General features: G+C 64.7%; 57 protein-coding genes, 1 tRNA gene, 1 other RNA gene and 1 pseudogene (2 of these 60 cut by a window edge). 36 read left to right on the top strand and 24 right to left on the bottom strand.

Features of this window, described 5'->3' with window-relative positions:
• A protein-coding gene (locus NMB96_RS08180; protein WP_023905488.1) for a YifB family Mg chelatase-like AAA ATPase crosses the window boundary here: on the top strand, positions 1-1,294 show its 3' portion. Its footprint begins 227 nt before the window's first position; 1,294 of the gene's 1,521 nt are visible here — the last part of the coding sequence; its start codon lies off the left edge, out of view; its stop codon occupies positions 1,292-1,294.
• 89 nt (positions 1,295-1,383) lie between these two features.
• Positions 1,384-1,893 (top strand): lipocalin family protein, encoded by a 510-nt coding sequence (locus NMB96_RS08175; RefSeq protein ID WP_043889908.1) that lies wholly within the window; start codon positions 1,384-1,386, stop codon positions 1,891-1,893.
• A 570-nt stretch (positions 1,894-2,463) separates the two neighbouring features.
• Here the strand turns inward: NMB96_RS08175 and NMB96_RS08170 are convergent.
• Positions 2,464-2,640: a hypothetical protein gene (locus NMB96_RS08170; RefSeq protein WP_023905490.1), complete on the bottom strand. Its 177-nt coding sequence runs from the start codon at positions 2,638-2,640 to the stop codon at positions 2,464-2,466.
• A gap of 384 nt (positions 2,641-3,024) precedes the next feature.
• Here NMB96_RS08170 and NMB96_RS08165 point away from each other — a divergent pair, with 384 nt between their 5' ends.
• Positions 3,025-4,587, top strand: coding sequence for an EAL domain-containing protein (locus NMB96_RS08165; RefSeq protein ID WP_183086918.1), 1,563 nt, complete (start codon positions 3,025-3,027; stop codon positions 4,585-4,587).
• A 251-nt stretch (positions 4,588-4,838) separates the two neighbouring features.
• Here NMB96_RS08165 and NMB96_RS08160 read toward each other — a convergent pair whose 3' ends face one another.
• Both NMB96_RS08160 and NMB96_RS08155 read right to left on the bottom strand, forming a co-directional pair.
• Entirely contained in the window at positions 4,839-5,963 is a 1,125-nt protein-coding gene (locus NMB96_RS08160) for a fatty acid desaturase family protein (RefSeq protein ID WP_023905493.1), read from the bottom strand.
• Positions 5,964-5,972: 9 nt separating this feature from the next.
• A complete protein-coding gene (locus NMB96_RS08155; RefSeq protein ID WP_023905494.1) occupies positions 5,973-7,049 on the bottom strand; it encodes a ferredoxin reductase in 1,077 nt (358 codons plus the stop codon).
• 93 nt (positions 7,050-7,142) lie between these two features.
• On the opposite strand from NMB96_RS08155, the gene fabR reads away from it, so the two are divergent.
• Both fabR and NMB96_RS08145 read left to right on the top strand, forming a co-directional pair.
• Positions 7,143-7,790 carry an HTH-type transcriptional repressor FabR gene (gene fabR / locus NMB96_RS08150; RefSeq protein ID WP_006449004.1) on the top strand — a complete coding sequence of 216 codons (648 nt, stop codon included), beginning with the start codon at positions 7,143-7,145 and terminating at the stop codon, positions 7,788-7,790.
• A gap of 672 nt (positions 7,791-8,462) precedes the next feature.
• Positions 8,463-9,284 (top strand): hypothetical protein, encoded by an 822-nt coding sequence (locus NMB96_RS08145; protein WP_115039477.1) that lies wholly within the window; start codon positions 8,463-8,465, stop codon positions 9,282-9,284.
• 127 nt (positions 9,285-9,411) lie between these two features.
• Here the strand turns inward: NMB96_RS08145 and NMB96_RS08140 are convergent, their stop codons facing one another.
• The 3 genes from NMB96_RS08140 to NMB96_RS08130 form a co-directional block, all read right to left on the bottom strand.
• Entirely contained in the window at positions 9,412-10,278 is an 867-nt protein-coding gene (locus NMB96_RS08140) for an alpha/beta hydrolase family protein (RefSeq protein ID WP_023905496.1), read from the bottom strand.
• On the bottom strand, positions 10,278-11,363 hold the full coding sequence (locus tag NMB96_RS08135; protein WP_255086644.1) for a DUF3182 family protein: 1,086 nt from the start codon (positions 11,361-11,363) through the stop codon (positions 10,278-10,280). The genes NMB96_RS08140 and NMB96_RS08135 overlap by 1 nt, the downstream gene beginning before the upstream one ends.
• 98 nt (positions 11,364-11,461) lie before the next feature.
• A complete protein-coding gene (locus NMB96_RS08130) occupies positions 11,462-11,626 on the bottom strand; it encodes a hypothetical protein (protein WP_023905498.1) in 165 nt (54 codons plus the stop codon).
• 386 nt (positions 11,627-12,012) lie between these two features.
• Between NMB96_RS08130 and NMB96_RS08125 the strand changes: the two genes are divergently transcribed.
• The 8 genes from NMB96_RS08125 (at position 12,013) to NMB96_RS08090 (ending at position 17,484) form a co-directional block, all read left to right on the top strand.
• A complete protein-coding gene (locus NMB96_RS08125) occupies positions 12,013-12,294 on the top strand; it encodes a hypothetical protein (RefSeq protein ID WP_006450952.1) in 282 nt (93 codons plus the stop codon).
• A 43-nt stretch (positions 12,295-12,337) separates the two neighbouring features.
• Positions 12,338-12,604, top strand: coding sequence for a hypothetical protein (locus NMB96_RS08120; RefSeq protein ID WP_023905500.1), 267 nt, complete (start codon positions 12,338-12,340; stop codon positions 12,602-12,604).
• Between the two features lie 98 nt (positions 12,605-12,702).
• Positions 12,703-13,296 (top strand): DUF4142 domain-containing protein, encoded by a 594-nt coding sequence (locus NMB96_RS08115; RefSeq protein ID WP_006450950.1) that lies wholly within the window; start codon positions 12,703-12,705, stop codon positions 13,294-13,296.
• 191 nt (positions 13,297-13,487) lie between these two features.
• Complete coding sequence (locus tag NMB96_RS08110; protein ID WP_023905501.1) at positions 13,488-14,375, top strand: TIGR01777 family oxidoreductase; 888 nt, start codon at positions 13,488-13,490, stop codon at positions 14,373-14,375.
• Positions 14,376-14,526: 151 nt separating this feature from the next.
• On the top strand, positions 14,527-15,192 hold the full coding sequence (locus NMB96_RS08105) for a response regulator transcription factor (RefSeq protein ID WP_006450948.1): 666 nt from the start codon (positions 14,527-14,529) through the stop codon (positions 15,190-15,192).
• Positions 15,189-16,370, top strand: a complete 1,182-nt coding sequence (locus NMB96_RS08100; RefSeq protein WP_255086643.1) for a sensor histidine kinase — start codon at positions 15,189-15,191, stop codon at positions 16,368-16,370. Before NMB96_RS08105 ends, NMB96_RS08100 begins: the two co-directional genes overlap by 4 nt.
• A gap of 100 nt (positions 16,371-16,470) precedes the next feature.
• Positions 16,471-16,761 (top strand): hypothetical protein, encoded by a 291-nt coding sequence (locus tag NMB96_RS08095; protein ID WP_255086642.1) that lies wholly within the window; start codon positions 16,471-16,473, stop codon positions 16,759-16,761.
• Between the two features lie 60 nt (positions 16,762-16,821).
• The gene (locus tag NMB96_RS08090; protein ID WP_229009573.1) at positions 16,822-17,484 is read left to right on the top strand and encodes a DUF3313 domain-containing protein; all 663 of its coding nucleotides are present in this window, start codon (positions 16,822-16,824) and stop codon (positions 17,482-17,484) included.
• Between the two features lie 100 nt (positions 17,485-17,584).
• On the opposite strand, the gene NMB96_RS08085 is transcribed toward NMB96_RS08090, so the two are convergent.
• Positions 17,585-18,436, bottom strand: coding sequence for a histidine biosynthesis protein HisIE (locus NMB96_RS08085; protein ID WP_255086641.1), 852 nt, complete (start codon positions 18,434-18,436; stop codon positions 17,585-17,587).
• A 242-nt stretch (positions 18,437-18,678) separates the two neighbouring features.
• Between NMB96_RS08085 and NMB96_RS08080 the strand changes: the two genes are divergently transcribed.
• From NMB96_RS08080 to NMB96_RS08040, 9 genes are all read left to right on the top strand, one after another.
• Positions 18,679-20,115, top strand: a complete 1,437-nt coding sequence (locus NMB96_RS08080; protein ID WP_006450943.1) for a Do family serine endopeptidase — start codon at positions 18,679-18,681, stop codon at positions 20,113-20,115.
• Between the two features lie 115 nt (positions 20,116-20,230).
• Complete coding sequence (locus NMB96_RS08075) at positions 20,231-20,593, top strand: hypothetical protein (protein WP_006450942.1); 363 nt, start codon at positions 20,231-20,233, stop codon at positions 20,591-20,593.
• A 3-nt stretch (positions 20,594-20,596) separates the two neighbouring features.
• Positions 20,597-21,085, top strand: coding sequence for a phage holin family protein (locus NMB96_RS08070; protein ID WP_255086640.1), 489 nt, complete (start codon positions 20,597-20,599; stop codon positions 21,083-21,085).
• The gene (locus NMB96_RS08065) at positions 21,082-21,465 is read left to right on the top strand and encodes a hypothetical protein (protein ID WP_023905508.1); all 384 of its coding nucleotides are present in this window, start codon (positions 21,082-21,084) and stop codon (positions 21,463-21,465) included. Before NMB96_RS08070 ends, NMB96_RS08065 begins: the two co-directional genes overlap by 4 nt.
• Before the next feature lie 172 nt (positions 21,466-21,637).
• On the top strand, positions 21,638-22,744 hold the full coding sequence (locus tag NMB96_RS08060; RefSeq protein ID WP_043889516.1) for an AI-2E family transporter: 1,107 nt from the start codon (positions 21,638-21,640) through the stop codon (positions 22,742-22,744).
• 100 nt (positions 22,745-22,844) lie between these two features.
• Positions 22,845-23,582 (top strand): HAD family hydrolase, encoded by a 738-nt coding sequence (locus tag NMB96_RS08055; protein WP_023905510.1) that lies wholly within the window; start codon positions 22,845-22,847, stop codon positions 23,580-23,582.
• A gap of 42 nt (positions 23,583-23,624) precedes the next feature.
• Positions 23,625-24,995 carry a leucyl aminopeptidase family protein gene (locus NMB96_RS08050; protein ID WP_023905511.1) on the top strand — a complete coding sequence of 457 codons (1,371 nt, stop codon included), beginning with the start codon at positions 23,625-23,627 and terminating at the stop codon, positions 24,993-24,995.
• Positions 24,996-25,607: 612 nt separating this feature from the next.
• Entirely contained in the window at positions 25,608-26,702 is a 1,095-nt protein-coding gene (locus NMB96_RS08045; protein ID WP_023905512.1) for a catalase family peroxidase, read from the top strand.
• Positions 26,699-27,241 carry a cytochrome b gene (locus NMB96_RS08040; RefSeq protein ID WP_023905513.1) on the top strand — a complete coding sequence of 181 codons (543 nt, stop codon included), beginning with the start codon at positions 26,699-26,701 and terminating at the stop codon, positions 27,239-27,241. The genes NMB96_RS08045 and NMB96_RS08040 overlap by 4 nt, the downstream gene beginning before the upstream one ends.
• Positions 27,242-27,339: 98 nt before the next feature.
• Here the strand turns inward: NMB96_RS08040 and NMB96_RS08035 are convergent, their stop codons facing one another.
• From NMB96_RS08035 to NMB96_RS08025, 3 genes and pseudogenes are all read right to left on the bottom strand, one after another.
• On the bottom strand, positions 27,340-28,128 hold the full coding sequence (locus NMB96_RS08035; RefSeq protein ID WP_255086639.1) for a ThuA domain-containing protein: 789 nt from the start codon (positions 28,126-28,128) through the stop codon (positions 27,340-27,342).
• A gap of 335 nt (positions 28,129-28,463) precedes the next feature.
• Positions 28,464-29,066: a response regulator transcription factor gene (locus tag NMB96_RS08030; protein WP_255086638.1), complete on the bottom strand. Its 603-nt coding sequence runs from the start codon at positions 29,064-29,066 to the stop codon at positions 28,464-28,466.
• Positions 29,067-29,157: 91 nt separating this feature from the next.
• A pseudogene (locus NMB96_RS08025) lies at positions 29,158-30,345 on the bottom strand (sensor histidine kinase).
• Positions 30,346-30,780: 435 nt separating this feature from the next.
• Between NMB96_RS08025 and NMB96_RS08020 the strand changes: the two are divergent.
• From NMB96_RS08020 to NMB96_RS08000, 5 genes are all read left to right on the top strand, one after another.
• Positions 30,781-32,025, top strand: coding sequence for an efflux RND transporter periplasmic adaptor subunit (locus tag NMB96_RS08020; RefSeq protein ID WP_255086637.1), 1,245 nt, complete (start codon positions 30,781-30,783; stop codon positions 32,023-32,025).
• A gap of 471 nt (positions 32,026-32,496) precedes the next feature.
• A complete protein-coding gene (locus NMB96_RS08015) occupies positions 32,497-33,186 on the top strand; it encodes an ABC transporter ATP-binding protein (protein ID WP_006448816.1) in 690 nt (229 codons plus the stop codon).
• Between the two features lie 12 nt (positions 33,187-33,198).
• A complete protein-coding gene (locus tag NMB96_RS08010; RefSeq protein WP_006448815.1) occupies positions 33,199-34,359 on the top strand; it encodes an ABC transporter permease in 1,161 nt (386 codons plus the stop codon).
• Positions 34,360-34,366: 7 nt separating this feature from the next.
• Positions 34,367-35,692, top strand: coding sequence for an ABC transporter permease (locus NMB96_RS08005; RefSeq protein WP_425520912.1), 1,326 nt, complete (start codon positions 34,367-34,369; stop codon positions 35,690-35,692).
• A gap of 188 nt (positions 35,693-35,880) precedes the next feature.
• Positions 35,881-36,996, top strand: a complete 1,116-nt coding sequence (locus NMB96_RS08000) for an alpha/beta hydrolase family protein (protein WP_255086635.1) — start codon at positions 35,881-35,883, stop codon at positions 36,994-36,996.
• A 194-nt stretch (positions 36,997-37,190) separates the two neighbouring features.
• Here NMB96_RS08000 and rarD read toward each other — a convergent pair whose 3' ends face one another.
• Together rarD and yedA are read right to left on the bottom strand one after the other, a co-directional pair.
• Positions 37,191-38,102, bottom strand: coding sequence for an EamA family transporter RarD (gene rarD / locus NMB96_RS07995; protein ID WP_255086634.1), 912 nt, complete (start codon positions 38,100-38,102; stop codon positions 37,191-37,193).
• Positions 38,099-38,995 (bottom strand): drug/metabolite exporter YedA, encoded by an 897-nt coding sequence (gene yedA / locus NMB96_RS07990; RefSeq protein ID WP_255086633.1) that lies wholly within the window; start codon positions 38,993-38,995, stop codon positions 38,099-38,101. Before yedA ends, rarD begins: the two co-directional genes overlap by 4 nt.
• An 89-nt stretch (positions 38,996-39,084) precedes the next feature.
• Here yedA and NMB96_RS07985 point away from each other — a divergent pair, with 89 nt between their 5' ends.
• Both NMB96_RS07985 and NMB96_RS07980 read left to right on the top strand, forming a co-directional pair.
• Positions 39,085-39,555 (top strand): Rap1a/Tai family immunity protein, encoded by a 471-nt coding sequence (locus NMB96_RS07985; RefSeq protein ID WP_023905524.1) that lies wholly within the window; start codon positions 39,085-39,087, stop codon positions 39,553-39,555.
• A gap of 58 nt (positions 39,556-39,613) precedes the next feature.
• A non-coding RNA gene (locus NMB96_RS07980) (sX9 sRNA) lies at positions 39,614-39,690 on the top strand.
• A 112-nt stretch (positions 39,691-39,802) separates the two neighbouring features.
• Here NMB96_RS07980 and NMB96_RS07975 read toward each other — a convergent pair.
• The 7 genes from NMB96_RS07975 to rocF all read right to left on the bottom strand — a co-directional run bounded on the left by NMB96_RS07975 (position 39,803) and on the right by rocF (position 47,115).
• A complete protein-coding gene (locus NMB96_RS07975) occupies positions 39,803-41,455 on the bottom strand; it encodes a M28 family metallopeptidase (RefSeq protein ID WP_255086946.1) in 1,653 nt (550 codons plus the stop codon).
• A 1,202-nt stretch (positions 41,456-42,657) separates the two neighbouring features.
• Positions 42,658-43,602, bottom strand: coding sequence for an MBL fold metallo-hydrolase (locus NMB96_RS07970; RefSeq protein ID WP_425520911.1), 945 nt, complete (start codon positions 43,600-43,602; stop codon positions 42,658-42,660).
• 200 nt (positions 43,603-43,802) lie between these two features.
• Complete coding sequence (locus NMB96_RS07965; RefSeq protein WP_255086631.1) at positions 43,803-45,092, bottom strand: tryptophan--tRNA ligase; 1,290 nt, start codon at positions 45,090-45,092, stop codon at positions 43,803-43,805.
• 172 nt (positions 45,093-45,264) lie between these two features.
• Positions 45,265-45,474 carry a CsbD family protein gene (locus NMB96_RS07960; RefSeq protein ID WP_006451342.1) on the bottom strand — a complete coding sequence of 70 codons (210 nt, stop codon included), beginning with the start codon at positions 45,472-45,474 and terminating at the stop codon, positions 45,265-45,267.
• A gap of 242 nt (positions 45,475-45,716) precedes the next feature.
• Positions 45,717-45,851, bottom strand: coding sequence for an entericidin A/B family lipoprotein (locus tag NMB96_RS07955; protein WP_006451341.1), 135 nt, complete (start codon positions 45,849-45,851; stop codon positions 45,717-45,719).
• Between the two features lie 78 nt (positions 45,852-45,929).
• Positions 45,930-46,082 (bottom strand): entericidin A/B family lipoprotein, encoded by a 153-nt coding sequence (locus NMB96_RS07950; protein WP_006451340.1) that lies wholly within the window; start codon positions 46,080-46,082, stop codon positions 45,930-45,932.
• Positions 46,083-46,191: 109 nt separating this feature from the next.
• Entirely contained in the window at positions 46,192-47,115 is a 924-nt protein-coding gene (rocF, locus tag NMB96_RS07945) for an arginase (RefSeq protein WP_023905530.1), read from the bottom strand.
• Positions 47,116-47,588: 473 nt separating this feature from the next.
• Between rocF and NMB96_RS07940 the strand changes: the two genes are divergently transcribed.
• The 5 genes from NMB96_RS07940 (at position 47,589) to tmk (ending at position 51,290) form a co-directional block, all read left to right on the top strand.
• Positions 47,589-48,041, top strand: coding sequence for a roadblock/LC7 domain-containing protein (locus NMB96_RS07940; RefSeq protein WP_006452080.1), 453 nt, complete (start codon positions 47,589-47,591; stop codon positions 48,039-48,041).
• A gap of 63 nt (positions 48,042-48,104) precedes the next feature.
• Positions 48,105-48,464, top strand: coding sequence for a roadblock/LC7 domain-containing protein (locus tag NMB96_RS07935; RefSeq protein ID WP_006452081.1), 360 nt, complete (start codon positions 48,105-48,107; stop codon positions 48,462-48,464).
• A gap of 93 nt (positions 48,465-48,557) precedes the next feature.
• Complete coding sequence (locus NMB96_RS07930; protein WP_255086630.1) at positions 48,558-49,475, top strand: hypothetical protein; 918 nt, start codon at positions 48,558-48,560, stop codon at positions 49,473-49,475.
• Positions 49,472-50,014, top strand: coding sequence for a GTP-binding protein (locus NMB96_RS07925; protein ID WP_255086629.1), 543 nt, complete (start codon positions 49,472-49,474; stop codon positions 50,012-50,014). Before NMB96_RS07930 ends, NMB96_RS07925 begins: the two co-directional genes overlap by 4 nt.
• A gap of 592 nt (positions 50,015-50,606) precedes the next feature.
• Positions 50,607-51,290: a dTMP kinase gene (tmk, locus tag NMB96_RS07920; protein WP_255086628.1), complete on the top strand. Its 684-nt coding sequence runs from the start codon at positions 50,607-50,609 to the stop codon at positions 51,288-51,290.
• Between the two features lie 320 nt (positions 51,291-51,610).
• Here tmk and NMB96_RS07915 read toward each other — a convergent pair.
• The 4 genes from NMB96_RS07915 to birA form a co-directional block, all read right to left on the bottom strand.
• Positions 51,611-51,686: transfer RNA gene (locus NMB96_RS07915), tRNA-Thr, on the bottom strand.
• A gap of 33 nt (positions 51,687-51,719) precedes the next feature.
• Positions 51,720-52,622, bottom strand: a complete 903-nt coding sequence (locus NMB96_RS07910) for an SPOR domain-containing protein (RefSeq protein WP_255086627.1) — start codon at positions 52,620-52,622, stop codon at positions 51,720-51,722.
• Between the two features lie 156 nt (positions 52,623-52,778).
• Positions 52,779-53,507 (bottom strand): type III pantothenate kinase, encoded by a 729-nt coding sequence (locus NMB96_RS07905; RefSeq protein WP_255086626.1) that lies wholly within the window; start codon positions 53,505-53,507, stop codon positions 52,779-52,781.
• Positions 53,504-54,514, bottom strand: coding sequence for a bifunctional biotin--[acetyl-CoA-carboxylase] ligase/biotin operon repressor BirA (birA, locus tag NMB96_RS07900; RefSeq protein ID WP_343237633.1), 1,011 nt, complete (start codon positions 54,512-54,514; stop codon positions 53,504-53,506). The genes NMB96_RS07905 and birA overlap by 4 nt, the downstream gene beginning before the upstream one ends.
• Positions 54,515-54,558: 44 nt before the next feature.
• Here birA and NMB96_RS07895 point away from each other — a divergent pair, with 44 nt between their 5' ends.
• Positions 54,559-54,873, top strand: a complete 315-nt coding sequence (locus tag NMB96_RS07895; RefSeq protein WP_255086624.1) for a hypothetical protein — start codon at positions 54,559-54,561, stop codon at positions 54,871-54,873.
• An 8-nt stretch (positions 54,874-54,881) separates the two neighbouring features.
• Positions 54,882-55,637, top strand: coding sequence for a M90 family metallopeptidase (locus NMB96_RS07890; RefSeq protein WP_255086623.1), 756 nt, complete (start codon positions 54,882-54,884; stop codon positions 55,635-55,637).
• 157 nt (positions 55,638-55,794) lie between these two features.
• On the opposite strand, the gene NMB96_RS07885 is transcribed toward NMB96_RS07890, so the two are convergent.
• Positions 55,795-55,958 carry the 3' portion of a DUF1501 domain-containing protein gene (locus NMB96_RS07885; RefSeq protein ID WP_183086919.1) on the bottom strand. 1,024 nt of this gene lie beyond the right edge of the window, so the window shows 164 of its 1,188 coding nt (coding positions 1,025-1,188); the start codon falls outside the window, past its right edge — the gene reads right to left on this strand; its stop codon occupies positions 55,795-55,797.

Raw genomic sequence — 55,958 nt, 5'->3', positions numbered from 1 at the left:
GGAAGGCGGCCGTTTCGATCTGCCGATCGCACTCGGCATCCTGGCCGCCAGCGGGCAGATCGACCGGCAGGCCTTGGCCGAGTACGAATTTCTCGGCGAACTCGCCCTGACCGGCGAGTTGCGCGGTGTCGATGGCGTGCTGCCCGCCGCCCTGGCAGCGGCGCAGGCCGGCCGCCGCCTGATCGTGCCGCTGGCCAACGGTGCAGAGGCCGCCATCGCCGGCCACGTCGAAGCCTTCACCGCGCGCACGCTGCTGGAAGTCTGTGCCACGCTCAATGGCACCCAAAAGGCGCCCGCCGCCGAACTGGCGGTGCAGGCGCTCGGCGCGCGCTCTCTGCCCGACATGGCCGACGTGCGCGGCCAACCGCATGCTCGCCGCGCGCTGGAAATTGCTGCAGCCGGCGGTCACCATTTATTGCTGGTCGGTAGCCCTGGCTGCGGCAAGACCTTGCTGGCCTCGCGCCTGCCCGGCCTGCTGCCGGAAGCCAGCGAGGCCGAGGCGCTGGAAACCGCCGCCATTACCTCCATCAGCGGTCGCGGACTGGATCTTGTGCGCTGGCGGCAACGCCCCTATCGGGCTCCGCACCACACCGCCAGCGCGGTCGCCTTGGTTGGCGGCGGCACACATCCACGCCCCGGCGAGATCTCGCTGGCCCACAACGGCGTGCTGTTTCTGGACGAGTTGCCCGAGTGGCAACGCCAAACGCTGGAAGTGCTGCGCGAGCCGCTGGAATCGGGCCTGGTCACCATCTCGCGCGCCGCGCGCAGTGTGGATTTCCCGGCAAGATTTCAACTGGTCGCTGCGATGAATCCGTGTCCGTGCGGGTGGGCAGGCGATAGCAGTGGGCGTTGCCGTTGCAGCGGCGACACCATCGGCCGTTATCGCAGCCGGATCTCCGGGCCGCTGCTGGACCGGATCGATCTGCATGTGGAGGTCCCGCGCCTGCCGCCGCAGGCCCTGCGCAGCGGCAACGTCGGCGAGGACAGTGCCAGCGTGCGCACCCGCGTGGTCGCGGCGCGCGCGCGGCAACTTGCACGTGCCGGCGTGCCCAATGCACAACTGGACCAAGCGCAAACCGATCATCACTGCCGCCTGCGCAACGACGATCAGTTGCTGCTGGAACGCGCGATCGAACACCTGCAGCTTTCCGCACGTTCGATGCATCGCATCCTGCGCGTGGCACGCACCATCGCCGATCTCGACGACAGCGCGGTCATTGCCACGCACCATCTCACCGAAGCGATCGGCTACCGCAAACTGGATCGCGCGGTGGGCACGGCAAGCGCAGCCTAATAGCGGCGCTCCAGCGGCATCAGCATCCCAACATGCATTTCATGACGATGCACGTACAACATCTGCCATTCCACTACGCAGAGGCCGCCATGAGCCGACTTCCCGAACTCCTCACCGTCCCGTCCCTGGATCTGAATCGTTATCTGGGCACCTGGTACGAGATCGCGCGGCTGCCGATCCGCTTCGAGGATGCCGATTGCACCGATGTGTCGGCACACTATTCGCTGCAGGACGATGGCACGGTGCGTGTGCAGAACCGCTGCCTGACTGCCGAAGGTGCATTGGAAGAAGCAATCGGTGAGGCGCGTGCCATCGACGACAGCAACGTGCGCCTGGAGGTCACTTTTCTGCCCGAAGGCCTGCGCTGGATTCCCTTCACCAAAGGCGATTACTGGGTGATGCGCATCGATGCGGACTACACCGCCGCGCTGGTCGGTGGCCCCGACCGCAAGTATCTGTGGCTGCTGGCACGGCTGCCGCAGCTGGACGAGAACATCACCCAGGCCTATCTGGCGCATGCGCGCGAGCAGGGCTTCGATCTGGCGCCGCTGATCCACACCCCGCATACCGGGCGGCTTACCGAGCAGCCGCTCCCCTGAGCAGGGCTTGGAGTTTTTAGTAGAGCAATCTACAACTCCCCCGGGGCACGACATGCTTGAGTAGCCAAGCTTCTGTCAGTTGTAGAGCGGTTGATGTAGAGCGGGTGATCTGCGGGTTTGCTGCAGGGCCCTTGCCCGCCTACCATCGCGGGACACGCTGCAAGTACGTCCTTGTAAGCTCTTACGCGGCATCCATGCCGCGTAAGGTCCCGCGACGGTAGGCGGGCAAGGACCAGTCGAGATGGTCGGTATGCATGGTGCAAGCAATGCATGAGGTGCCTTTAGTGCGCTTAGCTCTCATGTAGCTGCGGCCTGCATCAGCAAGCCAATGCAACCGGCGAGATGGTCCGCTTTTCATAAAGCTAGCGACCCACTCTCTGGTGCGGTGTCCTTGCCGATTGCGGGACCGTGTGGCGGCATGGATGCCGCCACCGAGCCCCCAGGGACGGGTTTACGGCGTGTCCCGCGAGCGGCGAGGGCACCGCGCACTCGACTACCCCACCCCGCCGGCCTCCAGCGCAACCTCACGCCTGTGCCTCCTCGACTAACTGGAGAATCTAAAGCACGCCCTCAACCGTTGAGTGTGCTCAGATCCCTGGCCGCAGCCTGCGCACCTTCCAGACTGTCGAAGGCCACGCCGGTGTCGCCGACCACGTATTTGGTGAGCTCGCCGTCGCGCGTGGTTTCCTGCATCTTGAAGATCGGCACGGCATCGGTGCCGCCGACACGTTCTTTCTGGGTTGTCATGGGTGATTCCTCCTCGGAAAGCGTCTTGCGTGGGACCGGATTGTCCCGCTGCTCCCAGACGGGAGGGCAGACCTTTCGACCCTAGCGCGCCATCGCGTGCAGGCGTGTGAACCTATTGACAAGCCCGCTTCCCACTCTGCGGTGCATGCGCATCGGCAGAAAATCACATCCGCTTCGCTCCGAGGACGCGCGCAATGCACGCGCGTGTCGTACATTCGCGACGTGCAGCCTCATCAGTCCATGTCTCCTGTCGTCACCATGCGCGCATCGGGCCTCCGTGCGCGCGGCGACTTCGCTGTGCCGGCTGCTCGGCAATGCGCATCTGCCGCGTACTGTCCAGGGCGCACTGCGTGAGCTGGCCGCCATGCAGATGCGGGGGATGAGGTGAAGCGACAACGCATCATCAGTGTGACCGTGTTGCTGGTGGTGCTATGCGCAACCCTTCCGATCAGCCTGTCTTATTACCTGGCGTGGCGGCTGGCGCTGGATCGCGAGCAGAGCAGGCTCAGCCAGCTGGCGGCGTTGTCGATCCGGCGCACCGAAGCCGCCTTCGACGAAGCGCACGGCGCGCTGGTGAACATGGCTGGCTCGCAGCTGCCGCGCTGTTCCCCTGAGCATCTGGCGCAGATGCGCGCATTGGTGCTGACCAGTCATTACATCGTGGAGCTGGGGCATTTTCAGCAGCGCCGTTTGCGCTGCACTTCGTGGGGGCCGTTACCAGAGGCCATTCCACAGTCCACCCCGGATTTCGTGGTCAAGCGCGGCATTGCGGTGACTACCCGCCTGCGTCCGCTGGCCAATCCGCAGCACCCGCTGATGGCGCTGCAGCTGGACGACTACAACGTGTTGATCAATCCGGCCACCCTCACCGACATCAATATCCCGCCCGGCCTGCAACTGGCGATCGGCACCCCGACCGGGCAGATCCTGAGCAGTACCGATATCGCCGCCGAGCAATTGTTGATCGAGCCGTTGCCCGATACATCCAGCGCAGACGTAACGCAGCCGCAGGTCTTGTCCGGCCGCGACCGCCGTGGCGACTGGGCCGCAGTGGTCACCGAACCGGCCGCTTACCTGCGTGGCCCGCTGGCGGCGGCACGCCTGCAGACAGTGCCGGTCGGCATCGCATTGGCGCTGCTGCTGGTCAGCCTGGTGATCTGGGTTTCACGGCGGCGGCTGTCGCCCTTGGCACGGCTGGAAAGCGCCGTGCAACGCGGCGAATTCATCGTGCACTACCAGCCGATCATCGCGCTCGATAGCGGCGCCTGCGTCGGTGCCGAGGCGCTGGTGCGCTGGCAGCAATCCGATGGCGTGCTAATCCCGCCCGACGCCTTCATTCCGCTGGCCGAAGAGAGCGGTCTAATCCTACCGATCACCGACATGGTGGTGGCCGAAGTCATCCGCGAACTCGGCCCGACCCTGGCGGCGATTCCGTCCCTGCATGTGGCCATCAACGTCTCGGCCGGCGACATCAAGAGCGGCCGCGTGCAGACCGTGCTGGCGCAAGCACTGCGCGGCACCGGCGTGGACAGCGGACAGCTGTGGGTGGAGGCCACCGAGCGCAGCCTGATGGATATCGATGCGGCACGCGCCACCATCACCCACCTGCGCGGCGCCGGCCACACGGTGTCGATCGATGACTTCGGCACCGGCTACTCGAGCCTGCAGTACCTGCAAGGGCTGCCGCTGGATGCATTGAAGATCGACAAGTCGTTCGTGGACACCATTGGCACCCACTCGGCCACCAGTGCGGTGACCTCGCACATCATCGACATGGCCAAGACGCTGAAGTTGCGCACCATCGCCGAAGGCGTGGAGCGCCAGGAGCAGCTGGATTATCTGCGCGCACATGGCGTGGATCTGGCGCAGGGCTGGCTGTTCTCGCGCGCGCTGCCGGCCACTGGTTTCATCGCGTATCACGCGCTGATGCGCGGCGCCGCACACTGACCGGGGGCGGTGCGCCGCCACACCCTGACCTGAGCCGGCACTGCGCGCCGTCAACCAACCAGGCGCAGCGGTTGCCGGTATGCGCGAACGGCAGGCTCGACTCGCAGCGCAGGTCTTCACCGCTGTCGCAAGGCACCGACCGCGCCAGCGCGACGATGCGCAATGTCGTATGGCGACCACTTCGCTGACCCAACAAAAAGGGCCGCCGATGGCGACCCTTTTTGATCATGTTGATCAGGCGCTTTGCCTGATCAGGCGCTTTGCAAGGCGCTTTCGCGTTGGCGGCGCACCGGCTTGGGCCGGCTCGGGAAGGCGTGGCGCACGATCCGCCACATCACCTGACCGAACTGACGCGGCAGCGAGCCGGTGTTGTAGTGCTGGCCGTAACGCGCACAGATCTGCTTCACTTCCACGGCAATCTGCGCATAGCGATTGGCCGGCAGGTCCGGGAAGAAGTGATGCTCGATCTGGTGGCTCAAATTGCCCGACAGCACGTTCATCAGCTTGCCGCCGGTCAAATTCGACGAGCCACGCAGCTGACGCAGATACCAATGGCCGCGCGACTCGTTGCGGATCGATTCCTTGGGGAACACTTCCGCATCGGCGGTGAAGTGGCCACAGAAGATGATCACGAAGGTCCAGATGCTGCGCAGCACGTTGGCGGCGAGATTGCCCAGCAGCACGGTCAGGAAGAACGGGCCGGCCAGCAGCGGGAACACGATGTAATCCTTGAGCATCTGGCGGCCCATCTTGCGGCCCACCGGAAGAAACGAAGCGCGCAGCTCTGCGGCTTTCATCTTGCCGGCAAACCAGCGGCCCAGACGCAGGTCCTGGATCGCCACGCCCCATTCGAACAACAGCGCAAAGAACACCGCCACGAACGGCTGCAGCAGGTAGAACGGGCGCCAGCGCTGCTCGGGGAAGATGCGCAGCAGGCCGTAGCCGATGTCGTCGTCCATGCCGCGCACGTTGGTGTAAGTGTGGTGCTTGAAGTTGTGCGTCTTGCGCCAGTTGTCGCCGGTGGCAACGATGTCCCACTCGTAGGTGTTGCCGTTGAGCTGCGGGTCGCCCATCCAGTCGTACTGGCCGTGCATGACGTTATGGCCCAGCTCCATGTTCTCCAGGATCTTGGACAGGGTCAGCAGCACTACGCCGGCAATCCACGCCGGAATCAGCACGCTATGCACGAACGCGCCCAGAAACAGCAGCGCGCGACCGGCCACACCGGTCCAGCGCACCGCCGCCACGATGCGGCGAATGTAGCGCGCATCGGCGGCGCCGACCTGGGCCTGCACGCGGGCGCGGATGGCATCGAGTTCGTCGCCAAACGACTGCAGTTCGGCAGCGGACAGGGAACGGTTATGGACTCGGCTCATGAAGATTCCTTACAGATCCAGGATCAGGTCAGTGCTCGGGGCACTGATGCACAGGCGCACCTGTGCGGTGGGTTCGTTGCTGCGCTCACCGGTCAACAGGTGACGCGTGGTGCCGGACTGGCGCGCGCAGGCGCAGCTGTTGCAGATGCCCATGCGGCAGCCGTGTTTCGGCCGCAGGCCTTGCGCTTCCAGCCCTTCCAGCAGCGACTGGCCGCGCGGCAGGGTGAGCGTACGGCCGCTGCGTGACAGCTGCACCTGCACCTCACCGGCCTCGCCATCGTCCAGCGTCGGGACGCTGAAGGCTTCGGCCTGGAACGCGGCCACGTGCCCCTGCAAGCGCTCGCGCGCTGCCTGCACAAAACCGCCAGGGCCGCAGACCATGACGTGACGGCTGGAGAGATCGGCGATCTGCTCCAACGGATAGGTATCCACGCGCGCAGCCGGCGCTTCGCCTTCGCGGGTGGTCAGCACGCGCACGCGCAGGCGCGGATGCGCGGCCGCCAGCGCTTCGAATTCTTCGACAAAACAGGCTTCGTCGCGCTGGCGCACCCAGTACAGCAGGTCCACATCCATCGGCATGCCCGCCTGCGCGGCGGCCTGCAGCAGCGCGCGCATCGGGGTAATGCCCGAGCCGGCGGCCAGCAGCAACAAAGGGGTGGGCATGGTCGGCAGCAGCATGTCGCCGAAGGCCGGCTCCAGCGAGACCACCGTGCCGATGGCCGCATCGGTTGCCAGGTAGCGACTCACCAGACCGCCCTCGATCGCCTTGACGGTGATCGCCAGGCGGCCATCGGCCAGCACGGTCGGGCTGTAGCTGCGCAGCAGCCGGCGGCCGTCGATCTCCACGCCCAGGCTCACGTGCTGGCCGGCCTGCAGGCCCTGCCAGTGGCCATTGGGTTGCAACACCAGGGTCACCGCATCACGGCTGGCCGCGGTGCGCGCGACCAGGCGGGCCATCGGCCGCTCCAGAGTCCACAAGGGGTTGAGCCGGGTTGCCCAGAAGTCGAACAACTGCGGCGACACCAGCCGGCGCGCCAAACGCGTCGGCAACGGGGACTTGGACTTGGGGTCAGATGCCAGGTTCATGGATTGCACTATACGCATGCATGCACAGACGTGTATACAGTTGTATATCGGCCGAAGGGGCTATGATTCATCCCCACGACCGGCCGCAGCCTCATGACCTCCATCGCCCTGCCTTCCCACGACGCGCCGCCGTCACGCAAGCCGGCGATTTCACGCGAGGATCTGATCGCCGCCGCGCTGTCGCTGATCGGCCCGCACCGCAGCCTGTCCACGCTGAGCCTGCGCGAGGTGGCACGCGAAGCCGGCATCGCGCCCAACAGCTTCTATCGCCAGTTCCGCGACATGGACGAGCTCGCCGTGGCCTTGATCGATCTGGCCGGGCGCTCGTTGCGCACCATCATCGGCCAGGCCCGCCAACGCGCCACCTCCACCGACCGCAGCGTGATCCGCGTGTCGGTCGAGGCCTTCATGGAACAGCTGCGTGCCGACGACAAATTGCTGCACGTGCTGCTGCGCGAAGGTGCAGTGGGCTCGGATGCGTTCAAGCAGGCAGTGGAGCGCGAGCTCAGCTATTTCGAAGACGAGCTGCGCGTGGACCTGATCCGCCTGGCCGCCGCCGACAACGCCAAGCTGCACGCACCGGCACTGGTGTCCAAGGCGATCACCCGGCTGGTATTTGCGATGGGCGCAGTGGCGATGGATTCGCCGCCGGAAAAAGATCCCGAACTGGTCGAACAGATCTCGCAGATGCTGCGCATGATCCTGACCGGCGCACGCACGCTGGGTACGCACGGCGGTTGAAGTGTGCGTGTGCTGTCGCCTCTAAGAACGACGCAGCGACTCGAAATCTGGGTTGTCCTGGAGTGGTTGGATGGCGCGGATAGATCAATTGTAGAGCGGTTGATCTTTCGCTTTTCTGCAGGGCCCTTGCCGGCCTACCATCGCGGGACACGCCGCAAGTACGTCCGTGTAGGCTCTTACGCGGCATCCATGCCGCGTAAGGTCCCGCGACGGTAGGCCAGCAAGGACCAGTCGAGATGGTCGGTGGGCATTTTTTTCAACAAAGCGATCCGCAAACTTCCTGATGCGGTGTCCTCATCGCTTGCAGGACTCTTTGGCGGCATGGATGGATTCACGGCGTGTCCCACTAGCGTTGAAGGCACCGCGCCCTCTGCCAACGCGGCTTGGAGATATCCAAGTTGTCGGCTCGAAAACTTGATTGAGGTCGTCTGTAGACGCCATTGCTGTCATCAAGGGAGAAAGCAAAAAACCCGCGCATGCCTCTTAATTTCCGCGGGAAAATGTTGCAGCTGTATGTCACCGACCTCATCCGCACTGCACTCGTGCACAGTTCAGGCATGTCGCGATGATGCTCACATCTACGCACACGCGTTTCACTCCTGCATGGCCATGGTGGCGCCACGTTGGCGATCTGTATCCACAGACCGCATCCACCAGACAGCCGGAGACGACATGACCAATCACGACAGCAATCTAGACAAGCTGGATAAGCAGGAACGCGCAGCAGAAGCACAGGATTCGAATCGTGACCCGATCTCCGGTGCACCCGGATCGCATCCGGTTGGCGTGGGCGTTGGTGGCATCGCGGGCGGCGCTGCCGCAGGTGCGTTGGCCGGCACCGTGTTCGGCCCGCTGGGCACCTTGATCGGTGCGGCAGTCGGTGTTGTTGCTGGCGCTGCGGCCGGCAAGGGCGTGGCGGAACGCCTGGACCCGACCGTTGAATCCGAATACTGGCGCCAGGAACATCAGAACCGTCCTTACTACAAGGAAGGCACCGATTACGATCGCGATTACGCAACGGTTTACGGGTTCGGTCTGCAGGCACGCGAAACGCGTCCGACCAGCACCTGGGAAGAAACCGAAGCGACCCTGGCCGGCGAGTGGCCACGTAATCGTGGCGAATCGCGTCTGGAGTGGGACGATGCACGTCTGGCTGCACGCGATGCCTGGGAGCGCGCCGATCGCACGCACAGCGTGTATCGCGATGGCGACACCCACTACGAAGGTCGCTTCGACAGCGCAGGTTATCGCGATGCCGACTATTCGTACGACGATTATCGCCCGGCGTATCGCTACGGCATGCAGGCACGCCAGCAGCACGCCGGCCGCCAGTGGGACGACCATCTGGAACGCGACCTGGGCGATGGCTGGGACCGCTTCAAGTCCAACTCGCGTCTGAGCTGGGAAAAGGCCAAGCATGCCGTGCGCGAGGCATTCGACTCCGAGCATCACGACGAAGCCGCACGTCGTAACCCGACCGATCCACGCGTGTAGCCGTCTCGATCCAGCGCTTCACTGCAGTGAAAGCGAGAGCGTAATAAAAAGAACGGGCCCAGTGGCCCGTTTTTTTTGCCGCGCGTTCGTGATGATTGAACATGGCGTGATTAGCCACTGCGCCAGATCAACCGGAGGTCTTTTCCACTGCCCGGATATCGCCGAGAAACTCACGCGCGCCCTGCCCCGAAGACGACACCGCGTCGCCCTGCTCCTTGAGCAGCTGCTTGCGTGCGGCCACCACTTCCTTGGCCAACGCGATCCGACGCCCGACAACCTTTTCGGTCAACCAGTCGATCAATGCGCGCGTGTAATGCTGTTGATGCTCCTTGACGCTCAAGGCATGGTCGGCGCCGGCAATCACCCGCGTACTCAGCGAGCGCGCATTGACGAAGGCATCGGCGTAATTGCGCAACACCGGGTGCGGCACGATGACATCGTTTTCTGCTTCCACCAGCAGCACATCGCCCTTGTACTGCGCGCAGGCGGCCAGGGCGATGTTGTCATCGGGCGTCAGCGTGCGCTGGCGGTAGTCCATCAACTCCGGATCGGCATTGAGGCTGACCTTGGGGTGGTCCCAATGTTCGTCCTTGTAGAGTGCAGGCGAGCGCAATGCCAGCCATTCCACCGGGCGCTCGCGCGTCAGCAGTGCAGACAGATAACCGCCATAGCTCAGCCCAACCACGGCGATCGACTGCGCATCCACATACGGCAGATGCGCGAGCTGATCGTAGGCGGCCTTGATGTCGTCCAGGTTCTGCGCACGCGTCACTGTCTGGCGCATCGATGCGTAGCCTTCGTGACCACGCAGGTCGAAGGTCATGCAGATACAGCCCAGGCCCACCGCCTCGCGCGCGCGCAGCAGATTGTGGTGCTGGCTGCCACCCCAGCCGTGCACGAACAACACGGCCGGCATGCCAGACGGCGTGAGCAAGGTGCCGCTGAGCGCGTCCTGGTCGACAGGAATTTGGATGCTGGAAAGTTTGGCTTCCATTAGGTGCTGGATACCCTCCTGTATTTGTAGCGCGGACCTGGCCCGGCATGCTCGGCGCGGTAGTAGATCTGCGCATCGGCCGGCGGTTCGCCCTGATAGATCTCATGCGTGGATGCTGTCACCCATTGCAGTGCCGGGTCTTGCTGAAAGCGGGCGATTGCAGCGAGCTCGGCCGGGGTGGCGCCACCGACCCGCCAGGATTGCTCCAGCACGCCGCAGATCAGCCCAGCCTGCGCATCTTCACCGCTGACCACATCGTAATTGCGGCGCGAGATGTGCAACTCAGGATAGGCGGCGGTGATGAATCGATCGTATCTGCAGGCCTGTTCAACTACGTGTTTCTGCAATGCCGACAGCGCGGTGGCGGCCAGCGCTTCGAGCGATCCGCGATACACCTGCAGCGACGAGCCGCCATAGACCTCGTCATCCTGCGCGTTGCGCACGTTGCATTGCGTGCCGAAATAGGCGATCTGAATTCCGGCAACACACAACTCGCCAACGCTATGCGTGACTGCATGCAGGACGTTGCGCTCCAGCACGGCGCCGTGCGTCGCAAGATAGCAGTCAGGCAGGCTGTCCAGTGCATCTGCCAACTGCGCGGCATTGGCGATGCGCCATTGACCATTGCCACCGACGCCGGTCGGCAGCTTGAGTCGCACCCCTCCGCCTGCCAGCAATGCATCCAGCGCCTGCTCGGCATCGGCACGCGAAAACACCGTGTAGCCTGGTAGCGTGGCCGGGATCAGCGCGGTGGCTAGCGCCTGATTCCAACCAGGGATGCTGGCCGCATCGTCGGCGATCAGCGGATGACCAATCACCTTGGTCGCCAGAAACGCGTGCGGCACGATGCCACCCAGCAGATCGCCGTTGTCGTCGATTCCCAAGCAATGCGCCTGCTCGGTGGTCAGGGTCTCGTCGGGCACATGGAAGACTGCGGCATCATCAGCGACCGCTGTTGCATCATGCGCGCCCAGCAAGCGTTCAATTTCGCTGCACACCCACGCATGCGTGATCCGCTCATGGCCGTGTTCGGGCACCAGACGCGTGACGTGCCCCAGCACCTGCCGATACTGCTTGTGTGCCATCACGTTCCCCTCGCGGCGCTCGGCCGCTTGATCGTTCTGGCTCTAATCGCGCACCTGAAACCTGCAATGCGTTAGCGCACGCGGGTTGCGCTAGCGTTTCACTTCAGTACCAGGTAGACCCCGAGCACAATCACAAGCACCACGACTAGGCTGATGGCGACGCGCCCGCCACGCAACTCCAACAAGGCATGCCACCACACGCGTGCTTCCGATGTGCCGCTGGCGTGCTGCGGCTTGCTGCGACTGCTTTCGCTCTCCTGCATCCTAGGTGCTCTCTCCATTACGTCACTGCAGAGCTTACGGATCAGACGTTACACAGGTGTAGAGCGGTTCAGAATCTTCCGTAAAACACGGCTGTTTCTAGCGCAATTTATCGTATTCATCTTTGCACTGTGCTCGTTTGCGCGGCGCTCGATCCGCTCAAAGTGATACAGGCCGGTGCACGAGCCGAATGTGGTCGCTGCCGTCGACGCTGGAATTCGCAGGTCGGCCGCAGTGCATATGCAGCGTGTAGAGATCTATGAACACGCTGACCAATTAAGGCAATACGGCCGCACGAAGAGCCAATGGTCGCGTTCGATGATCATTCGTTGACATACCCGCAGTTACCCTGCACGTCAAGTTTGTTTAACCCGGACCACCCGAAGTCATGAGCAGAGACCCCTCCGTTATCGATGTACAAGCCGAAATCGCGCATTGGCAAGCGCGGCATGCCCAGGGCAACCTTGGTGCAGGCAAGTTCAGCGAGTTGTCACCGGTGGTGAAAATGGCCTGCGATATCTATCTGCAGGCACCGCGTTCAAGTGATCAGGAGCGTCTGCGATTGTTTCGCGACCGCCTGGAACATCACTTCATTTCATCCAACACCCAGTCCAATTACGAGCAGTTGGCCACCGATTGCTGGCAGCGTCTGGGCATGCGCAATAGTTGAGTACGTCAATGTCAGCAGGACCCGTTATTCATTGGAGAACGTCATGAAAACCCCGTATCAAGTGCAGCAGGAGCTGGAACGATTGGAGCGGTTGGTACCGCACATCGTCAGCGACCAGGGCGACCGCGCGGAGGACATCCTTGGCTTTCATGTGGCCAGTCTGTTGGGCAGTGCGCCGGCCAGCGAACACGCAGTGATTCGCGAACGCACCGCACGCATGACGCGTATCTGTCGCAGCGCGCAGGACGCAGTGCATGCACCGGCCAGGCCGATGGGCCTCGGGTCGGTAGCCCAGACCCAGTGGGCGTGAGTGCATAACTCCCCCGCGCATTATCGGAGCCGCACAGCGGCTCCTTTGCATTTTGCCGTCGGCACCTGCCGGCGGTTTCTTCAACGCTCAGGACGTCCATGAAATCCCTTCTTGTTGCTACCTCGTTGTTCGCCATGCTGACGCTTACCGCATGTGATCGCCCCGGCGGCGATGCCTCGCGCACCGCACCGGCGGTGTCGCCGGAACCCACTGCCGCACCGGTCAGCGGCACCGGCGCAGCCGAATTGGCCAAGGGCGATGGCGCGGTGCTGGGCGTGCTGGCGGCGCTGGATGAAAACGAAATCGCGCTGGCCAAGCAGGCCATCGCGCAGGACATGGGCGGCGCCACCGACGCATTCGCCAAGCAGATGCTGCACGACCACGAAGCCAATCTCGAAAAGTGCAAGGCCTTGGGTGCCACCGGCAGCGCGCGCGCCGATGCGATGCGCGCCAAGGGCAAGGCGTCAGCTGATGCGCTGTCGCAGACCTTGACCCTTCCCGACGGCAAGGATGCATATCGCAACGGCTTCATGCGCACCATGGTCATCGACCATGGCGACACCATCAAGATCATCGACTCCGAACTGCTGCCCGCCGCCGAAAGCGCTGCGGTCAAGCAGCATCTGGAAGAAAGCCGCCGCGTGGTGTCGGCGCACTTCGAGCGCGCCCACGCGGTGTCTTCGTCGAAGTAAGCGCTCGGCTGTTTTAACGATCGCGCAACGCGCCGGCTGGTCCGGCGCGTTTGCGTTTGGGCTGCGCGAAGCGATCACCTCGGTGCAACACGCCGTGATCCGATCGCAGCACCGGCAAGGCATCGACTTCACTCCACTGCCGTCCACCCTGGCCTATCGTGCCGCATCGCCTTGGCCCAGGAATCTCCACCATGCAGTTGCTCATTACCGGCGGCACCGGCTTTATCGGCCAGGCACTGTGCCCGGCCCTGCTGCGCGCCGGGCATCAGGTCAGCGTACTGACGCGCGATCCCCGCCGCGCCAGCCGCACCCTGCCCGGCATCACCGCCGTGGAGACGCTGGACGGCGTGCAAGCCGATGCCGTCATCAACCTGGCCGGCGAGCCGCTGGCGGCCGGCCGCTGGACCGACGCACGCAAGCAGCAATTTCGCGCATCGCGGCTGGGCATCACCCGGCAACTGCAGGCCTGGATCGCGCAGCAACCGGCCGAGCAGCGTCCGTCCGTGCTGATCTCCGGCTCGGCGGTGGGCTATTACGGCGAACGTGGCGACACCGCGCTGACCGAAGCAGACAGCGCCGGCAACGATTTTTCCGCCGTGTTGTGTCGCGACTGGGAGGCCGAAGCGGCCAAGATCGCCGCACTGGGCCCGCGCGTGAGCTGGGTGCGCACCGGTATCGTGCTCGACCGCGATGGCGGCGCGCTGGCGCGCATGCTGCCGGCGTTCCGCTTTGGCGGCGGCGGCCCGTTCGGCAATGGCGGCCACTGGATGAGCTGGATCCACCGCGCCGACATGGTCGCGCTGCTGCTATGGCTGCTCGAGCACGGCGAAGCCGGCGCCTACAACGCCACCGCACCGACCCCGGTCACCAACGCCGAGTTCGCGCGCACGCTGGCCCGGGTGCTGCACCGCCCGGCGCTGCTGGCGCTGCCCGCCGGCCTGCTGCGGCTGGGCTTCGGCGAAATGGCCGAGCTGCTGCTGATCAGCCAGCGGGTGCTGCCGCAGCGTGCGCTCGCAGCCGGCTTCCGCTTCCAGTACCCAGGCCTGGAAGCGGCGTTGCGCGCCATCCTGCAGCGCTGAGCGGCGCCACCGGCCCGGTGACTTCGGCCACCGGGACAACGCCGCTGGCCGCGCTGAAATGCGCGCCTGGGCCATGCACTAATATTTGCCTAATGGCGACCTCCGACAGTGGCGCGCATCTCGGACTGGCCCCGTGCCCGGCGGAACCTCTATGCACCTGCTCCTCGTCGAAGACGACACCATGCTGGCCAACGCGATCTGCGCCGGCGTGCGCCAGCAGTCCTGGACCATCGACCATGTCGGTAGTGCCAACGCCGCCAAGACCGTGCTGGTGGACCATCGCTATACGGCAGTGCTGCTGGATATCGGCTTGCCCGGCGAGTCCGGGCTGACCGTGATCCGCTTCATGCGCGGCCAGTACGACGCCACCCCGGTGATCGCTCTGACGGCGCGCGGCCAGCTCACCGACCGCATCCGCGGCCTGGATGCCGGCGCCGACGATTACCTGGTGAAACCCTTCCAGTTCGATGAGCTGATGGCGCGGCTGCGCGCAATCACCCGGCGCAGCCAGGGCCGCGTGGTGCCGCTGCTCACCCAGGGCGATGTCTGCGTGGACCCGAGCAGCCGCAAGGTCACCAGGGACGGCAAGTGGGTGGCACTGAGCGCGCACGAATACCGCCTGCTGCTCGCGTTGATGGAACGCGCTGGACGCGTGGTCACAAAGGATCAGCTGGAAGAAGGCGTCTACGGCGGCCCGTCCGAAGGCGGCAGCAACATGATCGCGGTGTATGTGCACCAGTTGCGCCGCAAGCTGGGCGACGAACTCATCTCCACCATTTATGGCCAGGGCTACATGGTCGGCAAGGCGCCCGAATGAAATCGCTGCAGGCGCGCATGCTGGCGGCGCTGGCCGCAATCGTGTTGCTGAGCTGGTCCACCTCGCTGTGGATCCTGGTCGCACTGGTCACCCAGGGCCATCACAGCGTGTTCGAGCAGGAGCTCAACACGTTCGGCGATCAATTGGTCTCCGTGTTACCGGACACGCTGGAGCATCGCTTCGATACCCCAGACCCTCCGGATGTGGCAGACATCCAGACCCCGATGGGCAACGCGTCCTCGCGCATCAGCCTGAAGCAGACGCTCACTGCCATCGTGTTGAATACCTCGCAGCTAGCGATCCTGGGCCTGCTGATGTGGTGGGCGGTGCGCACCTCGCTCGGGCCGCTGCGCGCTGTTTCGCTCGCCATTGCGCAACGCACCGGGCTGGATACCGAACCGGTGCCGCTGGGCCAGGTGCCGGATGAAATCCGTCCGCTGATCGGCTCCTTCAACACCTTGCTGGCGCGGGTGGAAAAAACCGTGCAGGCCGAACGTGATTTCGTTGCCGATGCCGCACACGAATTGCGCACCCCGCTGTCGGCGCTGCATGCCTATGCCGAAGTCGCGCTGCGTGCGCCCACGCTGGAAGCCAAGGATGCGGCGCTGCAACAGCTGCTGGAAACCGCACGCCGCAGTAACCGTCTGGCCGAGCAATTACTGGACCTGGCGCGGCTGGATGCAGGCATCACATCGGCGGCGTATCAGCAGGTCGATATGGGCGAATTGATCACCCATGTGCTGGACGAATTCAGCGTGCAGGCCGATGCGCGCCACATCACTCTGCAGCTGGAAGCCGCGCCGTGCACCCTGCGTTGCGATGTGGACGCAGTGGGGATCCTGATCCGCAATCTGGTCGACAACGCCATCCGCTACGGCCGCACCCATGGCACGGTTGAAGTGAGTTGCGGCTTTTGCCTGCGCGCCGATGTGCTGCACCCGTTCGTGCAGGTCAGCGATGACGGCCCCGGCGTGCCGGAGAGCGCACGCGCGTCCATCTTCGAACGCTTTTACCGGGTTGCCGACAGCGAGGTGCAAGGCAGCGGTATCGGGCTGTCGTTGGTGGCCGGCATCGCACGGCTGCACGAAGCCACCATCGAAACCTGCGAAGGCAACGAGGGACGTGGCCTGTGCGTGCGCGTGGTGTTTGCCAGCGACAGTGCGCGCATTAGCGACTGACTGCAGTCCGCGCACCGCAATGGCGCGCCGACGATACCAATAGGTTTCCAAAACCGCTTGCCTAGAGTGCACTCACCGCACGCGTCCAGGATGCATGGTGATGTTCCACTCGATCCGTTCCACCCATCTCGCTCCGGCAGCCGTCTCGCTGCTGGCACCGCACATCGCCGCCAACGACAGCGTCACGACCGCTGTCAATGCTGCGACGCCTGCGCCGGAATTCCGCTGCGGCCGCACCGGCACGCGTAATCGCGAAATCTGGAGCGCGCTGCCGGATATCCGCAGCGCGCGCGATGCCCGCCGACTGCAGTACTGGGCAAAAAGCAGTGTGTTGTTCGTTGCCGCAGCGGTGGTCTTTGCGCTGGCCTTGGCCAGTTTCTTGATGCATTGAGCGCTGGGCATCGGCTGTGTGCTGTTGCAACGCCATTCCCTCTTCTTCAGGTACTTTTTCATGTCGCACTCTTTTTCTCTCCGTTGCTGCGCGCTCGTAATGGTTAGCGTGACGCTGATCGGCTGCGCCAGCACGCGTCCGATGCCGTATAGCCAACTGCCTTCTGCCAGTTATTTGCGCCCGCACGACGGCAGCCGCGGCGACCGCATGCCGTATTCCTACAAGAGCGAAGTGGATTGGACCCGCTACCGTGCCGCGCTGATCGAGCCGGTGAGTATCTATCGCGGCCCGGACGCGCAATTCGAAGACGTGGCCGAGCAGGACAAACGCATGTTGGCCGACTACATGCAGCAGGAGTTCGGCAATGCGATCGGACAACGCTGGCAGCGTGCGACCACGGCAGAGCGCGACAGCTTACGTGTACGCATCACATTGACCGGCGCCAAGCCCAGCAAGCGCGTACTCGGCACCTTCATGAAGGTGGATATCGGCGGCGGTTCCTACAACGCAGTGCAGGCCGCGCGCGGCAAGGAGGGCGCGTTCTCCGGCTCGGTCAGCTATGCGGTGGAAATCTTCGATGCACAGAGCAATCGCCTGCTCGCTGCCTATGTCGAAAAGCAGTATCCGAGCGCGATGAACATCAAGGCCAGCCTGGGTGCATACGACGCGGCAAAAGCCGGCATTCGCAAGGGTGCCGAGCAGTTGGTCAAAGGGATGGAGTAACTCCCTTCTCCCATCGGGAGAAGGTGGCGCGTAGCGCCGGATGAGGGTACGAGCGAAGCCTCGTGCAGTTGGAACGACACGAGGGCTTCGCCCCGCACCATCAGCGCGTCACGCGCTTGGCCACTTTCTTGCCGATGGCCTTGCGGGCGGCGGTGGTCTTGGCCACTGCGCGCGTTGCCGGGGTCTTGGTCACCTTGGCGGCTTTCTTCAACGCGGTCTTGGTTACCGCCTTCTTGATCGGCGCCTTCTTCACGGCTGCCTGCTTGGTCGCGGTCTGCTTGGCCACTGGCGCTTTCTTGGCCGTGGTCTTGGCAATGGTTTTGGCGACCGGCTTCTTGACGGCAGCCGACTTGGCCGCAGCCTTCTTCGCTGCCGAACGCGCGCCGACCGTCGCCACCGCGCTCTTGCGCGCTGCGCTCTTGGCGGCAGTCTTGGCAGTCAATGCAGCCGCTTCGGCCTTGGCGTTGGCCTTGGCGGTTTCCAGCTTCTGCCTGGCGCTGGCCTTGGTGCTGGCAAGTTTCTGCTTGGCCGCAGCGGTGCTGCTGGTCAGCTTCTGCTTGGCCGCATCCTTGGTCGCGGTCAACTTCTGCTTTGCTGCGTCTTTGGTCGTGCTCAGCTTGTGCTTGGCCGCGTCTTTGGTGGCCGTCAGCTTGTCCTTGGCAGCCTCTTTGGTCGACACCAGCGAGCGCTTGGTCTTGGCTACGCTGCGCGTGACGGCAGTGGCCGCTTCATTGGCTTTTTTGACCACGCGTTTTTCGACCTTGACCACGGCCTTGCGTGCCTTGGCCACGCGCGTCTTGACCTCTTCCACCGCCGTGCCGGCCGCGTCCTGCACGCTGGCAACCGCATCGCTGGTGGTGCTGGCGATGGTTTCGGTCAGCTCGGTGGCCGTGCTTTTTACGCTGTCGACGGCGTCGGACAGGGTTGCCGTCACACCATTGCCGTTGCTCATAGACCCTCCTTAAGGGCGTCATTTCTGAAAAACGCAGGCGATGCACGACGGCATGCGTATGCTGAACAGGCATCGGACCAAGCGGACGCTACGCCGGGCTCAAGCGGCTGTCAACGCAGGGCCTGCAAGGGGTGCGCGGCGCTTTCACCAGGAGTTAAATCGCGCACTGGCACTCTCGTTCAGCTTGATTTACGCAGTCAGACGCCCTATTCCTCTTCCACCGCGTAACCGGATTCCGTTGCATGCGACCGCTGCCTACCCTGCTGACACTTTCATTGGCCGCCGCGTTCGGCGGATTTGCCGCCACCGGCATCAATGCCTGGCTGGACAACCGTGCCGAGGCCACCCCGGCCGGCACTGCGTCCTTCACCCTGCCCGCGGCTGCCGCGCTGCCGGCTGCGGTCGCCGGGCAACCGGTGCCGTCGTTGGCGCCGATGCTGCAGCAAGCGATGCCGGCGGTGGTGAGCGTCAACACCAAGCAAGTGGTACGCGTGCGCAATCCGTTCTTCAACGACCCGATCCTGCGCCGGCTGTTTCCGGAAATTCCGCAGGACCGCATCAACGAATCGCTGGGCTCGGGCGTGATCATCGATGCGCAAAAGGGCTATGTGCTGACCAACCACCACGTCATCGAGAATGCCGACGACGTGCAGGTCACGCTGGGCGACGGGCGCACCGTCAAGGCCGACTTCATCGGTTCCGACGCCGACACCGATATCGCGCTGATCCGCATCAAGGCCGACAAGCTCACCGACATCAAACTGGCCGATAGCAGCGCGTTGCGCGTGGGCGATTTTGTGGTGGCGATCGGCAACCCGTTCGGCTTCACCCAGACGGTCACCTCCGGCATCGTCTCGGCGGTGGGCCGCAGCGGTATTCGCGGGCTGGGCTACCAGAACTTCATCCAGACCGATGCTTCGATCAATCCGGGCAACTCCGGTGGCGCGCTGGTCAATCTGCAAGGCCAGCTGGTGGGCATCAATACTGCCAGCTTCAATCCACAGGGCAGCATGGCCGGAAATATCGGGCTGGGCCTGGCGATCCCCTCTAACCTGGCGCGCAATGTGGTGGAGCAATTGGTCACCAAGGGCGTGGTGGTGCGCGGCACGCTCGGGTTGGAAACCCAGAACCTTACCCAGCAGATGCTGCAGGGCCTGGGTGTGGATTCGTTGCGCGGCGCTCTGGTAACGCGCGTGTTGCCAGGTTCCGCTGCTGCGGCCGCAGGCGTGCAGCCGGGCGATGTGGTGGTGGCGGCCAACGACCAACGCGTGGACAGTGCCGAAGCCTTGCACAACTACGAAGGCCTGCAAGCGGTAGGAAGTGCGGTGACCTTGGAGATTCGTCGCGACGGCAAACCGCTCAAGCTCAGCGCCACACTGAAAGAGCAGGATCGCGCGGTCACCGGCGACATGCTCGACCCACGCCTGGGCGGCGCCACCTTTGTGGACCTGCCCGAATCGCTGCGCCAATCCGGCATTACCGGGGTGATGGTCAGCGAGGTCAAACGCGGCGGTCGTGCCGCAGCCAATGGCCTGGTCAGCGGCGATGTGATCGTGGCCAGCAGCGTGGGCGAGTTTGCCGATCTGGCCAGCTGGCGCGCCAACTTTCAACGTAAACCGCAGCAATTGGTCGTACGCATCTTGCGTGGCAACGCGCAGTACGACGCGTTGATGCGTTGACGTGGCGTGCACTGCGATGCACGTCCACTAACACCCCCTACACCGCAGCGATGCTATTGCTGCACCACGCCCGCATGCTGTCGCGGCTGCCATCAATGACCGAAGGAGATATTGCATGAGCCCCACCAATACCGATCAGCTGAAAGAGAATCTGAGCGAAGCCAGCACCCACCTGAAGTCCGCTGCCAGCGCTGCAGGCGAAGCGGTCAAGGGCGCCACCAGCGCTGCGGGCGATGAGCTCAAGCTCGGTCGCGCCAACGTCAAGGCAGAGCTGTCCGACACCGCACTGGCCGGCATGGCGGCTGCAGAGTTCGGCGGCGCCGCTGCCAAAGAGCAACTCGATGTGCTGGTCAGCAAGGGCAACGACCTGCTGGAAAGCGCCACCGATCTGATCCGCGAGCGTCCGCTGGCAGCGTTTGGCGTTGCATTTGCGACCGGCTGGATCATTGCCAAGCTGGCACGCAGCAACGACAACTAAGTCGTGAGCGATCAGGCCTCTACAGCTGGAGCATCCGACGCGCCCAACGCGCGTGCGGAAACGCCAGGACTGGACGAAAGCGTGCGTGCGGTCGGCGTTGCCGGTCGTGCGACGCTGGGCTCGGCCAAGGACACCAGCCGCGCACTACGCCGGCTGGTGTCGGCCGATCTGCAACTTGCACGTAGTGCCTTCGGGCGCGGCCTGGCATGGGCATGCGTTGCCGTGGTCTTCGGCGCTTCGTCATGGTTGTTGTTGGCAGGCGCGATCATCGCGTTGTTGCAGCGCGCCGGGTTGTCGTGGTTCCAGGCAATGTTCTTCACCGCGTTGGCCAGCTTGCTGGTCACCGGCATCGCGGCGTGGCGGGTGTTCTTCTACTTCGATCACACCGGCTTGAATGCGACACGTCGCCAGTTGATCAAGCTGGGCATCTTCGATGACAGCAATGACGACGACGATGCCACTGCATCGCCCAGCAATGGAGCGCGTACATGAAGTTTGGCACCTTGCGTCAGCGCGTCGAGCGCGCTGAATTTCTGGTGGAAGGGCGCGCCCAAGAAACGCGTCAGCATTGGGGTGAATTACGCCAGACCTGGCGTGCTGGCTGGTCGCCGCTGCGCATCGTGGTGGTGGGTTTCGGACTGGGCTTTGTCACTGGCCGCAACGAACCGCAAGCCGCGCTTGGCAGCATCGCCAGCAAGCTGGGCGGTATCCCGAAGATCCTGCAGATGATCAGCACGATCTCTGCACTGTTTACCGCACATCGCGCGCAGGAGGCCTCCGAGCAGGCCGAACGTGCGGCCGACAACGCTGAAGAGGTTGCTGCCGATCCGCCGGTGACCGTGGTGCAGGCGCCGGTAGACCGCGCAGCCTGATTGCTGCGCTGAAGGCGGCCACCGTGTGCCTTTGTGTACTGTCTGTGCGGCCGAGTCCGCCAACGAATTTTCGATACTGACGTGATGCGCACAGACTCTGTGCGCGCTGTTGACGCGTTCTGCCGATAATGGCCCACCGCTGGCACCACGCCAGTCTGCTGCCAGGGCGCGCATGTCTCTTCCCATCGACTCATTGGATGCTGCCGTCCCGGCAGAATCGCTCCCGCCCCCACCGGCACCGCGCCCGCGGGCCCCGGCCTCGTTGGTGGTGCTGGCCACGCTGGCGGTGGGCTACACCTTGTGGGCAGCGCAGACGATCATCCTGCCGGTGATGCTGGCGGCGTTCTTCGCTCTGATCGGCAATCCCATCCTGCGCGGCCTGCGCAAGCTTTATATCCCACGTTTTCTTGGCGCCTTCATGGTGTTGTGCCTGGGTCTGGCCGGCACCGTGGCGCTGGCCGCGCAATTGGCCGGCCCGGCTGCGGAATGGGTGCAGCAGGCACCGCGGCAGATGCGCCAGATCGCGCGCGATGTGCGCGATCTCACCAAACCGGTGATGCAGGCCAACCAGGCCGCGGAAAATTTTGCACGCGCGGCCGGCGGCGAAGGCCAGCGCAATGTGCAGATCGTGCGCACGCAGATGGACGACCCGTACAAGGCGCTGGTGCGTACGCCCAAATTGGCCGCCTCGGTGCTGGCGGTAGTGCTGCTGACGTTCTTCTTCATGGTCTATGGCGAAAGCCTGCAGCGGCATGCGATCGCCTTGCTGCCCAATCGACAGCAACAGCGCTTCACCACCGAAATCATGCTGGACATCGAACGCGAGGTCTCGCGCTATGTGCTCACCATCAGCGTGATCAATACGCTGGTCGGTCTGGTCTTCGCCGGCATCCTGTATGCGCTCAAGATTCCGCTGCCCGAAGCATTGCTATGGGGCACGGTCGTGGCGCTGCTCAACTTTGCGCCGTATGTGGGCCCGCTGATCGGCGTGATGCTGATGCTGCTGATGGGTTTTGTGGAATTTCGCACCACCTTGTCGGCGATGCTGCCGGCAATCCTGTATCTGGCGCTGCACACCATCGAAGGCCAGGTAGTGACCCCGATCGTGCTGGGCCGACGCATGGCAATCTCGCCGCTGATGTTGATTTTGGCGCTGATGCTGTTCGGCTGGCTGTGGGGCATGGTGGGCCTGCTGCTGGCGGTGCCGCTGCTGGTCTGCATCAAGATGGTGCTGAGCCGGGTGGAGGGGATGCAGCGTTGGGCCAGGCTGCTTGAGTAGCCGGGAATCGGGAATCGGGAGTTGGGAATCGCAAGAGCAGAGGCGCCGCTCTACCCATTCTCGATTCCCGACTCCCCATTCCCGGCATTACAATCTCGCGATGAGCTTCCACATCAGCGCCATCACTCTCGACCTCGACGATACGTTGTGGCCCTTTGCGCCGATCGGGGCGCGGATCGATCAGGTGCTGTACGACTGGATGCGCGAGCACAGCCCGGTCACTGCCGAGCGCTTCCCGGTAGAGGCAATGCGCGAACTGCGCGAGCGCAGCTTTGCCGACAACCCGCACCTGCATCACGACCTCAGCGCGCTGCGCCGGTTGACGCTGGAAATGGCACTGCGCGAGAGCGGCGGCGATCTGGCGTTGCTCGAACCCGCCTATGAGGTGTTCTACGCCGCGCGCAACCAGGTGGAATGCTATCCGGACGCGCTCGACGCACTGGCGCGCATTGCCGCACATGTGCCGGTGGCGGCGCTCAGCAACGGCAACGCCGATCTTCAGCGCATCGGGCTGATGCACCACTTTGCGTTTCAGCTGGGCTCGCGCGAACACGGCAGCGCAAAACCCGACCCGAGCATCTTCCTGGCCGCATGCGCGCGGCTGGACGCGCCGCCGGCCCAGGTGCTGCATGTGGGCGACCACGTGCGCATGGACGTGCTGGGCGCGCTGGATGCCGGCTTGCGCGCATGCTGGATCAATCGCGAAGGCGCGCAATGGTCGCACCCCACACAGCAGCCCGATCTGGAGTTCGACTCCATGGCCGGGCTGGCCGATTGGCTCGACGCACACCGGCCGCATCCAGGCGCCGCACACGATGGCGTCCGCCTTCCCGCCTGAGCCACTATTGCTCGGCGCACGGCGCCGCATTCAAGGATTCCCATGTCGCAGCTCACCGGTTTCATCGATCCCAACGCCGCCGCGTTGCCGCTGTATGTGCTCGACCGCGCAGGCTTTGCAGGTTGGTGCGCCGAGCAGCCCACGCGCGTGTTGGCGTGGGCGCAGGCGCAGCGCTTCGATGCCACACAGGGCAGCGTGTTGTTGTTGCCAGGCGAAAACGGGCTGGCCGGGGCGATCCTGGGCATTGGCGACCGCGCCGATGCCTACGCCTACGCACATGCACCGATGGCGTTGCCGCCGGCGAGCCGCTGGACGCTGGCCAGCGCATTGAGCGACACCGAACAGGCGCTGCTGCACCTGGGCTGGGGCTTGGGCGCGTATCGCTTCTCGCGCTATCGCAAGGTGCCGCGTGCACCGGCCGAACTGGCGGCTGCGCCATCGGCGGAAACCCGCGCCTTGATCGAAGCTTGCTTACGCGTGCGCGACTTGGTCAACACACCCACCGAAGACATGGGCCCGCAACAGCTGGAAGATGCCACGCGCGCACTGGCGCAAACGCATGGCGCGCAGGTCGAGGCGATCGTCGGCGAGCAGTTGCTGGCGCAGAACTTCCCCACCATCCATGCAGTGGGACGCGCCTCGCATCGCGCGCCGCGTCTGATCGCGCTGCGCTGGGGCGCGGCCGAGCATCCGCATCTGGTGCTGGTCGGCAAGGGCGTGTGCTTCGACACCGGCGGGCTGGATCTGAAACCGGCCGACGGCATGCGCAACATGAAAAAGGATATGGGCGGTGCGGCGCATGCATTGGCCCTGGCCGGCCTAGTGATGGCGCAGCAGTTGCCGGTGCGGCTGACCTTGCTGATTCCTGCGGTGGAAAACGCGGTTGGCCCGGATGCGTTCCGCCCCGGCGAAGTCATCACCACCCGCGCCGGCGTTACGGTGGAAGTGGACAACACCGATGCCGAAGGCCGCCTGGTGCTGTGCGATGCGCTGAGCTACGCCACCGAGCAGCGTCCCGATCTGATCCTGGATTTCGCCACGCTCACCGGTGCCGCGCGCATCGCGCTTGGCCCGGATCTGCCTGCGCTGTTCGCCAACGACGATGCTCTGGCGCAGGCCTGGCTGAGCGCCGGCGAGCAGACCCGCGACCCGGTCTGGCGCATGCCGCTGTGGCGCCCGTACCTGCGCTATCTCAACAGCCACGTGGCCGACATGGCCAACGCCGGCTCGCGCATGGCCGGCGCCGTCACTGCCGCGCTGTATCTGGAGCGCTTCGTCGCACCCGGCCAGCGATGGGCGCATCTGGACGTGTACGCCTGGAACGACAGCGACCGCCCCGGCCGCCCGGCCGGTGGCGAAGCATTGGCGTTGCGCTCGGCTTACGCGATGCTCAAGCAGCGTTACGGTGGCTGAGGCCGGCTGGCGACACAGCATTGGCCACACTGGCCTTCGTTGACGCGTGATGTGATGTCGGCAATTGCAGAAACGTTGATCGGATTGAAGCTGCCTGATCAGACCGCACCGCATGCACTGCTCGCAACCATGCACACCGACCATCTCCACTGGTCCTTGCCCGCCCACCCTCGCGGGACCTTACGCGGCATGGATGCCGCGTAAGAGCCTACAGGGACGTACTTGCGGCGTGTCCCGCGATGGTGGGCGGGCAAGGACCCTGCAGCCAAGTCGCAGCACCAATGCTCTACAACCGACGCATCCAGACCGTTCGATTACTCTCTCAAGGTGACCGAGCGCTCGAGCTTCAGCGTCATCTGGAGATCCCCAAGCCGAGCGGGTCGAAGGCGTAATGCCCTCAGCACGCTGCGCCATTGCCCGTCATCGGGATCATTCATCGGCCGCTTTGGTGGCAGCATCACACAGTAGACGCACTGGAGCGTGGACTATTCGCCGACGGGTCGTGCCTGCGCCGCACGTTGGCGGGCCTGACCATCTCTGCGCCGCACATTGTCTTACTGCATTGACTCAGTACCGCATCGACCCTCATTGCATCGCCCACCGGAGTCAGCCATGAACGTGCCACCTCCCTCTCCACCGCCGCAGCGCTCACGTGCTGTGCCGCCGCTGCTCGGCATCGCTGCGATTGCCGGCGGCATCGCGGTGGCGTTTGCCTGGACCGCCGGCTGGATCGGTAGCGACCGGCTCACCGCCGCGCGCATGACCGACACCATCGAATCCAGCGGACCGCCGCATCCGGGCTTTCGCCGCGCGCACACCAAAGGCGTGTGTGTGAGCGGCGAATTCAAGGCCAGCGGCAAGGCGACCTGGCTGTCGTCGGCACGCATCTTCAGCCAGGCCAGCACGCCGGTGCTCGGGCGCATGTCGATCGGCGGCGGCGACCCGCATGGCGCCGATGGCGCCGCGCGCGTACGCAGCATGGCGCTGCTGTTGCGCAGCGACGACGGGCAGGAATGGCGCACCGCGATGAACAGTTTTCCGTTCTTCGTGGTGGCCACGCCCGCCGGTTTTCAGGCGCTCAATGTGGCCTCCAAGCCGGACCCGGCCACCGGCAAACCCGATCCGGCCAAGCTGGCCGCGTTCGGCAAGCAGTATCCGGAGGCGGCCAAGTTTCAGCAGTGGGCCAAGACCGCGCCGTGGTCGGATAGTTGGGCCAACACGCAGTACAACGGGGTGAATTCCTTCCGCGCCATTGCCGCCGATGGACGCGAGCGTTACATCCGCTGGTCGATGCGCCCGCATACGCCGTTCAAGGAATTGAGTGCCGAGCAGCGTGCCAAGGCCGATGGCGATTTTCTCGCCACCGATCTCGATCAACGTCTGGCGCAGGGACCGTTGCGTTGGGACATGGTGCTGACCATTGCCGAACCGGGCGATGCGGTGGACGATCCTTCGCAGCCGTGGCCGGAGAGCCGCAAGCAGATCGTGGCCGGCACCGTCTCGATCGATCATGCCGAGCCGCAGGCCACCGGCCCGTGCCGCGATCTCAACTACGACCCGCTGATTTTGCCCAAGGGTATCGCCGGATCGAACGACCCGATCCTGGCGGCGCGTTCGTCGGTGTATTCGCAATCGTTCAATCGGCGCGAGCATGAGATCGCCAACGGCCAAGGCAGTGCCGCCACCGGCCAGGGAGCCCACCCATGAGCAGCCATACCCACTTCAATCTGCCCGCACGCGTGCTGCATTGGTTGATGGCCGCGATGATCCTGACCATGTTGTTCGTCGGCGTAGGCATGGTGGCCTCGGTCACGCAGCGGCCATGGTTGATCGATCTGCATCGTCCGCTGGGTATCACGATCCTGATCCTTGCGGTGCTGCGCTTGATCAACCGCCTGCGCAACCGCCCGCCGCCGTTGCCGGCCGATCTGCCGGCGTGGCAAAAAGCTGCTGCGATCGCCTCGCACTGGTTGCTGTATGCGTTGATGCTCGGCATGCCGCTGATCGGCTGGGCGATGTTGTCGGCCGGCGCGTATCCGATCGTGTTGTGGCCTGGCGCGCAATTGCCGCCGATCGCACCGCACGATCCTGCGTTGTACGCGTGGCTACGTAGCGCACATGGCTGGTTGGCGTATCTGTTGTTTGCCACCGTGCTGGGGCATCTGAGCGCGGCGTTGTTTCATGCATGGGTGCGCCGGGACGGCGTGTTTTCCAGCATGGCGCGTGGGGAGCGGTCTGCGCGTTGATGAGTGGGTGCGTGGTTGAGGACGTGTTGCACAGCGTGATTGCACTGCGCGGACGTACCCTCACCCCAACCCCTCTCCCGAGGTGAGAGGGCTAATGCTTAACGCTGGCGCTTTGTTTCAGCCGCTGGCGTAAATGCGTCGATGCCTTTGCCAGTCGCGGCCCAGTAAATCCCGCCGTAAAGATGATCTAAATAGCGCGGGTCGTTATACGCCTCGGCCAAATGGCCGAGCGCGGTGGCGAATACGCGGCCGCCTTCGAAATGGTGATACCACGCCACCGGATGCTGTTTGCCCATGCCCTTGGCGACCTGCCCAGGCCAGATCAGCGTGGGGTCGTAGCTGGTCTCGTCCACCGTCAACAGCGTGACCAGGTCATCGCTGTACGGCGGGTCGTATTCGTACCATTCGTCGGTCCACACCCATCGTTTGGGCAGGCCGGCAGTGGCGGGGAAGTTGGCGTCCACCACATCCACCATCGCCGTCTGCATGTACGGATGGGTCCGGAACGAGCGGCCGATCAGATGGTCGTACCACTCCCACTCGCCGCGCTTGATCGCAAAGGCCTTGTGCACCGCGACCACGCCGCCGCCGTTGCGCACGTACTTCTGGAAGTTCGCACGCTGAGTGGGATCCAGATCGGTGGCCGGTGTATTGAGCAGCACGATCGCCGCATATTGCGACAGATCGCCATCGAAGGCCTTGGCATTCCACGCCCATACCAGCTCGACATAGTGCTTGCGCGCCATCGCTTCGAATTGCGGCTTGGCCACCGGGATATAGTCGTGGTGATACTGGTTGGGAATGGCCGCCACCAATATCTTGAATTGCTCGGCGGATGCATTGAATGTGCAGGCAACTAGCAGAACCAACAGCCACAGATATTTCATGCAGTTCGCTCGCGATGATCACTCGTTCGGCAGTGTACCTGCGTGCGTGCGGCATGCTTTTTAGAGTGGCTGACAAATCGCGGCGAGTAGTTGTCTGCGGACTGCGGACTCTGCTGACTGCGTAATCAGAACCGAGGCGCGCCAGCGGTGCATGCTGTACCTAGCACCTGCTGCGCCCGCCTGGTAGTGAGCGCAGTCGTATTGTTAGCCGCACCTGGGCACGGTTGGAAGCTGCCTGCTGCGGCAGTGCACGATCGATGCGCGACATTGCGCGGCCAATGCCATCCAGGGTTGCGCTCGCTGGCACCGCAACGCAACGCGTCTGCGTCAATGCTTCAGAGCCAGCCCTTCTGCCGCGCCAACCGATACGCTTCGATACGATTGGCAACGCCCAGCTTGCCGATGCATTCGGACAGGTAGTTGCGCACCGTGCCATGCGACAGCTGCAGCTGCTGCGCAATCTCGCTGGCCGAGCGGCCTTCGCCAGCCAACCGCAACACGGTGCGTTCGCGTTCGCTCAAGGGGTCGGCCTCCACCCACGCGTCCACTGCCAGTTGCGGGTCGATCACCCGCCCGCCACGTTGCACCTGACGCAGCGCGCTGACCAGTTGTTCGGCTGGCGCATCCTTGAGCAGATACGCGGCGACGCCGGCATCCAACGCGCGGCGCAAAAACCTGGGGCGGGCGAAGGTGGTGACGATCATCACCCGCACCGGCAGTGCCTGGCGCTGGATGCGCTGGGCCAGTTCCAGGCCGGTCAAACCGGGCATTTCGATATCGGTGATCAATACATCCGGTTGCAGGCGTTGCAATTCGCGCCAGGCACTTTCGCCATCGCCCGCGCTGCCGACCACCTCGATATCGTCTTCCAGTCCAAGCAAGGCGACCAATGCGCCACGCAGCAGCGCCTGGTCTTCGGCCAACAACACCCGGATCATCGCGCGCGCTCGTATGCAGACAATGGTGGCGCACGATAGCAGCGGTGACACCTGCCGTGCATTGAGTGAGGTGCAGTCGGCGCAGGTGCAATCAACGCGACTGCGGCATCAACGGGACCGGCAATGGCGGCTGCGCCGTCGCCAGTGTCGGCCGCGGCAACGGCACGCTGGCGCGCAGGCGCATGCCGCGCGGCAGGGCCTCCACCTCCAGCGCGCCACCCAGTCCATGCAGGCGCGTGCGCATGCCGTCCAGGCCATTGCCGGGCACGATCACACCACCGCGCCCGTCATCGGTGATTTCAAGCAGCGCGTGTTCGCCCTACGTGCGCAAGCTCACGCGCACACGTCTGGCCTGCGCATGCCGTTGCACGTTTGTGGCCGCTTCGCGCACCACCAGGGCCAGTGCAGTCTCGTGTTCGGGCGGCAATGCCAGCGCTTCCAGCTGGTGTTCCAGCACGATGCCGTCCATGTCCAGCAATACACGTGCCGATGCCAGCTCGGCCACCAGCCCGGCGGCGCGGATGCCGGTGACCGCACGCCGCACCTGCGCCAAGGCATCGCGCGAAATCTGCGCCACTGCATCGATCTCGCTGCGCGCGGCCTGCGGGTCGCGCTCGATCAGGCGCGCGGCCAGATCGGACTTGAGCGCCACCAACGACAAGGTGTGGCCGAGCAGATCGTGCAGGTCGCGCCCGATGCGCTCGCGCTCGGCGGTGGCGGCCAATCGACGTACTTCGTCCTGCGACAGCCTTAACAACGCGTCCTTGCGTTCGTTGATGCTGTAGACAGCCCCAACCGCAGCCATGCCCAGCACCGACACCGGCAACCACACCAGCGACTGCAGGCGCATCCCCAGCCAGTGCGCCCAACCAAGGTACAGCGCGTTCATCACCACCAGCATCGCGAAGTGCCGCCACACCGCATGCCGCGTGGATGGGCGCAGGCTCAGGCAGGCGAACACGAAATAGCTGATGCCCGAGGGATACACCGGCAGCAACGCGGCACTGAGCACGCCCATCGCCCAGGCATAGCGATACAGGGTGCCGCGCGGCGCCAGCAACATGCGCGCGTACAGCAGCAGGAACCCCGGGTACGACAGCAGCGTGCACAGCAGCCAGGTGCTGTCGTACCCGCGCGAGGAAAACACCGGCACCACGAACACCCAGCTCGACCACAGCAGGTGCACGCCATCCATCCACGGCGACTGGCCTTGCGCCAGCCGTGCTGCAACCTGCGAATTGGCGGCGGGGCGAAGCCAGCCGGGAAGCCATAAGCGCATCGGGATGGGTCCCTGTGAGTGATCGGATTCTGCCACTGCCGGGCCCGCCGCGTGACGCGACGCTGCGGGCCGCTGCGGGCGAGCGGTCTCATGCATCTGCAGCGCCCGATTGCGTAGGTACGTGGCAATCCCTTGAAACAGCGAGCGGCACGCACAGGCAGTGCAGGTGGACGCAGAGCATGGCGATTCCGGCAGTCATGACGGTGGCGCAGCGTGGTCCAGCACTACGAGCGCTGCCAGTCGCCGCTGTCATGGCGTGCAGGTGACAGCTGTCACTGGCGGCCGACGCCGCCGTGGTCGCATGCTGCGCAGCACCTTGCAGTAGCGTTGGATCGCACGACCGTTCGTCGCCGCAGCTGTGTTGGTGACTTCCGGCAGCTTGCGGCGGCGCCTGCGGCCCGTCACATTTTGCGCAGCATCCCGTCCTGGTCATCGATGAATACTTCCGCCGATCTACTCAAGCAACTCCGCATCGACCGCCAGCGTCCTGCCGCCCCTGAGCCTGCACGGCGCGGTGGCTGGATCATCGCTGCCGTTGTCATCGTGATCCTTTTGGCGGCTGCGGCGTGGTGGTTCACCCGCCGCCCGGTGGCGAAGGTGCAGACCGCGCCGGTGGTGGCGATCAGCGCCGGCAGCAGCAGCGCCTCGGTGCTGGATGCGTCGGGCTATGTGGTAGCGCGGCGCATGGCCACGGTGTCGGCGCAGGTCACCGGCAAGGTGCGCGAGGTGATGATCGAAGAAGGCATGCGGGTCGAACAAGGCCAGGTGATGGCCACGCTGGACCCGCTGGATGCCGAAGCGCAGCGCACGCTGTCCGCATCGCAACTGTCTGCCGCACGCAGCCAGGTCGACAACATGCAGGCGCAACTGGCGGTGGCCAATGCCGATGCCACGCGGTTGCAATCGCTGGTCGGCGCGCAACTGGTCTCACGCTCGCAGTACGAACAGGCCACCGCACAGCGCGACGCCTTGCGCGCACAGCTGCAGAACGCGCAACGCAATGTGCGCGTGGCATCGGACCAGCTGGCAATCTCAGCAATCCGCTCGGACTTCAACGTGGTGCGTGCACCGTTTGCCGGCGTGGTCACCGCCAAGGCTGCGCAACCCGGCGAAATCGTCTCGCCGTTGTCGGCCGGCGGCGGCTTCACCCGCACCGGCATCGGCACCATCGTGGATATGGAATCGCTGGAGATCGAGGTGGAAGTCGGCGAGTCCTACATCGGCCGCGTGCAGCCGAAGATGCCGGTGGAAGCGGTACTCAACGCCTACCCGGAATGGGAGATTCCCGGCGAAGTGATCGCCATCATTCCCACCGCCGACCGCGGCAAGGCCACGGTGAAAGTGCGCGTGGCCTTCAAGGTCAAGGACCCGCGCATCGTGCCGGAGATGGGCGTGCGGGTGAGCTTTCTCGAACAGGCCAAACCGCAGCAAGCCAGCAAGCCGCAGGGCGTACGCGTGCCGGCGGCCGCGCTGGTCGAACGCGACACGCGCACCGTGGCGTTCGTGGTGGGCGAGCGCAACACCGTCAGCGCGCAGACGGTCACTCCCGGCATGGTGATGGGCGCGGACCGCCAGGTGTTATCCGGCCTGAGCGCAGGCGACAGCGTGGTGCTGGATCCACCGCAAAGCCTGAAAGACGGCGACACGGTGGCCGAAGCGGAAGCGGACGCTGCCGAGTAACGGCAGCGACGGATGCAGTAGAACGCAGGTTGCAAAGCCGCTCAGGGAGCGCGGCGCCTACGTCGGCATTTAGAGCGGCTAGTAAAACGTAGTAAGCGGTCGTCAGGCGAGCGCGGAGTAGTTTTGTTAGTTGCTCTTCGTCGTATGCGCATCTCTGCGCCAGATCGCGCTGTGGGTGAATAAAACGCAATTCAACACGTCCCAAAGAACGCAATGTCGATCTTGATCCGCATCAAACGTCGTGAACGGTCATTGCAGAAGTAAAACCCTCGGGCGTCACCGCCAAACGCAGTCGAGCACTTCGTCCGGTAGTCGCGTCTTTCGTTGCACGGCGCTGCACTGCCCTGCAACGCCACAGTCATCGCATCTCGCCTTGCCGCTTCAATGCAATCGCAATCGCAATCGCAGTCGCAGTCGCAGTCGCCATGCCGCACCGCCCTCACTCTTCCCATTGCACCGCCAGGAGTCGCCATGACCGCTCTCGTCAGCTTGCGCAACATCACCAAGACCTACCAACGCGGCCCCGAGCAGGTGCAGGTGTTGCACGGTATTGACCTGGACATTGCCAACGGCGACTTCGTCGCATTGATGGGTCCGTCCGGTTCGGGCAAGACCACCTTGCTCAATCTGATCGGCGGCCTGGACAGCCCCAGCGGCGGCGAGATCGAGATTCAAGGCGAGCGCATCGATCGCATGAGTGGTGGCCAGCTCGCGACCTGGCGCAGTCACCACGTCGGCTTCGTGTTTCAGTTCTACAACCTGATGCCGATGCTCACCGCGCAGAAGAACGTGGAGCTGCCGTTGCTGCTCACCTCGCTCAATGCTGCGCAACGCAAACGCAATGCGGAAATCGCACTGACCCTGGTCGGCCTGCAGGAACGCCGCACCCATAAACCCAGCGAGTTATCCGGCGGCCAGCAGCAACGCGTGGCGATCGCGCGCGCGATCGTGTCCGACCCGACTTTCTTGATCTGCGACGAACCCACCGGCGATCTGGATCGCCACAACGCCGAAGAAATCCTGCGCCTGCTGCAGGAACTCAATCGCGAACACGGCAAGACCATCGTGATGGTCACCCACGACCCCAAGGCCGCCGAGTACGCCACCCATACCATCCACCTGGACAAGGGCGAGCTGGCCGACGCGCCGCTTGTGCTCTAAAGGAGTGATGCCATGAAGTATCTCTCGTTGGTATGGGCGCAGTTGTTCCGCAGCAAGACCCGCACCTTGTTGACGCTGCTGTCGGTGGTGGCGGCGTTTTTGTTGTTCGGCATGCTCGATTCGGTGCGCGTGGCCTTCACCTCCGGCGGCAACGTCAGCGGCGTGGACCGGCTGGTGGTCGCTTCGCGTTTGTCGATCACCCAATCGCTGCCGATCAGCCTGGAATCGCAGATCCGCAGCGTGCCGGGCGTGCGCGATGTGACCTCGGCGATGTGGTTCGGCGGTATCTATCGCGACCCGAAGAACTTCTTCCCCAACTTCTCGGTGGCGCCCAATTTCTTCGACGTTTACAGCGAATACGAGCTGCCCAAGGACCAGCTCAAGGCCTTCCAGACCACGCGCACCGGTGCCATCGTCGGAGAGAGCCTGGCCAAGGCCAATGGCTGGAAGATCGGCGACACCATCCCGTTGCAGGCCACCATCTTTCCGCGCGGTGGCAGCAACGATTGGCCGCTGCAACTGGTCGGCATCTTTCGCATGAAAGACCGCACGGTGGCAGCCAATCAGGAACGCCAGTTGATGATGAACTGGAAATACTTCGACGAGTCCAACGACTACATCAAGAGCAAGGTCAGCTGGTACACGGTGACGCTGCGCAATGCCGACCAGGCCTCGCGGGTGGCGCAGGCGATCGATGCGTTGTCGGCCAACTCCGATCACGAAACCAAGTCGCAGACCGAATCGGCGTTCCAGCAGGCCTTCCTCAAACAGTTCGCTGATATCGGGTTGATCGTCACTTCGATCATGGCGGCGGTGTTTTTCACCTTGTTGCTGCTGACCGGCAACACCATGGCGCAGGCGGTGCGCGAACGCATTCCGGAATTGGCCACGCTCAAGACGCTGGGCTTTCAGGACCGCACCGTGTTGAGTCTGGTGATGGTCGAGTCGGTGCTGTTGATCGGGCTGGGCGGGTTGATCGGCATGGGCCTGGCAGCGTTGGTGATCCCGATGGTGGCCGCACGCAGCGGCGGGGTGATGCCGGTGCAGAGCGTGCCGCTGCAGACCTGGTTGGTCGGGCTGGGGCTGATGGCCGGCATCGGCATCGTGGTGGGTGTGCTGCCGGCGTTACGCGCGCAGCGCTTGAAGATCGTCGATGCCCTCGCCGGCCGCTGACAGGAGCATGCACATGCAAACCAAATGGAAGAACCGTCTCGTCAATCTGGTGTCGGTCGTGTTGCTGGCCGTCGGGCTGGGCGTGTGGATCGCGCTGCCGTGGATCGGCGTGTTGGTGCTCGCCGTCGTGCTGGCGGTGTGGCTGGTGGCCACACGCAGCGGCCGGCTGTCGTTGGCCGCCGCGCGTATCGGCATCGCTACCTTGCCGCAACGCTGGGGTGCCAGCTCGGTGATCGTGGTCGGCATTGCCGGCGTGGTCGGCGTGCTGGTGGCGATGCTGGCGATGGGCCAGGGCTTCCAGGCCACGCTCAACAACACCGGCGACGACACCACTGCCATTGTGTTGCGCGGCGGCTCGCAGGCGGAAACCAACTCGGTGATCACCCGCAACCTGGTGCCGCTGATCAGCAGCCTGCCCGGCATCGCTGCCGATGCCAACGGCCGCCCGCTGCTGTCGCCGGAGCTCTCGCAGGTGGTCAACATCGCCTCCAAGTCCGATGGCACCGACGTCAACGCGCAAGTGCGTGGCGTGGGCGAACAGGCCTGGGCGGTGCACGACAAGGTCAAGCTCGTGCAGGGCCGGCACTTCACCACCGGCCTGCGCGAGATCGTGGTCGGCAAGGGCGCGTTGAATCAGTTCCGCGGGCTGGAACTGGGCAAAACGCTCACCCTCGGCAGCCAGCAATGGACCGTGGTCGGCGTGTTCGCCTCCGGCGATGCGCACGATTCGGAGCTGTGGACCGATGCGCAGACGCTGGCCACCACCTACAACCGCAGCGCCTATCAGTCGATCAGCGTACGCACCGCGGGCAAGGCTGGATTTAGCCAGTTCAAGACCGCCATGGCCGCCGACCCGCGGCTCAAGCTGGATGTGGAAACCACCCGCGCGTACTACGGCAAGCAGGGCGGCGGCTTGAACAAGTTGATCAGCATCCTGGGCACGGTGATCGGCACGATCATGGCGGTGGGCGCGGTGTTCGGCGCGCTCAACACCATGTATGCGGCGGTGGCCACGCGGGCGCGCGAGATCGCCACCATGCGCGCAATCGGTTTTCGCGGCACGCCGGTGATCATGGCGCTGATGCTGGAAACCATGTTGCTGGCATTGCTGGGCGGCCTGCTCGGTGGCTTGATCGCCTGGGCGGTGTTCAACGGCTATAGCGTGTCCACGCTGGGCAACAACTTCAGCCAGATCGTGTTCCAGTTCAAGGTCTCGCCGGAGCTGTTGTGGAGCGGGCTGAAATGGGCGCTGGGTATTGGCCTGGTCGGCGGGCTGTTCCCGGCGTTGCGCGCGGCGCGGTTGCCGATTACCACGGCATTGCGTGAGGTGTAAGGCGGGCTGTTGGCCCGCTGGGATTTGGGAGGCGGGATTCGGGATTTGTTGCAGCCAAGGCAGCTGAGCGCGGGTGCCGCGGCTGAACACATTGCAGTCTGTCATCGTTTTGTCACTGCAATGCGGTAGATGCGCGGGCCGGGCAGGCCGTAGCCTGCTCGGCCGTTTCATCCATCGATTCTCTCGCCATGATGCGCCTGATTCTGCTGGCCTGCGCCTGCCTTTGGCTGGCCGGTTGTTCTTCGTCCTCGACCTCGCTCAGCGAGCGCCTGGTAGCGCCCGGTGGCGTATCACCGTTGCTGGACGAGGAGCGCATCGCCGCCACCATCGCCACGGTGCCCAACCGCAGCGGGCATGTGGTGACGCGCGATCAGGTACCGATCTTCTGGCGCGCCATCGATCCCGGCCAGTACGCCATGCAGTACCGCTATCTCGGCCAGCGCAACGATCCGGCGCATGTGCTGGATGTCGATTTCAGCTTCAAGGTGCCCACCGCCACCCCGCCGACGCCGCGCGGGACGGTGGTGCTGCTGCACGGCTGGATGATGGATGGCGATTCGCTGCTGCCATGGTCGCTGGAATTGGCGCAGGCCGGCTACCGGGTGATCACCATCGACCTGCGCAATCACGGCCATTCTGGCGGAGGCCCATCCGGTTACGGCACACGCGAATCCGATGACGTGATCGATGTGCTCGATGCGCTGCAGCCGCGCGGCGAAATCCGCGGCCCGCTGTATCTGTTCGGCATTTCCTATGGCGCTGCCACCGCGCTGTTCACCGCCGACAAACTTGGGCCGCGCGTCGCCGGTGTGGTGGCAATGGAATCCTTCGCCAATGCCGGGCGTGGCATCCGCGACATGGTGCCGCACCTGCTCACCAGCCAACCGAACGGCTGGCGCGGGCAAGCGGTGGCTGCGTATGCACGTTGGCGCTATGCCGATCAGAATATCGATGCGGTGATCGCCGCCGCCGACAGCCAACTCAAGCTGGATCTGGACCATGTCGATGTCGCGCACGCCCTGGCCGACACCCGCAGCTGCGTGCTGCTGTTGCATGGCGATGCCGATCAGCACATCCCGGTCGCACACGGGCGTGCGCTGGCGCTGGCCAGCCCGCGCGCGCACTACGTCGAGTTGCCGGGAGAAAACCATCTGAGCCTGCCTCTGCGGCTGGATCTGCTCGGCGGGCCCATCGATCAATGGCTGGCGCAAACGCAACAGAACCCGAGCCACTGTCCCGCACCACAGGCACTGCCGACCTCCACGCTCGCAGTGGCGACACCGGCAGTGGCGCCGCGCGGCTGAGAGCGGCCGACAAAACGTCGCGCGCGGTCCTCAATGGGAGCGGACCGCACGCTCCTGACCGGCGTTTACAAATGACATGCCGATGTCGAGCAGCGACTGCGCCCGCACGGCGCTGAGCGCAGTGGTCTGGTAGTCACCCGCATCCAGACGGGAGCCGTACAACGGCAGGCTGCCGGAGCGCGCACGACCGATGCTTAGGGAACCACCACAGCCGGCCGCCGCGAACGCAACACGCTGTCGCCAACGAACAACAGCAGCCCCACCCAGATCGCCGCAAACCCGATCGCACGTCCTTGATCGAACGGCTCGTGGAAAAACCACACGCCCAGCAGCAACTGCAGGCTCGGCCCGATGTATTGCAGGATGCCCACCAGCGACAGCGGAATCCGCCGCACGCCATACGCAAACCCGATCAGCGGCACCGCCGTCACCACGCCGCCGAAGATCAGCAGCAGGTCGGTGCGCAACTCCCAGCCGCTCAGGAAGGCGCCGCCATGGCCCTGCTCGCCCCATGCTGCCAGCAGCAACGCCGGTACGAACAGATACACGCTTTCCACGCCCAGCCCGGCCACCGGATCCACCGCCACCAACTTGCGCAGCAAGCCGTAGGCACCGAACGAAAACGCCAGTCCCAGTGCGATCCACGGCGGCGCACCGGCATCGATGGTCAACCACAACACGCCCAGTGTGGCGCACGCCACCGCCACCCACTGGATGCGCTGCAGGCGTTCCTTGAGCACCAGCACGCCCAGCAACACGCTCAGCAACGGATTGATGAAGTAGCCCAGGCTGGCTTCGATCACATGCCCGGCGTTGATCGCCCAGATGTACAGGCCCCAGTTGAACGCGATCGCCACGCTGCTGCCGGCCAGCATCCACAACGCGCGTGGCTGCGCGGCGATGGCGCGCCACCAACGCAGCCCCGATGTCGCCAGCAACCACGCCACTACCAGCACCGTGCTCCAGACGATGCGGTGCGCAATGATCTGCAGCGACGGCACCGCCTTGAGCAGATGCCAGTACAGCGGCACCAGGCCCCAGATCACGAAGGTCGATGCGGTGATCAACAGGCCGCGACGCGCCTCGATCGGCGAGACCGCGCTCATCGCCGCGCCTTGGCCAACGTCACCACCAATACGCCCGCCAGAATCACCGCCATCGCACCGATATCGTGCGCGCTGAAACGCTCATGCCCGAGCCAGGCGCCCAACCCCACCGCAATCACCGGGTTGACGTAGGCGTAGCTGCCGGCCAACGCCGGGCGCACGTGATGCAGCAGCCACACGTAGGCGGTGAACGCCACGATCGAGCCGAACACGCACAGGTACGCCACCGCCAGCAGCCCCTGCGGTGTCGGCAAGCTGTGGGGGCGCTCGCCGATCAGCAGGCCGACGCTCACCAACAGCACGCCGCCGCACAGCATCTGCCCGGCGGCAGTCATGAACGGCGAGGGCAGATCGCGCCCGCGCGACCACACCGAACCGAACGCCCAGCCGATCGGTGCGATCAGCAACAACACCAATCCGCCGGGCGTCGCGGTCAGGCTGCTACCGGCGTTGAGCCAGACCACACCGAGGAAGCCGATCACGATGCCCATCCATTCGCCACGGCTGGCATGCTGCCCACGCAACGCGCCGAACAGCGCCATCCACAACGGCACCGATGCAACCGACGTGGCGGCCAGTCCGGACGACACGCTGCGCTCGGCCAATACCACCATGCCGTTGCCCAGCAGCAACAAGGCCGCGCCCATCAAGGCCACGTTCTTCCATTGCGCACGCGTCGGCGCGGCCACACCACGCCAGCGCAGTACCGCATACAGCACCGTGCCGGCCACGATGAAGCGCGTGCCCGACACCATGGTCAGCGGCAGCGCGCCACCTTCCAGCGCAAACCGGATCGCCAGATAAGTCGAGCCCCAGACCACGTAGACCAGCAACAACGCGAGAGCGACCAACCCGCTGCGCGCAGGCGCGGCAGCGTCGTGAGAGGAAGACATCGGAACAGTGCCAAGTACAGCGGAAGCTTCAATTCTAGAGCAGATGCCCAAGCCGAGGCCGCACGCAGCCAGCGGGCGTCTATCGCGGTATGGTGCAAGCCGACCCGCATCCGAGAGTGCACATGCAGCTTCGTCTTCCCTGGCTGGCCCTGGCCGCCCTGACCACGCTTTCCACCACGGCATCGGCACGCGCACCCGAGCCCTGGGAACTCAGCGGGCGCAAGTTGATCGAGGCCGGGCTGGACGGATCGCTGGCGCCGGAAATCGACGCGCCAGCGCAGCTCGAATTCAAGGTCCTGGTTTCGGCCAGCCGCGCCGGCGCTTACCTACTCGGCGTCGCCAGCGCCAGCTACCGCAAGCAGTGGTGCATGCCGGCAGGCAAGGCAGGCACACCGGATCTGCAGGCGATCATCGCCGATATCGGCGCGCTGCCCGACGCGCGCCAGGACCAAGCAGCGCCTGACTTGATCGTCCAGGCGCTGGCCAAACGCTATCCCTGCGGCGGCGCGCGCGCCAAGGCTGCGGCGGGCAACGCGCAGCGCAATCCTGGCAAGCCTTAGCGCGGCTAATAAACGATTGCGCTCACCGCCAGGCGGGCGCGGCCGGTGCTCGGTGCGCATGTACCACTCGTACACTCCGGTTCTGAGCGCGCCGTCGGCACCCACCTGACGACTGCTCACTACGGCTTGTCAGCCGCTCTTAGAGCAGGTCCATCGGCAACCATTAATACCCGAGCGTTGACCACAGCGCCGGGCAGTCGAATGTCGCCCGGTTGGTCGAGGGCGCGATGCCCTCACCATTGCGCGCTTACTTGCGCGCCGCATCGCTCTTGGTACGGATGGCCTTGAACTCCGAGCCGTCCTGCCAGCTCGGCCACTGCCGGCCATTGGCCAGCGCCACGCCCACGTCGTAGACCAGCGTGGTATCGGCCGCGTGGCCGCTGGCATCCCACTGCGGGGTCCAGCGATCGCAGGGCTGGTGATAGCACTCGGCAAAGTATTTATCGCGCAGCGCCTTGCCGGCCGCGACACCGCCCTCGAGCATGTCCAGACCGGGGCCTGCAGTAATCGCCGGCACACCCATGCGTGCGAACGCGAAATGATCGGCGCGGTAGAAGAAGCCCGCTTCCAGATTCGGATCCGGCGAATAGCTGCGTCCACGCGCCTTGGCGGCCTGTTCCAACTCGCCTTCCAGCGAGACGCGTCCACGTCCCCACGAGGCGATATCGCGGGTGAGGCCGTCCGGGCTGAACATCTCCATGTTAAGCACGGCCACGGTCTTGTCCAACGGCGCCAGCGGATGCGCGGCGTAATAGTTGGCGCCAAGCAGGCCCTTTTCTTCTGCCGTCAATGCGATGAAATACAGTGTGCGCTGCGGCTTGGGGCCGGCCGCGAACACGCGCGCCAGTTCCAGCACGCTGGCAACGCCGGTAGCGTTGTCCACCGCGCCACGACGCACAGTATCGCCGCCGGCATCGGCCTTGCCCACACCGAAGGCATCCCAGTGCGCGGAGAAGATCACCGTTTCGTCCGGATGCTGGCTGCCGGTGAGCTTGGCCACCACGTTATGGGTGACCACGCGCTCGCGCTTGAGCTTGAAGTCCACTGACAGCGTGGCATCGCCCAACACGATCGGCGCGAAATCGCGCTGCTGCGCCCGCTGCTTGGCCTGAGCAAAATCCAGCCCGGCGCGCTGGAACAGCGACACCGCCAATGCCTGCTGCATCCATCCGCGCACCGGCACATGCTGCGCCCTCGCATCGGCATCGCTGCGTTCGATATCGAACAACGGCGACAAGCCGGAACTCTGCACCGTCGCCCAGCCATACGCGGCCGGCGCGGTCTCGTGCACGATCAACACGCCTGCCACGCCGCGGCGTGCGGCCTCTTCGTACTTGTAGGTCCAGCGGCCGTAGTAGGTGACCGCCTTGCCATCGAATGCGCCAGGCTGCGGCGCTTCGAAATCGGCATCGTTGATCAGCACCACCGCGATCTTGCCGCGCAGGTCCACGCCCTTGTAGTCGTCCCACTGCCGCTCCGGCGCGCTGATGCCGTAGCCGACGAACACCAGCGGTGCGTTCTTCAAGGCCACCGCATCCAGCGGGCGCAGACTCTGCAAGGTCACATCGGTGCCATTGACCAGGGTCTGGGTCTTGCCGCCGACACGCAGGCTGGCGTGCACCGGGCCATCCACCTGCGCGCGTACCAACGGTACTGCCTGGGTCCAACCGCCCTGCTCGCCGCCCGGCTGCAACCCTGCCGTCTTAAACTGCTCGACCAAGTAATCCACGGTGCGCTGCTCGCCGGCGCTGGCCGGCGCGCGCCCTTCGAATTCGTCCGATGCCAGCAGGCGTACATGCCGCGATAACGCCTCGGCATCGATGCCACCGCTGGGCAGATCGTTGGCGGCCTGCGCCACGCCTCCCACAAACAGGCAGGCGGACAACAACAGGATGCGCATCGGATTCACGGCGTGGCCTTGCAACAGATAGATGACACATAGTTTACAAGCGTGCGGCCGACACTGGAGCGATGGCACGCGTTGCCAGGTGCGATGTCCTCACCGCTTGGGAACATCCAAGCTGTGCTGAAACTCAAGCTCTCGGTCGTCTTGAGAGGTGGTTGAACGGTTTGGACGGGTCGGTTTTTAAGAGTGGATGATCTGCTGGTTTGCTGCAGGGCCCTTGCCCGCCCACCATCGCGAGACACGCCGCAAGTACGTCCGTGTAGGCTCTTACGCGGCATCCATGCCGCGTAAGGTCCCGCGACGGTGGGCAGGCAAGGACCAGTCGAGATGGTCGGTATGCATGGCTATTCGAAATCCCGCTTATCGTGGAAGTGATTGGACACTGCGGATAGAGCAGTTGCAGAGCGATTGATCTGCCGTTTTGCTGGAGGGCCCTTGCCCGCCCACCATCGCGGGACACGCCGCAAGTACGTCCCTGTAGGCTCTTACGCGGCATCCATGCCGCGTAAGGTCCCGCGACGGTGGGCAGGCAAGGACCAATCGAGATGGTCGATGTGCATGGCTATTCGAAATCCCGCTTATCGTGGAAGTGATTGGACACTGCGGATAGAGCAGTTGCAGAGCGATTGATCTGCCGCTTTGCTGCAGGGCCCTTGCCCGCCCACCATCGCGGGACACGCTGCAAGTACGTCCCTTTAAGCTCTTCTGCGGCATCCATGCCGCATAAGGTCCCGCGACGGTAGGCGGGCAAGGACCCGTCGAGATGGTCGGTGCGCATGGTTGCAAGCAACGCATGACGTGTGTTGTTCGGATAACGCTGCGGCGATCAGCTTCGCAACCCAATACGCAACGCGATCACAGGCAGGCTTTCACCCAACCACCGGCCAACTTTATGGTGCGGTGTCCTCACCGATTGCGGGACCGTGTGGCGGCATGGATGCCGCCACCGAGCCTACACGGACGTACTTGCGGCGTGTCCCGCGGGCGGTGAGGGCACCGCACCCTCGACCAACCAAGTTTTGGTGCATGGTTGCGAGCAGTGCGCGTTGCGCTGCGGTCTGATCGGCTCTTTTCGATGCGAGCAACGTCACTGCCATTCCCGACATCACTCCACTTGTCAGCCAAGGCGAGTGCGGCCAACACGTTGCCGCCACCGATGCAGCGTTCAAGCGATTTTGTCAGCCGCTCCAAGCGCGCTAACTCGTCCGCGTTGCGCGATCCAGCCAGCACGCCAGGCCCTGCGCGTTGAGTTCGATATCGGTGGCCAGCAACTGCGCCACGCTCGCATCGTCCAGGCGGCAACCGTGCAGGCGGGCGCGCTCCAGATACAGCTCACTCAACGCCGCCACCATGCAGCGATGGCGGTCCGCACGCTGTGCGCAGCTCAGTGCAATGGCGGTCATCGCATGGATCTGCTCGATCAACGCCTGCGCCAACGGCCCCGGCGATGTGACACGTCCGTAATGGGTCAGATACATCGCGGCCGGCGCGGTCTCCATCAGCCGCGCGATGGAGTGCAGCATCGCTTCCGGCTCGAACTGCACCGGCGAAGAAGTCGGCAGGATGAAAGCGCCTTGTGCGCTATCGAGCTGGCGATACGACAAGCCGAAGGTGTCGCCAGTGAACCAACTGCGGCTGCGTGCATCCCACACGCACAGATGATGCCGTGCGTGCCCGGGCGTCTCGATCGTGCGCAGCGCGCGCTCGCCCAACATCACGGTCTGCCCATCGGCTGCTTCCACCACCCGCTCGGCGGGCACCGGCACGATGGCGCCATAACTGCGCGCCATTTCCGCCTCGCCATACACGGCGGTGGCACCGGCAATCAGCCGGGTGGGATCGATCATGTGCGGCGCGCCGCGCGGATGCACCAGCACGCGCGCATTGGGCAGGTGCTGCAGCAAAGCACCCGCGCCGCCAGCGTGATCCAGATGCACATGGGTCAGGATCAACCACTCCACCTGCGCAGGCGTCAGCCTGGCGGAGTGCAACGCAGCCAGCATGTGCGGCACCGACAGCGAAGTACCGCAATCGACAAAGGCGCCACGTTGCGCCTCGACGATCAGGTACGCCGCATCGAACTGCACACCGCCAAAGCCGGTATCGATGGTCTGGATGCTGGAATCGGCTATCGCTGTCATTCCCACACCATGCTTGCCCAGGAAACCGCAGTGTAGGCGCAAGGTCTTTGCGCTGGCTGTGTTCGCAGTTCCAGGCAGCGATGCATCAGTCGCCTGGACAGCGCTGCCGTCAGGCTGCGCTTATCGGAATTCGACATCGCACGGCCAGGCGATCACCTCGTACCGTCAGCCGTCAGCCGCGATGCATTGCTCCGCGCCGATCACCCCTCGCGCAACACACGCATCGCCACAAGAATCACCTCCGCATCCACCTGCGCATGCACGCCCGGCAATTGCAGATCACTGGCCTGCTCGGCCTGTTTCAAGCGTGCAATCAACTGACCCGCATCGCGTGGCGAGGCGAAGCCATCGCTCTGCAGCAGCAACGCACCGGCGCCATCGTTCAACTTGAAGTAGAACTGCCCGTCGCTCTCGCGATATTGCTTGAACACCGGCGGTGCGACTTTTTCGTCTGCGTCCACGGACGTCGTCGCGGCCTGACTGGAGAGATCGCGCAGACCCACCGCAGCGCGCAACTCGGCCAGAAACGGCGTGGCGTAGCGTGCGCGCAGACGTGCGCCACCGGCGCGCAGAATCGCCTCGATCTTCGCCGGCTCGGCCATCAGCGCCTCATAGCGCGTGCGCAGCGGCGTAATTTCCTGGTCGATCCGCTCGAACAGCTGTTGCTTGGCATCGCCCCAGCCGATGCCATCGGCAAAGGCCTGGGCAAATGCAGCCGTTTCCTGCGGCGTGGCGAAGGCCTGATACAGCTGGAATAACGCCGAACCCTGCGTGTCCTTGGCTTCGCCGGGCGCGCGCGAATCGGTGAGGATGGAGAACACCAGCTTGCGCAGTTCCTCGCGTGGGGCGAACAGCGGAATCGTATTGCCGTAGCTCTTGCTCATCTTGCGGCCGTCCAGGCCTGGCAACGTGGACACCTGCTCGTCGATCACCGCCTCGGGCAAGGTGAAAAAGTCGCGCCCATACACATGATTGAAACGCTGGGCGAAATCGCGCGCCATCTCGATATGCTGGATCTGGTCGCGTCCCACCGGCACCTTGTGCGCGTTGAAGATCAGGATGTCCGCCGCCATCAGCACCGGGTACATGAACAAGCCGGCGCTCACGCCCGCGTCCTCGTCCTCGCCCTCGGCGCGGTTCTTGTCCACCGCCGCCTTGTAGGCATGCGCGCGGTTGAGGATGCCCTTGCCGGCCACGCAGGTGAGCAGCCATAGCAGCTCGGTGGTCTCCGGCACATCGGATTGGCGATAGAACCACACCGTTTCCGGGTCCAGCCCGCAGGCCAGCCAGCTGGCGGCGATCTCCAGCGTGGAGCGCTGCGTCCGCGCCGGGTCCTGCGCCTTGATCAAGCTGTGCAGGTCGGCCAGGAAATAGAAGCTCTCCGCATCGGCGCCGGCGCTGGCCTGGATCGCCGGGCGGATCGCACCGACGTAATTGCCCAGGTGCGGGGTGCCGGAGGTGGTGATACCGGTAAGAACGCGAGTGGTCATCTGCATGAAGGCCAGGAAGTCAGCGCACAAGTTTAGCGGTTCCGTGCACCGGGCATGGACGCGCCGGCTTTGCATGCGTTATCCCACCCGCAGACGCAAAACGGGCCGCATCAGGCGGCCCGTCGTGTGCAGGTGTCGCTCACTTCATCGCGTGAGCGACCTTGCGGATGGCTCAGGTGTCGTCGCGCAGCGACTTTTCGAAGGCGCGCACTTCGGTCTGGGCGCGATCGCGATCCCAGCCGTAGCGCTCCTGAAGCTTGCCCTGCAGATACTCGGCATTGCCTTCGGCGATCTTGAAATCGTCGTCGGTGAGGTCGCCCCACTTGGCCTGCGCCTTGCCTTTGAGCTGGGTCCACTTACCGGAAATGATGTCAGTGTTCATGCGTTGACTCCGCTTGATGCGGCCGCGATTGACCGTGGCGTCAGGTTGCCGATGGACGCGTTCGCTGCAGATCAAAAGCTGTCAAACCCGGACTCACCGCACTGAATGGTCGCTTACGCCTGCGGTGCACGCGGCGCATGTCGATACACGCAGAACTGGCGCGTCGAACGCAGCAGTTCCCGAAAACATGGGCAAAAAAAACGGGCCTTGCGGCCCGTTTTTTCTAAGCATGCAGCGCTAGATCACTTGCGCGCAGCGTCTTCCACTTTCTCGCCAGCGCCCTGCACGTCCTTGCCGGCACCTGCGACGGTGTTGCAACCCGCCAACATACCGACCGAAAACACCGACAGCACCAGCAGCATAATTGCACGCTTCATAACAAACTCCTTCGTGGGTAAACGGCGACGTGCCGCAGATCAATCAATTCGAACAACAAGATCAGACAAAACCTGGAATCAGCACTTACCGTCGCTGCAATTATCGGCCTTCTTTTCGACCTTCTCACCTGCGCCCTGCATGTCCTTGCCGGCGCCGGCCATGGTGTTGCAGCCAGTCATCACGCCAGCCGAAAACAGGCCTAGCACCATCAGTGTCAGCAGTCGCTTCATCGGTCTTCCTCAGTTCTGCATTCGGTGCCAACGCACCGCGCTTGGCGCCAAATCTGACTGCGTGGCCGTGGATTTGATGTGAACGTGGCGCGCCGCGTTCAGCAATCGATCAATCTCGCATCAGCGTGGACTTGCCGAACAGGCTCTCCACCAGATCCACCGCCAGCTCGGCGGTCGCGTTGCGGTTGTCCAGCACCGGATTGAGTTCGACGATGTCCAGCGACCCCATACGCCCGGTGTCGGCAATCATCTCCATCACCAGCTGCGCCTCGCGGTAGTTGGGACCACCGGGCACGGTGGTGCCCACGCCCGGCGCGATGCTGGGGTCGAGGAAGTCCACATCGAAGCTCACGTGCAGATGGGTGTCCGCGCTCATGCCCTGCAAGGCAGTCTCCATGGTGCGCTTCATGCCGGCCTCGTCGATGTAGCGCATGTCGTAGACATCGATGCGATGCTGCTTGATCAGACGTTTCTCCTCCGGGTCCACCGAGCGAATGCCGATCTGCCGCACCTGCTCGGGCAGCAGGGCCGGCGCGCTGCCGCCCAGATGGGTCAACGCCTGCGGGCCCAGGCCGCACAGGCAGGCCACCGGCATGCCGTGCACGTTGCCCGATGGCGTCACCTCGCTGGTATTGAAGTCCGAATGCGCATCCAGCCACAGCACCCGTAGCGGGCGCCCCTGTTCGCGGCAGTACTTGGCCACCGCGGTGATCGAACCGATGCCCAGGCAGTGGTCGCCGCCGAGCATGATCGGCATGCGCCCGGCGCATAGTTCAGCGTAGCTGGCGTCCATCAGCGCCTGGTTCCAGGCCACCACTTCGTCCAGATGCCGGTAGCCTGCCTGCGGGGCCAGCCAGGGATTGCGCGGGCCATTCAGATTGCCCAGGTCGCGCACCTCCACACCGCGGCCGATCAAGGCCTCCTGCAAGCCGGCGATGCGCAGCGCCTCCGGCCCCATCCGCGCGCCACGGTGGCCGGCACCGATGTCGGTGGGAACGCCAATCAGGGAAACCGGCAGGTACTGCGTCGCCATGCATTGCTCCAGCATCGAGAAAGCGCTGAAGTCTAGTCGTCGGCCCGCGCACTGACGCGCGGCAGCGCAGCACGGCGCGCGGCCTGCGTCACCAATCACGCAATCGCATCTGCCACTGCAGCAATCCGAACAGCGGCCGATACCCCGTAGCGGGCAAGCGTCGGGCAAGCGTCGGACGGGAGCGGATGGCATGCGCAAAGGCTGCGGTGTCAGCGTGATCCATCTCGACCGGAGCACTACCGACCACCAGCCGCGCTCGCTTGTCAGCTGCGTCGAGAGGTTGATTGCTGCTTCACGTGACGTGGTTGGGCAGTTTGTGGCGCATCTGTGCTTTGCGGAATGCGCCTGCCTGCCCGCACAGTTAGACCATGGCTGGAGATGCCGGTGCCACTGTCTGCCCGCCAGCGCGGGTCATCAGTGCCATCGACAGGTTTTTTTCATCGCGCAGCGCGTTTTGTACAGGGGAGAAATTCATGCCGCACAACGCCGTCAACCAGGTCGTCAAGGCTGCCGTGGGCGAGGTCGCGCGGGCGTCGCATCAGTACGACCTGCAGCGCATCGGTCGCGAGTTCGCGCAGACCATCGAGCGTGAGCCAGGCATCCGTTTGTTGATGCTGTCCACCGCCGACGGGCGCGCCATTACCGAGCAATCCAGTCTGGATGTCGACGGTCGGCGTCTGGCGGCGATGGCCAATTCGTTTCTGACCCTGGGCGAGACCCTGGCGCGCGAATCCAGTCTGAGCGAGGCCGATTACGCCACCGTCAGCACCCGTGGCGGCCAGCTGGTGCTGATCCGCATTCGCGCCGACAAACCGCTGACGCTCACCGCAATTGGCGGCCCACAGCTCAATGCCGCCGCACTGTTGTTCAACGCGCGCGACTGCGCCGGCCGTCTGGCCAAGGCCATGGCGCAACCGGCGACCTGAGGCTTGGCATTGTTCGTGCTTGCCTTTCGCGCACCCATTACTCACCGCTTGTAAGGACGTCCCGTGGCACAACTCAATCTGGAACACCTGCATTCAATCGCCGGCTTCGTCGGTGCCGCACTGGTCGATAGCGACAGCGGCATGGCACTGGGCATGACCGGCGGCACCGATCTCAACCTGGAACTGGCCGCCGCCGGCAATACCGAAGTGGTGCGTGCCAAGCGTCGCATCGCCGAGCAGCTCGGTCTGAACGACACCATCGAAGACATCCTGATCACGCTGGCCCGTCAGTACCACCTGCTGCGTCCGCTGGAGAGCAACGGCACACTGTTCTTGTACGTCGTGCTGGACCGCGCCAAGGCCAATCTGGCGATGGCCCGTCACGAGCTCAAGGCGTTCGAAAAGACCCTCGACTTCGGTTGATGCCAACCTGGCGGCGCACACGCGTCGCCTGTCCGGCCTGCCGGTCTGCACCGGCAGGCGTCGCACTCCAACGCGCCGATGCGGCGCCATGTCATGACCATACCCATTCACGCCCTGCGGGTCGCTACGGCCGGCCTGGACCTGCTGCACACCACGCGCCTGAAACTGGCGTGCTCGCTGCTGCTGGCCGAGCGCGTCGACGTGCAATTGGGGCAATGGCCGCACCACGCGGCCGACGTGGTGGTACTGGGTCTGGAAAGCGCCGACGGCCTGGCCGCATGGCAGGCGCTGCAAGGCCAGCCGATGCGCGTGCTGGTGGTGTCGCGGACACCGGTCGCCGGCGCATGGATCAAGCACGGCGCCACCGTGCGCGAACTCAACGAACACCTGCGTCTGCTGCTGTCCTCGCCGCATAACGTGCAGATCGCCGAACCGGCGCTGCTGATCCGCCATTGCCGCGGTGAATTCGGCAACGCTGCAGTGCTGCTACGCCACGCGCAGCTGCACGTCCGTGTAGATCCGGCCAATGCCTGCGTGCAACTTGCACCCGGCCTGCCGTTGTCCGAACTGGTCGCCGCACTGGATCGCCCCGGTTGGCAGGTCGCACCGGACACAACCGATGCCGCACTGACGCAACGCATCTCGTTCGAAGCGCTGTATTTCGCCCTGCCCGAGCATCTGCGGCCCGCGCTGCCGGCGGTGGAACCCAGCCATGCGCTACAGCTGCGCCAATGGCCGGAACTGAGTGCCGAGACCAGCTCGCCCGCACAGTTGCTCGCCATCGCCCACCTGCATGCGCGTCCGTGGCGCGCGCAGGCGCTGGCCAATGCTTGCAAGCTGCCGCTGCAAACGGTGGAATGCCTGTTCGCCGCTGCACTTGCCAGTGGCCTTGCCCAGACTGCGGAGATTCCCGTGCCTGCAACGCAGACTCGTCCGGACAGCAGCAACTCCCGGTTCTTCTCCTGGGTCGCACGTCGGTTTGGCCTCTCTCTTTTTCAGGCGCAGTCATGAGTCTTCCGGCCAACAAACTGGTGTTCGTTGGCGGCATGGGCGCCGGCAAGACCACGGCAGTGCGCGCCATTTCCGACGTGGAGCCGGTCAGCACCGAGATGCCGCTCAGCCAGGATGCCTACGGCGACAAGACCTACACCACGGTGGCGCTGGACTACAGCTCGATCGAGCTGGAAGACGGCGAGTTGCTGCACGTGTACGGCGTGCCGGGCCAGAAATACCTGGATTTCATGTGGCCACTGGTTTGCGACGGCGCACTGGGTGTGATCGTGCTGACCAGCGCGCGCGATCCGCAGATGCTCGAGGCCACGCTGACGTTGCTGCGTGAATTTTCGCAGATCGCACCAGAGGCAAGTATGGCGGTGGGCATCACCATGACCGACGAAATGCAGGATTTTCTGCTGCCGCCGTTCCGCGATGCATTGGTTGCCGAAGGCTTTCGCATCCCGGTCATGCGCGTGGATGCGCGCTCGGCCACCCAGATCACCTTCCTGGTGAAATCGCTGCTGTCCTATCGCTACACTTCGGCGCACAGCTGATCGGCAGCGCCTGGCGCGCGTACCTGCGTGATCGACACGCAAGACAAAACAAGGAATCCGGTCACGACGGTGCCTGAAAGGGCGTCACGCGGGGGATGCCGCCTCTAGGGTGGCGGCGACGCGTCCATCTTCCTTGATGCCAGACACACGACGCGAACGTCATACATTCGAGCGCTTTGTCTGACTTGTTCAGTATGGCGCGCGATCAAAAGCCAGGACATCGGGACGTTCCCGACATCGCGCAGGACATACCCGTGATATCGCGTCGGCAATAGCGGTGGCGATGGGCAGCCAGGCCGTCGCGGCACCATGCGGCTTACGCGCGCGTAGTTGGGTGCCTGGCTGCCAAGCGGCGCACCCACCTGTGGTGACCGCACACCGCGTAGCCAGTAGCTAGCGACTGTCTTGCTGCTGCTGTTGCACGGCAACTCGTCGAACAGGCAGACATCAAGCGATCTCGACGCGCGCTTCGGCGCACGGCAGCGTCACTGCCCGCGGCGGCAACCTGACCCGCCAGAATCGACAACTGCAGCGCGCCGCAAAGACGCTGCCGCAGTACTGACCTATCGCCACGATCGGATAAAGTAGCGCGATGACAATCGAACTGAAGCCCGGCGGCTTGTTGATCGCGATCGAAGGCATCGACGGCGCCGGCAAGACCACCCTCGCCCGCAGCCTGGCCACCACCCTGGAAGCGGCCGGCGTCCGCGTCGTACTGAGCAAGGAGCCGACCAACGGCCCCTGGGGCACCCAGTTGCGTCAGTCCGCCGCCACCGGCCGCCTGAGCGCGGACGAAGAAGCCGAGCTGCTGATCCGCGACCGCCACGAACATGTGGACACCCTCATCGCGCCCGCATTGGCACGCGGCGACATCGTGATCCTGGACCGCTACTTTCCGTCGATGGTTGCCTACCAGGGCGCCGCCGGCCTGCCGCTGGACGCGCTGCTGGAACGCAACGCCTTCGCACCGCGCCCGGACGTGCTGCTGCTGCTCGACCTGCCACCGCCCACCGGCCTGGCGCGCATCCGCGCCCGCGGCGACGCCCCCAACCACTTCGAAACCCAGGACAACCTGGAACGCTGCCGCGCCATCTTCAATGCCCTGCAATTGCCGGGCAAACACGTGGTGGACGCCAGCGCAGATGCAGACAGCGTGCTACGCCAAGCCCACGCTATCGTCGTTGCCGCACTGGCCGAACGGCTGAGCGGCGACGCTGCGCACACCGATGCAGAAAGGGCTGTCCTGAAACTGCTATCGGCCGGTCGCCCGGCCTGATCTGCTGCGCGTGCTTACGCGCAGGCAACAACAAACTGCGCAATACGATTTGCGCGCAACGCGCAACTTATCTAAAGCCCCTCTCCCCGCGGGAGAGGGGTTGGGGTGAGGGTACGGCCAGCCACAATTCCCGACGAAACCGCTCCTTCACCAAGCGCTTCGCCTCATAAAGGAATCAATATTCCGATAGAGGATGTCGCGTTGGCCCGCACAACCACCGTGCGTGGCAATCGGCTGCAGTGAAAATTGCAGGCACAGAAAACGCACCCAAACGACAGCACGGCCAGAACAGGTGTGTGCACGAACTTGTGGATCGAAGATGGTGCCGGCACCCGGATTCGAACTGGGGACCTACCGCTTACAAGGCGGTTGCTCTACCAACTGAGCTATGCCGGCAAAGGCCAAGCGCATTGCGCGCCGGTGCGCATTCTAGCGCAGCGCGGAGCAATCTAGCGATCGTTGACGCGTTGCACCCGCGGCACCCTGCAACGCAGTGGGTGCCGAGGCACTACGCACATCGATCCACCAGCGCGATTGCCCGGTGTCGCTGGGCATCAGCTGCGCGGGAAACCCCGCACTCACCAGGCTCGCCTGACGCCGCTCGGCGCGCTCGCGGCTCTGGTATTGGCCCAGCGCGACGGAGTTGTCCTCGCCTTGCGCAATCACGTAATAGTCGCCGATGCCAGCCGCCGCGATGCGCTTGACCAATGCCTGCGCCGCGGCACGATCGCCCACGCTGGGCAGCATCACCCGGAACGTGCTGACCCCGGCGTCCTTGTCTTCGCGCACGCTGCTGCGCGTGGCTTGACTACGAATGCGTGCCAGCGCGGCATCGGCGTCCGCGCGCGCCGGATAGGGGCCCAGGCTGGCGCAGCGCTCTGGAACGGGCGCGGGAGTCGGCACCGTTGGCGATGTCTTTGGTGCAGGCGCCACAGCAACCTCGGCAGGTTTCGGAGCGACCTTGGTTGTGGCCGGAATCTCGGACGGTACTGGCGATGTTTCGGCCACTGCGGTGGTAGCCGCAGCTGTCGAAGCGGCCGCCGCCGCTTGTTCCGTTGATGTCTGAGCCGGTGCCGGTGCCGGTGCCGGTGCCGGTGCCGGTGCAACCGATGTTGCTGCCGGCGCAGCATCTGTATCTGCAGCTGCTGTTGCTGCCTCTCTCGATATCGCAGCCGCCGCGCCTGTTGCGATGTTCGGCAACACCTCCAACCGTGCCACACCCGCCGGCTGCGCCGGAGCGGCCAACGCGGCCGGTGCCGGCTGCAGGGCCCACCACAACGCCACGCCGGCATTGAGGACGATCAAGACAACGATGAGCGCGCGTACATACATGCAATGGATTCTAAGAGTGGCCGATAACCGCTGGCGAGAACTCGACGACTCGGCGCGAGCGGCAGGCAGCCAGTGACCCCAGTGTACGAGCGCGACATCCCGATGCCGAGCACCGGCCGCCCACCTGGCGGCTGCGCATCGTTTCGATCACCGCCCTCAGGGCGCCGACGCAGACCTCGCCCAGATCGCCAGCCCATCCAGCACCAGCGCAGCGCGGAACGTGGCATCGGGCAACAACGGCAGTAACGGTGGCGCGCCGCCGCCGTGCACCAGCAAGCGCACCGGCACGCCCAAACTGCGTTGCGCGTGCTGCAGGCTGCGCTCGATCAGCGCCACCGCCGCACCATCGCAACCGGACGCCAGTGCATCGTCCGTGTCGTTGGCCAGCTCCACATAATTGCCTCCGCTGGCCGGCAATTGCACCGCGCGGGCATGCAGCGCTTCGCGCATGGTAGTCGGCGAGGCAGCGATGCGCCCGCCGTGATGCTGCCCATCAGCCCCAAGCATATCGATGGTCAGCGCAGTGCCCACGCCGGCCACCAGCACCGGTGCCTCGCCACGCGCGCCGAGCAGCGCCAGAAAGCGATCCACGCCGAAGCGGCTCGGGTCCGCATATGCAATGCGGATGCCGGCGCATTCGGCCGCTGTGCGCACGATCCGCACCTGATCGAAGCGCTCGTGCAGGCAGGCGAGCATCCGCTGCGTCAACGTCGGCGCAGCAACGCTGGCCACATGCGCGATGCGCCCGGTCGGCAGCGCCGACAGTGCGGCCGCATCCATCGCCTCGGCGCCGTGCGGCCACGCCTGCACATCGCCGGCGCGATCTCCCTGTAGCAGGGCGTACTTGAACCGCGAATTTCCAAGATCGAACAACCACTCGCTCATGCAGGTCTCACGCTCACTTCTCCGGAGTGGAACAGGCGCACCGTCTCGCCCAATTGCACCCGCAACGCGCCGTCGGCAGCCAGACCGAGCGCAACGCCGTGATGCCGGGTGCCAGCCTCTTCGACCTGTACCGCGCGGCCACACAACACGTCCAGGGCCGCATAGCGACTCAGGAACGGAGCCAGCCCCTGTGCCTCGAACAGATCCAGCGCCGGCAGCAGCCCGGACAACACCGCCGCCACCACGGTATCGCGCGAGACCGCACGGCCGGCCAGCGTATCCAGATCCACCCACGGCTGGTCGATCGCAGCGGCCGCCGCGGCCGGCATGTGCACATTCAAGCCCAGTCCGATCACCGCACGCGCATTGCCGGCCATTTCGCCGCCGCCTTCGATCAACAGGCCGCCCAGCTTGCGCTCGCACGCCAGCAGATCGTTGGGCCACTTCAGCCCGACATCGGCAAAGCCGCAACCGCGCAAGGCTTCGGCCACCGCCACACCCACCGCCAGGCTGAGCCCGGCCAGCTGGCCCAACCCACCGCTGAAACGGCGCGAGGCCGACAGATAGATATGCGCACCCAGCGGCGAGGTCCATTGCCGGCCGCGACGGCCGCGCCCACCGGTCTGACGCTCGGCCAGCAGCACCGCCACGCCCCGCTCGGGCGCCGCACGCGCCAGCAAGCTGGTGTTGGTGGATTCCAGCGTCCAGGCGACATCGAGTGCAGCCAGGCCCGCCAGCGCATCGCTCGACATGGCCGCACGAATCCGCACAGCCTCCAGCAGATCCAGCGCCGCCGCCAGACGGTAGCCGTCTCCGGCCCGCCCTTCGATGTCGACCCCGGCTGCGCGCAAATTTTGAATGCGCTTCCACACTGCCGCACGGGTCAACCCGGCATCGCGCGCCAGCGCATCGCCGGATAGCCGGCCGCTCGCAAGTTTGGCCAGCAACGCGCGGTCATCCACGGCAAGGTCCCCAAATCGATCCGTGAAAGTATGCGCCAAGCCCACCCGGGCGCCCAGCACGGCTTGCGTGAGGGAGTGAAAAGCGCGTTATGATCGCCAACTCACGCCGCTTGCCCTGGATGTGGACGATGCGCCGAATCACGGTTTGCCTGCTCCTGTTATTGGCTCCGCTTGCCGCGCTGGCATCGGACCAAGTGGTCGATGGCGACCATGAGAGCTGCGTCAGCACCAATTCGGCTGCGCGCGGCAGGACGCCCAATGGCGAGGCCGCTGCACCGGCACGCGCTCCCGCGCACAAGCCCACGCCGGCCACCGGCGGCGGCGGCGGCGATGGCGACGCGCTGTTCCCACGCATGCGCACGATGCCGCGCTGGCACAGTTTTCTGCCGGGCATGTTCCGCTGATCCAGTGGTTGTCGCGCTGGCTGCGCCGGCCGCCCATCGACATTCCTGATGCGTTATGGCTGCCGGTCTGCAGCGGCTGCGCCTGGGTCGCCGCGCTCGATCCGCCCCGCCAGCACCGTCTGCGCGCGCTGGCCGCACAGTTCCTGCAGCAAAAAACCATTTCCCCGGTCGATGGGTTGCAGCTGCATGCGCACGATCATGTGCTGCTGGCGGCCACCTGCTGCCTGCCGCTGCTGGAAATCGGTGCAGTGGGCTGGCGCGGCTGGTCGCAACTGATCGTCTACCCGGACGCGTTTCGTGTGCAGCGCACGCATGTGGATGCGGCTGGGGTAATGCATGCCTGGGACGACACGCTGATCGGCGAATCCTGGGAGCAAGGCCCGCTGATCGTCAGCTGGGCCGATGTGCAGGCCGATCTGGACGACCCGCAGGCCGGCTTCAACGTGATCGTGCACGAGATGGCGCACAAGCTCGATGCACTCGATGGCGCCCTCGACGGCACCCCGCCGCTGCCACGCGATGCACAACGCGCCTGGGCACGCGATTTCCAGCAGGCCTTCGATGCGTTCTGCCAACGCGTGGATGCCGGCGAAGACACCGAGATCGATCCGTATGCCGCCGAGGCACCGGAAGAATTCTTCGCGGTCGTGAGCGAATATCACTTCTCGGCGCCGCAAGTGATCGCGCGCGTCATGCCGGATGTCGCCGCGCAGTTGACGCGTTTTTACGGGCCTTCGCCGTTTGCTTCTTCAGCGCAGCGCTGAGGGTGTGGTGGCACCAACGCGTTGCTTGCGATGGTTGCAATGCAACCGCTTCGCGCGCGGTGCTCGCACACGCTTGGCCGAATTGAAAACACCGCTGCGCAATGTCGTCCAAGTGCCCGCTCGGCACTGCTGATTTCAACAGCACGCTGCAATGCACTCACACCAGCCCGAGATCGCGCGGCCTGGCACCGGGAAACACCCGCTCCAACTGCGCTGGCGACAGCCCCCACAATCGACTCAATAGACCGCCAAACAGACTGCGGTAATTGGTAAGCACGGGGTAATCGCGGTTCTGCAGCAGCTGCGTTTGTTCGACCGCGA

It is taken from the genome of Xanthomonas hortorum (genome assembly GCF_024339125.1).
In the GTDB taxonomy this organism is placed as follows: Bacteria; Pseudomonadota; Gammaproteobacteria; order Xanthomonadales; family Xanthomonadaceae; genus Xanthomonas; species Xanthomonas hortorum.
Note: the sequence above shows the minus strand (reverse complement) of the source record. Positions and strands in the feature narration are given on the sequence as shown.

Bases quoted from the DNA above. Each gene is read 5' to 3' on its own strand.
- NMB96_RS08060 (WP_043889516.1), top strand. From the start codon at position 21,638: ATGTCTCTTCCCATCGACTCATTGGATGCTGCCGTCCCGGCAGAATCG.
- NMB96_RS08005 (WP_425520912.1), top strand. From the start codon at position 34,367: ATGCACATGCAAACCAAATGGAAGAACCGTCTCGTCAATCTGGTGTCG.
- NMB96_RS08095 (WP_255086642.1), top strand. From the start codon at position 16,471: ATGTTCCACTCGATCCGTTCCACCCATCTCGCTCCGGCAGCCGTCTCG.
- NMB96_RS08110 (WP_023905501.1), top strand. From the start codon at position 13,488: ATGCAGTTGCTCATTACCGGCGGCACCGGCTTTATCGGCCAGGCACTG.
- NMB96_RS08130 (WP_023905498.1), bottom strand. From the start codon at position 11,626: ATGCAGGAGAGCGAAAGCAGTCGCAGCAAGCCGCAGCACGCCAGCGGC.
- NMB96_RS08090 (WP_229009573.1), top strand. From the start codon at position 16,822: ATGTCGCACTCTTTTTCTCTCCGTTGCTGCGCGCTCGTAATGGTTAGC.
- NMB96_RS08170 (WP_023905490.1), bottom strand. From the start codon at position 2,640: ATGACAACCCAGAAAGAACGTGTCGGCGGCACCGATGCCGTGCCGATC.
- NMB96_RS08120 (WP_023905500.1), top strand. From the start codon at position 12,338: ATGAAAACCCCGTATCAAGTGCAGCAGGAGCTGGAACGATTGGAGCGG.
- NMB96_RS08065 (WP_023905508.1), top strand. From the start codon at position 21,082: ATGAAGTTTGGCACCTTGCGTCAGCGCGTCGAGCGCGCTGAATTTCTG.
- NMB96_RS08115 (WP_006450950.1), top strand. From the start codon at position 12,703: ATGAAATCCCTTCTTGTTGCTACCTCGTTGTTCGCCATGCTGACGCTT.
- NMB96_RS07905 (WP_255086626.1), bottom strand. From the start codon at position 53,507: ATGAGCGAGTGGTTGTTCGATCTTGGAAATTCGCGGTTCAAGTACGCC.
- NMB96_RS08075 (WP_006450942.1), top strand. From the start codon at position 20,231: ATGAGCCCCACCAATACCGATCAGCTGAAAGAGAATCTGAGCGAAGCC.
- NMB96_RS08085 (WP_255086641.1), bottom strand. From the start codon at position 18,436: ATGAGCAACGGCAATGGTGTGACGGCAACCCTGTCCGACGCCGTCGAC.
- NMB96_RS08000 (WP_255086635.1), top strand. From the start codon at position 35,881: ATGATGCGCCTGATTCTGCTGGCCTGCGCCTGCCTTTGGCTGGCCGGT.
- NMB96_RS07975 (WP_255086946.1), bottom strand. From the start codon at position 41,455: ATGCGCATCCTGTTGTTGTCCGCCTGCCTGTTTGTGGGAGGCGTGGCG.
- NMB96_RS07925 (WP_255086629.1), top strand. From the start codon at position 49,472: ATGAGTCTTCCGGCCAACAAACTGGTGTTCGTTGGCGGCATGGGCGCC.
- NMB96_RS08035 (WP_255086639.1), bottom strand. From the start codon at position 28,128: ATGAAATATCTGTGGCTGTTGGTTCTGCTAGTTGCCTGCACATTCAAT.
- NMB96_RS08015 (WP_006448816.1), top strand. From the start codon at position 32,497: ATGACCGCTCTCGTCAGCTTGCGCAACATCACCAAGACCTACCAACGC.
- NMB96_RS08105 (WP_006450948.1), top strand. From the start codon at position 14,527: ATGCACCTGCTCCTCGTCGAAGACGACACCATGCTGGCCAACGCGATC.
- NMB96_RS08140 (WP_023905496.1), bottom strand. From the start codon at position 10,278: ATGGAAGCCAAACTTTCCAGCATCCAAATTCCTGTCGACCAGGACGCG.
- fabR (WP_006449004.1), top strand. From the start codon at position 7,143: ATGACCTCCATCGCCCTGCCTTCCCACGACGCGCCGCCGTCACGCAAG.
- NMB96_RS08080 (WP_006450943.1), top strand. From the start codon at position 18,679: ATGCGACCGCTGCCTACCCTGCTGACACTTTCATTGGCCGCCGCGTTC.
- rarD (WP_255086634.1), bottom strand. From the start codon at position 38,102: ATGAGCGCGGTCTCGCCGATCGAGGCGCGTCGCGGCCTGTTGATCACC.
- NMB96_RS07940 (WP_006452080.1), top strand. From the start codon at position 47,589: ATGCCGCACAACGCCGTCAACCAGGTCGTCAAGGCTGCCGTGGGCGAG.
- NMB96_RS08020 (WP_255086637.1), top strand. From the start codon at position 30,781: ATGAATACTTCCGCCGATCTACTCAAGCAACTCCGCATCGACCGCCAG.
- NMB96_RS08040 (WP_023905513.1), top strand. From the start codon at position 26,699: ATGAGCAGCCATACCCACTTCAATCTGCCCGCACGCGTGCTGCATTGG.
- NMB96_RS08010 (WP_006448815.1), top strand. From the start codon at position 33,199: ATGAAGTATCTCTCGTTGGTATGGGCGCAGTTGTTCCGCAGCAAGACC.
- NMB96_RS08160 (WP_023905493.1), bottom strand. From the start codon at position 5,963: ATGAGCCGAGTCCATAACCGTTCCCTGTCCGCTGCCGAACTGCAGTCG.
- NMB96_RS07970 (WP_425520911.1), bottom strand. From the start codon at position 43,602: ATGACAGCGATAGCCGATTCCAGCATCCAGACCATCGATACCGGCTTT.
- NMB96_RS08125 (WP_006450952.1), top strand. From the start codon at position 12,013: ATGAGCAGAGACCCCTCCGTTATCGATGTACAAGCCGAAATCGCGCAT.
- NMB96_RS07960 (WP_006451342.1), bottom strand. From the start codon at position 45,474: ATGAACACTGACATCATTTCCGGTAAGTGGACCCAGCTCAAAGGCAAG.
- NMB96_RS07910 (WP_255086627.1), bottom strand. From the start codon at position 52,622: ATGTATGTACGCGCGCTCATCGTTGTCTTGATCGTCCTCAATGCCGGC.
- NMB96_RS07930 (WP_255086630.1), top strand. From the start codon at position 48,558: ATGACCATACCCATTCACGCCCTGCGGGTCGCTACGGCCGGCCTGGAC.
- NMB96_RS08050 (WP_023905511.1), top strand. From the start codon at position 23,625: ATGTCGCAGCTCACCGGTTTCATCGATCCCAACGCCGCCGCGTTGCCG.
- yedA (WP_255086633.1), bottom strand. From the start codon at position 38,995: ATGTCTTCCTCTCACGACGCTGCCGCGCCTGCGCGCAGCGGGTTGGTC.
- NMB96_RS07985 (WP_023905524.1), top strand. From the start codon at position 39,085: ATGGTGCAAGCCGACCCGCATCCGAGAGTGCACATGCAGCTTCGTCTT.
- NMB96_RS07955 (WP_006451341.1), bottom strand. From the start codon at position 45,851: ATGAAGCGTGCAATTATGCTGCTGGTGCTGTCGGTGTTTTCGGTCGGT.
- rocF (WP_023905530.1), bottom strand. From the start codon at position 47,115: ATGGCGACGCAGTACCTGCCGGTTTCCCTGATTGGCGTTCCCACCGAC.
- NMB96_RS08175 (WP_043889908.1), top strand. From the start codon at position 1,384: ATGAGCCGACTTCCCGAACTCCTCACCGTCCCGTCCCTGGATCTGAAT.
- NMB96_RS08100 (WP_255086643.1), top strand. From the start codon at position 15,189: ATGAAATCGCTGCAGGCGCGCATGCTGGCGGCGCTGGCCGCAATCGTG.
- NMB96_RS08135 (WP_255086644.1), bottom strand. From the start codon at position 11,363: ATGGCACACAAGCAGTATCGGCAGGTGCTGGGGCACGTCACGCGTCTG.
- NMB96_RS08155 (WP_023905494.1), bottom strand. From the start codon at position 7,049: ATGAACCTGGCATCTGACCCCAAGTCCAAGTCCCCGTTGCCGACGCGT.
- NMB96_RS08145 (WP_115039477.1), top strand. From the start codon at position 8,463: ATGACCAATCACGACAGCAATCTAGACAAGCTGGATAAGCAGGAACGC.
- tmk (WP_255086628.1), top strand. From the start codon at position 50,607: ATGACAATCGAACTGAAGCCCGGCGGCTTGTTGATCGCGATCGAAGGC.
- NMB96_RS07895 (WP_255086624.1), top strand. From the start codon at position 54,559: ATGATCGCCAACTCACGCCGCTTGCCCTGGATGTGGACGATGCGCCGA.
- NMB96_RS08045 (WP_023905512.1), top strand. From the start codon at position 25,608: ATGAACGTGCCACCTCCCTCTCCACCGCCGCAGCGCTCACGTGCTGTG.
- NMB96_RS07950 (WP_006451340.1), bottom strand. From the start codon at position 46,082: ATGAAGCGACTGCTGACACTGATGGTGCTAGGCCTGTTTTCGGCTGGC.
- NMB96_RS08030 (WP_255086638.1), bottom strand. From the start codon at position 29,066: ATGATCCGGGTGTTGTTGGCCGAAGACCAGGCGCTGCTGCGTGGCGCA.
- NMB96_RS07965 (WP_255086631.1), bottom strand. From the start codon at position 45,092: ATGACCACTCGCGTTCTTACCGGTATCACCACCTCCGGCACCCCGCAC.
- NMB96_RS08055 (WP_023905510.1), top strand. From the start codon at position 22,845: ATGAGCTTCCACATCAGCGCCATCACTCTCGACCTCGACGATACGTTG.